This window comes from Bacillus sp. FJAT-42315 (assembly GCF_002797375.1).
In the GTDB taxonomy this organism is placed as follows: domain Bacteria; phylum Bacillota; class Bacilli; order Bacillales; family Domibacillaceae; genus Bacillus_CE.
In genome coordinates this window covers 3,375,744-3,432,583 of record NZ_KZ454941.1, presented here as the reverse complement: position 1 = coordinate 3,432,583, position 56,840 = coordinate 3,375,744, and the positions used below count along the sequence as shown (strand labels likewise).

Below are 56,840 nucleotides of genomic sequence, written 5' to 3'. Positions count from 1 at the left end.
ATTAACCGAAAGACTTGAAGTGTATGAAAACCTTGGTCCACATATGCTGGCATACTACAATGAATTGTTTTTAGAGTTTAAAATGCATAGAAAATAGTAGAAAGTGTCCCGTTTTGGGGCACTTTTTTTGTGGAGATCACATGGGTGGTGTGCTGACTGATTGAGTGGATTTGATACCCACTCAGTCTTAAGTCTGAGTGGAAATTACATCTATGGATTGTTATGGTAACGACTTTATCAGAGTAACGTAATAAATAGATTATGATCAAAAGAGGAGAGAGAAAGCAATGAATAACGCAATGTTTTTTCACGTTGTCGGAGTAGCATTATTAATGGTCATCTCGAATCTTGGAACGTTACTTAGTTTAATCGTGTCAGCCATTATCATTTATATTGCCTGGGAACAATTTCAGAAGCCGTCTTCTAACGTAAAGAAAGTATTTTGGATCGTCATTGCTTTTTGGGGAGCGGTAGGTATTTAGCAACTGATGGACAGAGAGACAAGTCACTTCAAAAACGGAATGAATCAAGCATTAATCCTCTACATTGATAGGGGTTTTTTTATTTATAGACGTGGATCATTCCAGTCCATAAGCTTTTCTCGGTCTCAAGTCTGAGTGAAAGTTCCATCCCCGGCTCGTTATGAAAAGGATGAATCGACGGTAAGATATAAACAAGATCATGAAAGGAGAGGAAATAGTAAATGAAAAAGGTGATGTTGTTTTGTATAGGTGGACTAGCTGCCATCATCGCAGGTGCCAGTCTAGGACCTGTCATTGCCCTAGCGATCTGTGCGGGAATTATGTATGTTGCATGGATGCAGTTTCAGAAGCCGTCTTCTAAATTGATAAAAGGATTTTGGGGATTAGCTGGAATCACAGCGTTTTTTGTGGCTGTTGGGAATGTTCCTGCTCTTCTAGGCATTGGTGCCCTAGCTGTTCTGTACCTAGTTTACAAAAAGTGGAATGAAGATGGCGCAGAGCCTGTAAAAGTTCAGGAAGAGAATGATCCATTTGTTAACTTTGAAAGAGAATGGAAGCAATTAACGAAATAATTGATAAAGAAGGAGAGACTGAAATGACAAATATTTTTACTAAATTAAGAAGAACTGTAGAAGCGACATTGTTTGAATTTGTGGATGAGAAAGAGAAAAAGAATCCGATTGCTATGCTTAATCAATACTTACGTGAGGCACAAAAAGAAACAGAGAAAGTTGTTAAGCTGTTAGAACGTCAACAATTATTGAAACAGGAGCTTGAACGCGAACTTCGAAATGCTCGTCACTTAGAAGAAAGAAGAAGTAAACAAGCGACTGTTGCTGGACAAGCTGGTGAAGTAGAGCTGGAGGCGTTTGCCAAACGTGAAGCTGAAGTGTACAAGGACCGTGTAGCACATTTAGAGGCATCGATTGATCTTGTACAACAACAGCTAATTACTCTCGAGAGCAAGGCGGAAGAGATGAAGCATAAGTTGAAAGATATGAATGTTCGTCGTTTAGAATTGATGGGTCGCGAAAATGTGGCTAGAGCTAATCATAGTATGAACAAGCTATTAGATGAGACGAATGAAGTGAATCGCCCATTTGGCCGCTTTGAAGAACTTGAGATTTATATAGATAACTTAGAACATAAGGTGAATCGCCGCTATGAAACGTCTATGATGGATGTTCGCTTAGCAGAACTTGAACGCCAAGCGCGTCAAGTAGAAAAGAACGCACAGTTAGATCAAAATGTGCTATGATTTATTACTGAAGAAGGTAAAACAAACTCGCATTGGCGGGTTTGTTTTACTTAATAAACTCTCGTATTTCGAGAAAGGAGGAAAAGTATGTCGTCACTCAAACGGACAGATATGCTGACTGTATTTTTACTTTCGGCTTTACTAATGATTTTAATTGAGGCAACCTTTTTTAATGTAGAAATTGTCTTTTCCCTCTTTTTCGGAATAGCGATGCTCTACTTTGGTAGAAGGTGGAGAAAAAACTGGTTTGGTCGACTATTGTTTTGGTTTGGAATCTTCTTAATGTTTATTTTAGGCATAAACATGAGTAGTTTAAGGATGCTGGTGATTGCAGCAGTCGTTTATATGCTGTACCGTGTCATCCAATCGAAAAAACACCCGACAGAAATCACGCTCACTTCTGAAAGTATTCCGTCTATAGAGATGGAATCCGGCCAATCGATGAATCATCCATTTATGAAAAGTCGCTTATTTTCTGTTCAATCTACGCCAGAACAACCTTACGAATGGAAAGATATTCATATTCAAGGTGGACTTGGTGACATTCATATTGATGTAAGCAATACGGTATTACCTAAAGGAACAGCTGTTATCTCAATTAGACAGGCGATAGGTAAAGTGAAAATTGATGTACCTTATGAGACACCAATCCGTATTCGCTATGCAGCTTTAGCCGGAAATGCTTGTTTATTTCAACGTTTTCCAACCTCGGTTTGGAATGATACTTTTTACTATGAAGATCAACGTCAAGTAGAGCAAGAAGGAGCAGAAAGTGTCGTTGTAATTCTTGTATCTACGCTGTTTGGGGACTTGGAGGTGAACCGGGTATGAATATATTTGCCAAGCAATTTCGGCAAGTTTTTTTCGTCATCATGGTCATCTCGCTGATTCTTCTTTCCGCTTTTGTTGTTAGCTTTCCGCAGCCGAATTGGGAAGTGTATATTGAGAAAAAAATATTTGACTTTCCTTTTGCTGTCTTTCTTGTTGTGGCTATTATTAGTAGCGCTTTTTTCTTCAGTTTGCTGTATGGCTGGTTACAATGGTCGGCTTTTAAAAATCTAGAGGAGCGGATTGATCTATTAATAACGGGTAAGGATGCGGATAGTGAGAAAACAAAGCTAACAGCTGAATTTGTGAGCATCGAACAGAAATTTCAGCAATTAGAGCAGACGATAGCAGAGCAAAAGCTGGCAGCTCGGCGACTCGTATTGGAGAAAACGGAAAGCCAAGAAAGTCTTATTGAAGAGATGGTTTCTCAAGAAAGACAACGTCTCGCGCGTGAACTACACGACTCCGTTTCTCAACAGTTATTCGCTGCTTCAATGATGATGTCGGCGGTGAACGAGAATAGAGAATCTCATAATCCGATCGAGACGAAGCAGCTGGCGATGGTAGAAGAAATGATTCAGCAATCCCAATTAGAAATGAGAGCATTACTTCTACATTTACGCCCTGTTCCTCTAAACGGGAAATCGCTTAAGGAAGGTATTGATGAGCTGTTAGTGGAGCTCTCTCAAAAAGTGCCTCTTTCTATTCATTGGACGGTAGAAGAAATTGATATGGATCGAGGGATGGAAGATCATTTGTTTCGCATCATTCAAGAGTCTATTTCAAACACATTGCGTCATGCGAAAGCGAACCGTTTAGATGTATTGAACGTTTGGCGCGATGATTTTGTTATTTTACGAATCAGTGATGACGGTGTCGGTTTTGACGTTAAAACAGGTAAAGCAGGCTCTTACGGTTTGCAAAATATGCATGAACGAGCAGTTGAAATTGGTGGAACATTGAAAATTATTTCACTGCCGTCAAAAGGGACAAAGCTAGAAGTAAAAGTCCCGCTTAAGCAAATAGAAAATGAGGAGGGGAGTCATGGATGATCAAGGTGCTTCTTGTAGATGATCATGAAATGGTTCGTATCGGTGTATCAGCGTATTTAATGGCTCAGCCTGATATAGAAGTAGTGGCGGAAGCGGAAAACGGAGAGGTTGCTGTAGAAAAGGCACTTCAGTTTAAGCCGGATATTATTTTAATGGATCTTGTCATGCCAAAGTTAGATGGGATTGAAGCAACGAAACAAATCATCAAACAATGGCCGGAAGCAAGAATCATTATTGTTACGAGTTTTTTGGACGATGAAAAAGTATACCCAGCGTTAGAAGCAGGTGCGATCAGCTACCTTTTAAAGACATCGAAAGCAAACGTTATTGCTGAGGCCATTCGTAAAACATATGAGGGGGAGCCTGTGCTTGAGCCGGAAGTGACAGGGAAGATGATGAAGCGGATGCGCCAAGGGCAAAAAGTACCCCTCCATGAAGAACTGACAGAACGGGAGCGGGAAGTGCTTCTACTAGTTGCTCAAGGAAAAGCTAATCAGGACATTGCGGATGAGCTCTTTATTTCTTTGAAAACCGTAAAGACGCACGTCAGCAATATTTTATCGAAGCTTGAAGTTCAAGACCGAACGCAAGCGGTGATCTATGCCTTTCAAAATGGACTTGTAAAATAATCATTTTTTAATCATAGTAAAAAGGGAGCGTCTCGTAAGTTGAGGCGCTCCCTTCTTTGTTTAGCTAAAAAATTTTAATCTTTTTTGATTCTTCCTGCATCGGATAATGCTTTTTTTAGCAGTAATTCTTCGATTTGTGAAAAATAAACAGATTCCCCCACTTAAATAGACGGAATTTTTGTGCAATAAATCCATGGTTTATGAGAAGAAAAGCAGATAAAGTTAAAGTATGAAAACGATGACCCTAATCTTGAATGGATGATTTCCAATAACGGAAGGGAGATTTTTATATGAAAAACGAAACGATGACTGAAAATATTCAAAGTGGAATGAAAGTGAAGCAGTATGTCAACTTTATTGATGGTGAGTGGATTGCATCGGAATCAGGGCAGTTTAAACAAAATACGAATCCTGTGAATGGGGAAGTGCTTGGTGAAGTCGCTCAGTCTACGAAAGTGGATGTCAATCAAGCGGTAGCGGCGGCGAAACGGGCACAAAAGGAATGGCGGAATGTGCCTGCTCCTGAACGTGCAGATGTATTGTATAAAGTCGCTTTTTTATTGAAAGAACGGAAAGAAGAATTGGCGCAGATTTTGACGAAGGAAATGGGCAAAGTGATTGCTGAGGCGCGAGGCGAGGTTCAGGAAGCGATTGATATGGCTTATTACATGGCGGGAGAAGGTCGTCGTTTATTTGGGGATACCGTTCCATCAGAGCTTCGTAATAAGTTTGCAATGAGTATTCGCGTTCCTGTCGGTGTGGCTGGCCTGATTACACCGTGGAATTTCCCGATTGCGATTGCGGCATGGAAGTCACTCCCGGCACTCGTGTCTGGTAATGCTGTCGTTTGGAAACCAGCATCAGAAACGCCGATATTAGCCGGCGAATTTGTCAAAATCTATGAAGAAGCGGGTCTCCCGAAAGGCCTGGTTAATCTTGTTCATGGGTCTGGTAGTGTCGTAGGGAATGCGATGGTCGATCATCCCGATATTGATCTTATCTCTTTCACTGGTTCTAATGAAGTAGGGAAGACGATTAATGCCCGTGCTGGTGGGATGTTGAAGCGGACTTCTCTTGAAATGGGCGGGAAAAATGCCGTCACCGTTCTTGAAGATGCCGATTTAGATTTAGCGGTTGATGGGATTGTTTGGAGTGCATTTGGAACGAGTGGACAGCGATGTACAGCTTGTAGTCGGATTATTGTTCATGAAGCGGTGAAAGAAGAATTAGAAAAGAAATTGCTAGAGAAGATCGCGACATTAAAGCTTGGTGATGGCCTTGATGAATCCATTGATGTTGGTCCAGTCATTAATCGTTCTTCTCTTGAGAAAATTGATGAATATGTCCAAATTGGCAAGAAAGAAGGGGCAAAATTACTTTGTGGCGGGGAAGTGGTTACAAAGGATGACCTTGATAAAGGAAACTTCTACGCTCCTACATTATTTACCGATGTCCAATCGGATATGAGAATTGCTCAAGAAGAAATTTTTGGACCAGTGGCCTCCATTATTGCAGTGAAAAGCTTAGAGGAAGCGATTGAAGTGAATAACAGTGTCGAATTCGGTTTATCTAGTTCGATCTTTACTGCCAATGTCAATCGAGCTTTCCAAGCAATGAGAGATTTAGATACAGGAATTGTGTACATTAATGCTGGCACAACGGGAGCGGAAATTCACTTGCCGTTCGGGGGAACGAAAGGAACAGGGAATGGACATCGTGATTCAGGTGTGGCCTCCTTGGATGTATACACAGAATGGAAGTCTGTCTATGTAGATTACAGTGGCAAAATTCAAAGAGCTCAAATTGATAACTATTAACAATAGAAAACAGCCCTCGCCAAAACAGAGCAAGGGCTGTTCTATGTACCTTCATCTTTTCTATGCTCATAGCAAGAAATGGCAAGGTGAAGCAGCATACAATCGTTAAACTGACTCGTATTCAATTGAGTCAGTTCTGTAATTTTTTCTAACCTGTAAATAATGGTGTTGCGATGAACATATAGCTTTCTAGCTGTCTCGCTTAAATTCAAATTGTATTGGCAGTATTTGATGAAAGTGGAAGACAGCATATCGTAGTGATCATGTTCGCTTAAAGGCTGTATTAAAGCAAGTAAAGTTTGTTGAAGTTCAGGTGTGATTTCTTTAGGTAGCAACTCAAATGTAGTGTTTTTTTCATTATAAATATAAATCCCAGATTGCAACGCTTTGTTTCGACCTAAATTCATCGCTTTTTCCGCTTGACGAAAGGAATGAGAAATACCACTAACTCCTTGTTGGATATCTCCAACGGCTAGAGAGGCGGATAAATCATATTTAATAGATAAGAAATTCGTTAATTTATCAAGCTTTTGTTGTAAAGAAGAACGTAAGGCAGCATAAGCCTCTTTTGTCTTTACTGGTTTCACAACGATTACTTTCTCCATGCCGATAAAGGAGATAATATCCTCCTTAGATTCATGAAAGATTAATTGAATATAATCGATTACATCTCGCTGAAAGTAAGGGAAGGAGTAGGGAGTATTTCGTATCGGCTGTTTGGAAGTGGGCTGATGAATATCAATTAATACGCAGCAACGATTGATATCTGGATTATAGCCAAGAGTTTTGGCGTATTGAGTGACGCGCTCTTGCTGTTCATCTGTATCATAATGAATCAATTGTTGGATGAAGACTTCAATCATTTTTGATTCTAATTCTTTCATTTCTTTTCTGAAGGCTTCTTGACACATCATTTCGACTTGATTTTTGACGAGATGAACGTATTTTTCAACTTCTTGTGGATCTCCTACGATGCCGAGAACACCAATCGTTTTATTGTTAAAAACAATCGGAACGGACACGCCGGGAAGAATTTGTTTAACAATCTCATTTTTGCAATTAATCAACCCTTTTTTGCGAATCACTTCTAGTGAAGGTTGATGAAAGATTCCCAATCTATTTCTGTCAGTGGAGCCAATAATGTAGCCTTCGTTATCTGTGATGCTAATCGGATAGTTTAAAATAGCGCTCGTTTTTTCAGCTATATCTTGAGCAATATGTTCTAAGATCTTCATATATTTCAATCACTCCTTCTGTTTTAGAACATAGAGAAGCCTAGACAAAGAAGAAAAATAGTTAGCCAAATTATAACATAAGTTTAAAGTTGATTAACTGATTATTAACAATATTTTTATAATCGTTTTTTAGAAAGAGGGGAATGAAAGATGGGTATTTTATCAGGGGGGCAAGCGATTGTTGAAGTGCTACAAAAGGAAGGAGTAACGAAAGCCTTTTGTGTGCCAGGTGAAAGCTATTTAGGGGTCATTGATGCCCTTTATGAGCATAAGGAGATTCAGTTAATTTCTACACGCCATGAAGGAGGGGCCTCATTTATGGCTGAAGCGTATGCGAAAGCATCTGGGAAGGTCGGGGTTTGTATGGCAACAAGAGGGCCAGGAGCGGCTAATCTCTCTATCGGTTTGCACACAGCGATGCAAGATTCTACACCAGTAGTGGCATTAATTGGCCAAGTGGAACGACCATTTAAAGGGAGGGAGGCTTTTCAAGAGGTCGAGTTTACCGCACTTTTCAGCCATCTATGTAAATGGACCGTCGAAATTGAGACGGTGGAGCGGATTCCAGAACTGCTTCATCGTGCCTTTTATATCGCGAGATCGGGAAGACCAGGGCCGGTTGTTGTTTCTTTGCCACATGATATGCTAGAAGATACTACCGAATACATCGAGCGTTCTATCTATAAAGAAAGTGTACCTCTTCCAGATGAAAGAGCGGTCGCAGAAGCATTATCAAAAATCAAAGCAGCCAAACGGCCAGTGCTAATTGCTGGAGGGGGAGTAACGAGGACGAAATCGGCTCAATTACTGACGGAGTTTGCGGAAGCGTTACACATTCCCGTTGTAACAGCTTTTCGACGCTTTGATGCGTTTCCGAATAGTCATCCATGCTATGCTGGCTGGCTCGGGTTTGGCTCTTCACCTGACTTGCTACAATATATTAAACAAGCGGATGTGGTCATAGCGTTAGGAACCCGTTTTTCACAAGTGACGACTCAAGATTATTCCTTGCTTGGGGATCAAACAGAACTGATTCACATTGATATTTCAGCTGATGAGATCGGAAAGGTATACCCTCCAAGTATCGGCATAGTAGCTGATGCTAAACAGTTTTTGTTGTCGGCCTTCAATCAATTAGAGAGAGTCGATCATCCTGATAGAGAACAAATGGTCAAAGAATTACACGCGAAGTACGTCAAGTTTTCTTCTGTTGCTAAAGAATACGCGACAGAGTATGTCGATATGGATGGAATGATGCATGACGTCATTCATCGGTTACCAAAGGATACGGTCATTACGAGTGATGCAGGAAACTTTTTTGGGTGGTTATCGCGATACTATCGCTTTGAGCAAGAAACGACGTATATCGGACCAATTTCTGGAGCGATGGGGTACGGGCTTCCGGCGGCGATTGGTTCAAAGGTGGCTTTGCCTCATCAAACGGTCGTTTCTTTCTCAGGAGATGGTGGGTTTATGATGACGATGCAGGAGCTCGAGACGGCTGTGCGTTACAATATTGCGATCATTGCTATTATTGTCAATAACAATATGTACGGCACGATTCGGATGCATCAAGAAAAACATTTTCCTGATCGAGTCATTGCGACTGAATTGTCCAATGCCAATTTTGCCGAGATGGCTAAACTGTTTGGTTGTTACGGTGAACAAGTGGCGAAAAATGAAGACTTTTTACCGGCATTAGACAGAGCCATGGCTAGTGGTCGACCGGCTGTCATTGAAGTGTTAACGAATCCAGAGATTTTGTCTGTGAATCAATCAAAGACAGTTAAAGTGGTTAGCAGACATCTGTCATCGAGCGAATCAACGTACGAATCATCTTAACAAACATTCGGAGTGGCCAAATGAGTAATTCCCAAAGACCAAAATCTAATATCGTGGCACCGACTTCGGTTGCCACTTCTTGGCGTTCTTTTTTCTTGTCTGTCTTTTTCTTGTCCAAGTTTTATCACTCTTTCAAAAGTAGTTATCTTCTTATACGGACAGAATAGGTGAAAAGTTCCTTCATAATTATGACAAAATGTTACACGTGAAACATGTCGAATATTTAGATTGTAAAAAATTTAAATAGTTGACATACCTTTAGGGGTATATTATGATGGAGATACAAAACAAATACCCTGTATGGTATTAAAGGAGGCGGAAAGGATGTTTTCTGAAGTATTACCAACTGAAGCACAAAAAATGTTACAAGAAAATAAACAATTAGTCGTTGTGGATGTAAGAGAAGCAGGGGAAGTTGCAGGCGGAACAATTCCTGGAGCGATTAATATTCCATTAGGTCAAGTGTTAACTAGAATAAATGAGTTCGATTCAAACAAAGAGTATTTGATGATTTGTCGCAGTGGCAACCGCAGCTCTCTAGCTTGTGAGTGGCTATCTAGCAAAGGGTTTCAAGTAACTAATTTACTTGGTGGTATGATGAGCTGGGATGGACCGGTAGAGTAAACAAAAAAAGCGCCTTCCATAGAGGAAGAGCGCTTTTTTGCTGTTTAAATGATATTCAACAATTCTTGCAATCTATTAACTGTATAAGTAGGTTTAGCTCCATCTACTTGTTTGCCATCTCCATGGTCAATCCAAACAGAGTCCATTTCCACTCGTGTTGCTCCTAAAATATCAGTGCTTAAATTGTCGCCCACCATTAATGCTTCTTGAGGTGATAGCTCCATTAATCTTAACGCATGTTCAAAAATCACAGGATCGGGCTTACCAAAGCCAACATTTCCAGAAATAACAATGTGCTCAAAATAAGGAACAAGTTCAGGAGTCATTGTTAGCTTTTCTAATTGTAACGATGGGGCACCGTTTGTTAAAAGTAAGAGACGGTAGCCTTTCTCTTTTAATTCATCCAGTACTTGGAAAGTCTCTTCATACACAAAAGGAGACTCACGACGAACTTCACGGAATCGTTCTTTTGCCCAAGCAGCAGCCGTTTCAATGCCTACTTTCTTTAAGCCATTTTCCCATGATTTCAGTTGGTAATCGCTAATTTGCTCTCCCATTCGGCGAAATTGATAATGATGGACATCACCGAAATCCCCCCATAGACCTTCAAATGGATTGATACCAATTTGAACAGTGATTGGGAAAAAAGAATAGGTTTCATATTGTTCGCGAGCCGCTGCTCTCACATGCTCTTCAATCGTTTTCGCTTCGATGTCGTATTTTTCCGCTAACTCTTGGCAAGTAACATCAAAAGCGGTTTGAATACTTTTGCGATCGTTTAATAATGTGTCGTCTAAATCAAAAAAAATGGCTTTCTTCATTTGATAAACTCCCTCATTTAATAGTGATGAGGAATGTATTCGACAAAACTAAACAAAATCCTTCTGAAAACAAGTTGGAAAGTAATGAGAGATCATTAATTAAAAGAAGCTGCGTTCTTTTTTCGTTTAAACAAGGAGAAGAAAGATGAAAGGTGGTAAACAGGTATGTCTCGTTTCACTTGCTTATTTTGCATACTAGTTAACAATAAACGATCTCGAATTTCGATATTTTTATGTTCCATGCTTTCGATCTTTTCCTGCATCCATCGTTGGTATTGAGCTAGTTCTTTGACTAATTGTTTATTGACGTCAATTAACGTTTGCTGTTGTTCTTCAAGGTGAGCAATTTTTGCTGACAATGGTTCGCTATGTGCGATAGGTTCTTCGTTCACTGGTGCAGGAACCACTTCTTGTTGCTGTTTGACAGCTAGTTCTACTGCTGCATCCATAGACATATTTTGCTCTTGCACAGCCTTAAACACACGTTGCATCGTAATAATATCCTTTTGATAAAACACGCGGGAGTTATTGATGCCCCTATCAAAATGGTAACCTGCGGCTTCTAAAGCTAGTGAATACTTCCGTAAAGTGCTAGCTCCGACTGCTAAGCTTTTGGCGACCTCTGAACTGAAATAAGCCTGTTCCATCCTTCATCCCTCCGCATAAAGATAATGGTTTAACAACTAGACTGTCTCCGTATTTTCTCCGTTTGTAACAAATTCCATACGAAATAGCAAACTCCTTTCACTAGTTTTGTTGACTAGTTAGTAGTTTTGTCGAGGAGCTTCGGCTAATAATAAAGAAGACTAACGCGATGGTCAGTCCTCTTCTTTTCGTTAAAAGTTTTTGGAAATGTTGCTTAAGGCAGAACCAGCACTTTCGTTCGCTTGCTCTCTAACTGATAAATCACCGAGAGACACAATGCCAGCTATCTGTCCGTTTTCCACGACCGGTAGTCTACGGATTTGGTGCTGGGCCATAAGGGCAGCAGCTTCTTCTAAAGATGCATCTGGAGAAACTGAGACGACATTATTAGACATAACGTCTGAAACCATGTTACCTTGCTGGTTTGCTAATCCGCGTATCACTAAATCACGGTCGGTTACCATTCCAACTACTTGTCCATTATTGACGACTGGAATAGCCCCAACATTTAAAGACTCCATTTTGCTTGCAGCGGCTTCCATTGAATCTTGACTAGTACAGCAAGCTACATTTCTAGACATAATTTCGCGTACTTTCATCCTCGCACCTCCAAAAAGAATTCAAGCTTATTTTGTTCTAAAAAATGATTGTTATACTTTTGGGTATTAAAAGGTTTGTGAACAGACATTAAAAGATGCAAGCCTTACCTAATCGGTTAAGACTTGCATTTTCAGTGGAATCTTAAATGACTTCTGTTGGAGCACTGTCGTCTTTTATAGAGTTCTCTTGTTTGATGGATTTTTTCTCTGGAAACAAAAGGCTAAACACTATACCGAAAAAGGCCGCGATTAAAAAAGTGGTAACTCGTGATGTCATGATTTCTTCAAGAGGGGTAGAGATCCAAATGGCTGTACTTACAAATCCGGCAATGATCGTAGCGATCACACCGATGCCAGAATAGCGTTTCCAAAAGAAGGTTAAGATTATTGCTGGGGATAACGTACATCCGACACCTGCCCATGCCCAACCTACTACGATATATACTAATGACTTTGAAGTTAAGGCAATAACCAAGCCTAATATTCCTGCGGTAATAATAGTTACTCGAGAAATGGTCACTAGCTGTTTTTCAGTTAATTTTTTGCCGAGTGCATGGTGGACAATATCTTCGCTAACAGAGCTAGTAATGACTAAAAGTTGGGAGTCCGCAGTGGAGATGATAGCTGCTAAAATACCAGCAAGTAGGAGACCTCCTATCCAAGGTGGTAGTAAATCTAAAATCATAAAGGGTAAAATAGTTTCTACATCTGCAAAATTTTGTCCTTGATATAAAGTGAGAGCTGTAATCCCTATTAAAAATGCCCCGCCATAAGCTAAAAATGTCCAGACAATAGCTACAATACTAGCAGTCTTTGCTTCTTTATCATTTTTTAATGCCATGAATCGAGCACTAAGTTGTGGCTGCCCGCCTAAAAAACCAAAGAACCAAGAGAAGTTATTGAAAAGCAACAAACCAAGAGCAAATCCAATCGTTCCTCCTGTCCAAGAATCCATAGAGGTTCCTGATGTAGCTAAGGCGTGGCTGATTGAAAGGTCTGCTGCATTAATGTGAAAAAGGGCTACAATGGGAAGAACGACTAATGTGATCAGCATCATAATACTTTGAATCATATCTGTCCAGACAACGGCTACGAAACCACCAAGGTATGAAAGGGTTATTACGATAATAATACTCAAAATAGCACCGACTGTCGTATTAATATTAAAAACAGCAAATAATGTTTTTCCTGCACCGGCAATTTGAGCTCCAAAATAAAACATCATAAAGCTGACAATGAGGATCGTAGACATCCAAAGAATAATTTTGGAATGGCTTTCAAATCGTTTAGCTAAGTAGCCGGGCAATGTGATCGCTTTGTACTCTTCGGCTTCTTTCATAAAACGTTTGGCTAGAAATAACCATGAACAGATGATGCCAGAAGAAATTCCGACAGCTACCCATACTCCTGACAATCCTGTAGCAAAAACGAATCCTGTATAACCTAATAGTAGCCAAGCAGATTCACCTGTGGCTCTTTCAGAAAAAGCTAATGCCCAGCCTGGTAGTTTTTTTCCGCCTAGTAGGAAATCAGAGTGCTTCAAATCCCGACGACTAAATATATAGCCTACAACAAGCATAAGTACACAATAAATAATGAATTCGATCATGACAATGCTATTCACTTTTCATCATCCCCTTTAGGATTTTAGATTGGTTTATTTAAAGAGCGATCTTTTGTCCAATACCTTTTTGGATGGCTTTATAATAGATAGTTTCAGCTGTGACGACATCAAATAATGCACTGCCTGTGGACTTGAAAATGGTTGGTTTCTCTGGATCAATCATTGGTTTGATTTTCCCAGTGATCACTTGAGAGAAGGGCCTCACTTGCGATTCATTAATCCATTGGTTTTGAATAGGATCAATAATATCTCCAGATTCGAGGTGGGCATCTTGTGTGTCAATGAAGATAGAAGCGGTCTCTTTAAATAATTCGTCAGGAAGTTCTCGCATGTGAGGTTGAAAAGATCCAATACCGATGATCAATTTACCGTTATAGATCGTCGAACGGTTGGGTAAAACAGGGGTTTCTGATGTGGTGGCGGTAATGATTATATCTGATCGTTCCACCACTTTATCTAGTTTGTTCTCGGTGTGAATTCGAATATGGGGAGAAATTCTTTGTTTTAAGTCTTTTGAAAATACAGCCGCTTTTTCACGAGTCCGATTATATAAGTAAATATCTTGAATATCTCGTTCATGACAGGCAGCTAACAATTGATAAAGTCCTTGGACACCAGTTCCTATCAGTCCAACACTATGGGTATATGGAGCAGCCAAATGGCGAATAGCCGCTCCTCCGATTGCCCCAGTTCTTAAATTAGTTAAAAGTGTCCCGTTGAGCATGGCTTTTGCTTCGCCTGTTTCTCCGTCGGCAAGTAACATCAATCCTTGAGTCACAGGCAGGTTATTATTATTAGGGAAAACGCTTACAATTTTAGTTCCTAAAAAGTGATTAGCTACACAAGGCATAAGTAGAAAGGTGTCGCTATTTAATGATATGTGAGTTCTTGTATTCATTTGAAATGCTTGTTGTTCATAGAGGTGATAGGCTTGTTCAATGGAGTCTATCATTTCTCCAATACATATGGTATTATTCATATCTTTCTCACTAATGATTAACAAGAGAATAGACCTCCTTTGAAGAGTAGTATTTTATACGATAGCTTGTTCTAAGATCAGATCGTTTTCAGCGAATCTCTCCACTCGCAATGGAGTTAAGTCGATGTTTTCGTACTGGCCTTTATATATTAATTCAGCTAAGCCTAAACCAACAGCAGGGGCTTGCTGCATACCATGTCCGCTAAATCCAAGTGCTAAGTAATAGCCATTCATCAAGGGGTGCTCGCCAATAATGGCATTTTGATCAACTGTATTAAAATCGTATAATCCAGCCCATCCTGATTTCAATTTAATGGTCTCAAAGTTAGGAATACGATGAGCGAGTACAGGCCATAGCTCTTCGAAGTAAGATCGTTTCCATGTAAAATCGATTCCGGGTTTTATATCTTCTGAAAATCCAGCAATGATTTTTTCACCTTCATGGCGAAAGTAAACTCCTGTAGGATCAACTGTTAATGGAAGAGGTTTAGCTAAAGGGGTTGCCACATCAAATTGGAAAATTTGTCTTTTTAATGGAACAACGGGTAGTGGAAGACCAATCTTTTCGCTTAAATAAGCTCCCCACGCACCAGCACAATTAATCACAGTATTTGCTCTATATTCTTTTCCATCTGTCAAACGAACTCCTATGACGTGATCATTTTCAGTTAAAATAAGATCGACCTCTTTTGAAATATACTCCGCTCCTAGCTGTTGAGCCTTTTTTCGATAGCCTTGCATAACAGAGTATGGATCTAAATAGCCGTCTTCTCCACAGTAAAGCCCTCCAGCAAGGTCTTCAATCTCTATTTCAGGAATAATTCGACGTAACTCCAAAGCGGATAGTAGCTGAGACGGAACCCCTAATTGATGTTGTAACTCTTTTTGTTGTTCAATTGCCGGGAGCATTTCTTTAGTTGCTAGAAATAAATACCCTCTTTGTTGGAAATTAATTTCGGCTCTTTCATTGTCTATCGCCATTTCATCTGGGAATTGCTTGTATTGTTGTAGACTGAAGCGGCTTAATTTGATATTAATAGCTGTCGTAAATAATTGTCGGATACCCCCAGCACTTCGAGGGGTAGAAGCGTATTCATAAACGGGGTCTTTTTCAAAAACAATAATTTTTCCTTCAAATCCACTTTTCCTCAAGAAGTAAGCTGTACTTGATCCCATGACTCCTCCGCCAACAATAATAATATCCGCTTGTTGCAAATGAACCCCTCCTAAAGGTAATTGATGGGTGTAACTCTTTCAAGGTAATTACAATTATAGTGAGAATTGAGGATGAGACAATGGGCGATCTGCACAAAATTCTGATATGATAAAATATATAGAATATTCAATTAAATTAAAAAAGAGGAAAAATTTAATTGTAGATTGAGGTGGATACATGAAGTTTCTTGAGCAAATTGCCCAATCGATTGTAGAACGGACTTCTTCAGTGTTAGAAGTTCCTATGAGTATTACGGATAAGAAAGGAACCATCATTGGTTGCAATGACATCAAGCGTATTGGTTCTCATCATGTTGTCACAAAAGAAGTAATTCAAGCTGGAAAGTCTATTGTTTTTACTCCAGAAAAAGTAATTCATAGAAAGAATGTACTACCAGGTATTGCAACACCTATTTGTTTTCAACAGCAGATCATTGGAGTTTTAGGGATTATTGGTGATCCAGAAAAGATTGAGAAATATGTGCAATTTGTACGAAATCATGTAGAGATGTTACTGCAGGAAGCTTTTCGTGCAGAATCATTTTTTCTAGAGATGAAAACAACAGAAGTATTTGTTCAACATTTAATTCATTACAAAGAATGGGATCAACAAAGGGAAGAAGTTTTGGTTAATTATAGTGAAATGTTAGGGTTTCATTTTGATCTTTCTCGGCTTTGTATATTGATAGATATTCCCTTTTTTGAAGCACAAAAAAATAAGCAAACAGTTACTTTTTCTCAGTATGATTTATTTCAAATGGTTAGCCATTTATTTAAAGATCATGCGGAAGATATCATTTGTCCGATTAACCAAGATCAATGGATGATTATTAAATTTATGAGTACATTTGATTCTTACAAAATTAAAGAAAGATGTGAGCGTGCGGTCAAAAAATTAAAGCATTTTAATAATAATAATAATATTGCGGGCAAAGTATCAATTTCTTATGGAAATATTTATAAAGGTTTTGCGGGAGTCAGTCAATCTTATCAACAAGCATTAAATGCATTAGTAATGGGGAAAGAAAAGAAGGCTGAAGAATCGGTATATGCTTTTGATGATTGGAAAATATTATTGGATACACTTGTTAAGGAAATTAATCCATTATTTTCTGATACTTTACATGAATATATAAAAAAATTATTAGCTCATTCGAACGCTCAGGTTCTTATCAAAACGTTTCTTTTGTACTGTGAGCAAGATTTAAATGTAAGCAAGGCAGCTAGGAAGTTATATATCCATCGCAATACATTAATGTATCGACTCAATCAATTGAGTGAAATTTTATGTATAAACGTTCAATCATTTGAACAATGTATGTTGTTGTATTTAGCATTGAAACAATGTGCTCACGTGAAAAAAACAGCAGGAAGGGTTACAGCAATGGGCTCCATTTTATAATCTATATCAATTTTCCAAAATATGAAACCTTTTTTGTGATCCTCCGTATATCAAAGGTGAGCTGATTAAGTCAGTTAGTTTCCAGATACTTGGAGAGAGCATTCATTGAGGAAAGGTAAGGTGATCGATCTGGGGTTATTTGACCGGTTATTTAACAGAGGAAAAGTAGAGGCAAAGGTAGAAAAACGGACCGTGTTGAACTTGCAAGTTGGTGACATTGTTACGTATAATTTGCAGGATTTTCAGGTGGTTGGCAAATTGCATTACGATGATCACGGCTATACATGGGATGCTTATCAATTACAAGGGGACAGAAAAGCGGTTTGGTTAAGTGTGGAGCTTGACGATGAACTAGAGCTTGGCATATATGAAACAGTGCAGCTACCGTTAGAAGTACCAATCCCGAAAGAAGTGACTTATGATGGTCGGCAGTATAGGTTAGAAGAGAATGGGCAGGCTTACGTGAAGGGTGAAGGCAGAAGTCAAAATGTTCATGGCAAAGAAGTGAAATATTATGATTTTGAAGATGCTTCTGAGGAACATTTCTTGTCTGTTGAGATATGGGGCAGTGAAGTTGAAGTAAGCTATGGTTATGCTATTGAAGAATATGAAGTCAAAATTTTAGCAGGAAGCTAAGGAGGAGCAAGCATGTTTCAATTTTTTAAACGAGTGAAAACGTATGTAGGTTCTGAATTAAATGCTGCACTTGATAAAGCGGAAGATCCAGTAAAGATGCTTGATCAGTTTATGCGTGAAATGGAAGCGGATATTCGTGAAGCAGAAACAGCTGTCGCTAAGCAAATTGCTAATGAGAAAATGTTAAAGAAGAAATTTGATGATGCTTCGCAAATGGCTGAAAAGCGCCAGCAGCAAGCGATTGAGGCATTAGAAGCAGGAAATGAAGATCTTGCTCGTCGGGCTCTAGAAGATAAAAAAGTTCATGAAGGTCAAGCAGAATCAATGCGTACAGCCTATGAGCAAGCGTCCAGTGATGCCAAGGTATTAAGAGAGAAGCTAGATGAGATGAAGCAGGAATATCAAGAAATGAAAGTGAAGAAGGATACGCTAAAAGCACGGGCAGAATCAGCGAAAACAAGAACAAAAATGAATCGGACGATGTCTTCTATCGGTAGTGATGAATCGCGCCGTGGATTTGAGCGTATGGAAGAAAAAGTGATGCAATATGAAGCGGAAGCGGAGACGTCTGAAGATTTGCGTTCTTCTTCACGAAGTCTCGATGATGAGCTAAAGGCGTTAAAATCTAATAGTGCCGTTGACGATGAATTAGCTGCTTTAAAGAAAAAATTAGGGAAAGAATAATTTCTTTCCCGTTTTTATTGGAGTGTTTCTCATGAAGAAGCGAATGTTTTTACTCACTGTTTTATTCGCTGCTCTGATCGGTGTACTTTCCGGTTGTGGGAATAGCAATGTGGAAGAGTATATTTCTGAGCAGTATCCACTAATTGATGTCGTTCAAAGTCCGTCTTCTGAAAATGATAATTCTTATATTTATCAAGCTGAGAATCAGTCTGTGCCAGAAGTGGCGGAAGAGCTGATTGGAGTGGAACAGCCAGAGGAGATAGGAGAATACGTAAATGATAAACAAGTTCTTATTTATGACAATCATTTAATCATTTTAACGAAAGACCCTAATAATGATGCCAATAGTTTGATCGAAGTTGCTACAGAAGGGTTTGTTAGAGATTATTACCGACCAGGATTTTTTCAAGGAATGCTCATCGGTCATGTGCTGACGGATATGTTCGGGAAGAATTGGGATAACAAGCAACGCAATCGCTGTGGTCCGAATAGGAACGAAGACTGTTATGAGAGTTATGGCTCATCGGGTGCTGGTTATTATGGAAGCTGGGGTTCTGGCTCATCTGGACGTGGCGCAACTTTTCGAGGTGGCGGTCCTGGAGAAGGGAAATAATGATACTATTTAGTAAAGGGGAAGAACAATGAATCCGTTTTTATTAACATTTCTTTACTTTGCCATTGCCATTGCTGTGGTCGTTGTGGGCTTAGTTCTGTTTGAAATGCTGACGAGAAAATATAAAGATTGGGAAGAGATTCGAGAAGGAAATGCTGCTGTAGCTCTGTCGATCGGTGGAAAAATTGTGGGGATTTGTATCATTTTAATGTTCTCCATTTTTCATAATGACACGATTATGGAAACCGTTATTTGGGGAGCGTATGGGGTTGTTTTGCAAATGGTCGCGTATATACTATTCGATTTGTTTACGCGAGGCTTTTCTGTAGAAGAACAGCTGAAGGAACGTAATATTGCTGTGGGATTGATCTCCTTCAGTGTGTCAATTGGCGTAGCTTGCGTCGTTGGTGCTTCGATTAGTTAATGACAACAAGAGGCAATGAAAAGGTGAAAGAAATGGTTGATGAACAACGATTGAACCAGAGCAACAGTATTTATTGGGCTTCTGGAATTGTATCGATTTGCGGCATTATTTTTGAAGTGTTATTTGGGGCTCTCGGCTCGTACATTTTAGGAGATGGAGTTAAACAGTATACCCTGACGATCTCGCTTTTTTTAACCGGTATGGGAATAGGTGCTTTTATTAGTGAGCGGATTACTAAAAGGCTCGTCTTATCATTCATTTGGATTGAATATAGCATTGGATTGATCGGTGGCTTTTCTGCTTTTTTGCTGTTTGGCGTAACGGCTTATTTACCGGAGGGAACGGATGCGCTCTTTCTTTATGGAGTTACCCTCATTGTCGGGACATTGACAGGGGTAGAGTTGCCCGTATTAATTCGTAAGGCGAATGAGATTGGCGTGGCTCTACATAAAAGTACGGCAAAGGTATTGTTTTCTGATTATGCTGGCGGGTTGATTGGTGGACTATTGTTTTTATTCCTCCTTCGACCTTACTTTGGACTGGTGAAAACAGCTTTTATTGTAGCCGCTATTAATATTATGATGGCGCTTTGGATCGCTGTTAAGTTTCGCCATGAATTGATGAAGTATCGCTTGCATCTTGGAGCAGGTATCGTATTTCTCATCGTCATTGTGGCGGGTATATTATTTGGAGAAGAAGCGGCGTTTCATTTTGAGCAGAAATTATATAAAGATCCTATTATTTATTCAGAGCAAACAACGTATCAGCAAATTGTGTTAACGAGAGAGGAAGGAGACACGAGGCTATATTTAGATGGGCAGCTCCAATTTAGCTCGGCGGATGAGCATCGCTATCATGAAACACTGATTCACCCTACAATGGCAGCTTCTCAACAAAAGAAGCGAGTTTTAGTTCTTGGCGGTGGGGATGGTCTAGCGGTTAGGGAGCTACTAAAGTATAAAGAAGTGTCAGAGATTACGCTCGTTGATCTCGATCCACAAGTCGTGAAGTTGGCTACGACGAATCATTTTTTAGTCGATTTGAATGAAGGTTCACTGGAGAATGAAAAAATGTCCATCGTTCATCAAGATGCGTTCCGATTTATGGAGCAAGCAAACGGCTTTTATGATGTGATAATTGTCGATTTACCAGATCCAAACAATGAAGCGTTAAATAAGTTGTATACGATGGAGTTTTATTCTTTGTTGCGTAATCATTTGTCGCCTGATGGCGCGATGATGGTGCAGGCTACTAGCCCGGTATTTGCTCCGGAAGTGTACTGGACAATTGACCGAACGATAGCTGCTACCGGATTACAAACGGAAAATCTACATGTAGATATCTCAAGCTTTGGTGGCTGGGGGTTTGTGCTTGCTTCTCGACAGTCGATTGATTTAAAAAAGCTGGAGATTGAAAGTGACACCCGCTATTTAACAACAGATTTACTACCAGCATTGAGTCAGTTTGGAAAAGATGAAGATGCACAAATAGAAGATAAGGATGGAAAGGTTAAGCAAATAGAACCTAATACATTAATTCGTCCGAACTTAATAGAAGTATACGAAAAATCTTGGAGATATTATTAATTTGAAAGGGGCTAGCTCTATAGGAAGCAGCCCCTTTCAAATTAATTGTTTGTTTTCATAGGAAGTAGTTTCCCAGGATTTAAGATATGGTTCGGGTCGAGCATATTTTTGATGCCAGCCATAATCGATAAGGCTTCACCATGTTCTTGCTGCTGGTATTTCATTTTTCCGATGCCGACGCCATGCTCACCCGTGCAGCTTCCACCAAGAGAAAGGGCAAACTCAACAATTTCCTCATTTAACAAATGAGTTTTCGTGACTTGTTCCTCTATTTCTGGGTTAAATAACGTAAGCGTATGGAAATTGCCATCGCCGATATGCCCAAGGACCGCTCCATCCAATCCATGATCGTTAATGCGAGTTCGAGCGTATTCCACCATTTCTGGCAGTTTAGAAATCGGTACGCATACATCTGTTCCGATTGTTTTCATTTTCGGGTCACTATGTCGGAATGCATAAGAAAGATCATGTCGTGCTTTCCACAGCTGTGTTCTTTTTAAACTATCTTTTTCAAAAATAAATTCTTCGCAATCTTGCTCTTCACACAGCGCTTGCACAAATTCAGCGTCTGCGTGATTGCCTGCTTCATTGCCGTGAAATTCAAGGAACAAGGAAGGTGTTTCTCTAAAGTTGGTGTCACTATAATGATTCACTTGAGCGATAGAACGAGCATCAACGAGTTCCATACGAGCAATTGGAATTCCTGCTCTTAAAACCGATACAGCCGCTTCTACACATTGCTTTACAGAAGAAAAGCAAGCGCGAGCCGCCATAATTGACTCTGGAATCCCATGTAACTTTAATGTGATTTCAGTGAAAAGCCCAAGTGTCCCCTCCGAACCTGCAAATAAACTATTTAAATGGTAGCCGGAGGATGATTTTTTCGCGAGACTACCTGTATGTAAAATACGTCCATCCGCTAGAACGACTTCTAAGTCTAAAATTTGATCCTTCATAACCCCGTAGCGGACAGCTTGCGTTCCACTTGCATTTGTCGCTGTCATTCCACCAATGGTAGCATCAGCCCCAGGATCAACCGGAAAAAATAGCCCATGCTTCTTTAGTTCTTGATTTAATTGCAATCGGGTAATGCCAGGTTGCACTTTCACAATTAAATCTTCTGCTCGTAACTCGATGATGCGATTCATTTGAGAGAAGTCGACGGAAATCCCCTTATGAATAGGAATGGCGTGTCCTTCAAGACTTGATCCAACACCAAACGGAACGACCGGTATTTTCTTTTCATTAGCATAAATAAGCAAGTTTTGTACGTCTTTCTTTGAGGTCGGGAAAAAGACAATATCGGGAAGAACGGGATTAAAGTAAGATTCATCCTTACTATGATGTTCTAAAATCGTTTCATTGATTGAAACCTTTTCTTTACCAAATCGCGCTAATAGCTCTTTATAAATATCCATAAACATCCCACAATTCCTTTCTGTTTCTATCTACAGAATATTGTATACAACTTTTTTCTTAGATTCTATGGATATTGGATAATTTACCCTTATGTATTTCAAAAAAGTCAAAATTATTTTAAAATAGAAGAAAGGGTTAAGCTAGTTTTGACAGCTTGTCATTTAGTTCTTTTAGTTGTTGTTCCATATGGACGAGTTGTTCTTCGGCTTTAGAAATTCCTTGTCCGGTTGACTCCAATTTTTCAATATCACCTTGGACTCGGATATAATCCATTTTCAATTCAGCAATTTTATACTCAAGTTCTGATTTAGTCATTGGTCTTGCTCCTTTTATGTTTTTTATATTTTAGTATATCAGATAAGGAGGTTTTTAAATGTTTGGTTTAACTAATGCTCGATTCGTATGGCAAGCACCGATGGCGGGTGTCACGACTCCTGAACTAGTGGCCGCTGTTTCAAATGCAAGTGGTCTTGGAAATATCGGGGCCGGCTATTTATCAGGGGAGCAGACAGAGCAATTTATTCAGCAAGTGAAAAAGCTAACGGTTGCCCCTTTTGGCATCAACCTTTTCGTGCCGGAAGCAGTGGAGGATGCTTCTGAAAAAATAACATATGCTCAAAATGTGCTCGCATCGTATCGACAAGAACTAGGGATGGAGCCGGATACATTAGAAACGGTTACGGTCCAATCGTCTTATTTAGAACAGCTTGAAGTGGTATTAAAAGAAAAAGTACCGATTTGTTCTTTTACTTTTGGCTTACCGGAAGAAGAGGTTATTCAGCAATTGAAGGCAAACGGAACGATGGTTATCGGAACGGCGACTACGGTAGATGAGGCAATCGCTGTAGAGCGGGCAGGGATGGATGCGGTCGTTGTTCAAGGAAGTGAAGCGGGTGGACATCGGGGAAGCTTTCAAGAGCCAGAACGTTTAATCGGCCTGATGGCGCTTTTGCCCCAAGTCGTTCAGGAGGTGCGAATTCCAGTGATTGCAGCAGGCGGAATGATGAACGGTCAAGGAGTAGCAGCTGCTCTTTGTCTCGGTGCCTCAGCCGTACAAATGGGGACTGCTTTTTTAGTAACAGAAGAGAGTGGTGCTCACCCACTTCATAAAGAAGCGATTGTGACAGCCAATGAAAAAGATGTTGTACTGACAAAAGCCTTTTCCGGAAAATCGGCAAGAGGAATCGCCAATCGCTTTTTGAACGAGATGCAAGAGCATGAAGCTGAATTGCCTCCTTATCCACTGCAAAATGCTCTTACCGCCGGAATCCGAAAGCAAGCAGCGAAGCTCAATAAAGTGGATTATTTGTCACTGTGGTCGGGACAAAGTCCGCGTTTAAGTAAACGCCAGACAGCGGGGGATTTAATAAGGTTAATAGAAAAAGAAGTAGAGGAAACATTACAAGCAAGTATGGAGAAATTAAAGAGATAAATATAAAAAGGATCAACTGTCTCATCAGTTGATCCTTTTATATGTTTAAGAAAATTGAATAAACTCAAAGGCTAAATTTAAAAAGAAAATAGTGTGAATAGCGGCGAAGATTACTCCTTGTTTAGTTAGTTTTTTCATTAGTAAGCGATCCATAACCATCACCTCATTAGTAATTTGTAAACTTATTATATAATATCGTCACAGAAAATTCAAAATATTTTTAATGAATTGTCACATTTTTTTGACTGTTACATAGATCAACTAAAAAAAGGATGAAATCAGTCGTCCTCTCACAAGTGTTTGCGAGATATAAAAAGAAGGCATCCTGAATGGACACCTTCTTCTTACAATATCGGCGAAAGCAATCTAGAGACTGATTCTTTGAATTTAATGACAGTTGAGCGATTCTGATATTTTTCTTCAGTTAATTCAAAAGATAACTCCATGTCTTCTTCAAAAATTTGAGCTAATTTTTTACCGGTCTCATAATCATAAATGAACGCATTGACTTCGAAATTAAGTTTGAAGCTGCGGACGTCAATATTAGCTGTACCAACAGAACTTAGCTTTTCGTCAACGACAATCGTTTTGGCGTGAATAAAGCCATTATCATAAATATAAATTTTGGCTCCTGCTTTAATGAGTTCACCTACGTTGGAATAGGTTGCCCAATAAACGAACATATGGTCAGGTTTGTTTGGGATCATAATTCGAACGTCGACTCCGCAAAGAGCAGCAATTCTTAGGGCATCAAGCAAGCTTGCATCCGGGATAAAATAAGGTGATTGAATATAAATCGATTTTTTAGCTGAAGACACCATTTTAATATAGCCGCTTTTAATTTGTTCCCACTCAGAGTCAGGACCGCTCGTAACAATTTGCATAGAGATATCTTTATGGCTAGGTTTGTGCGGGAAGAAATGTTCTGAGTAGTCAATGCGGTGATCGATAGACGCTTGATTCCAATCTAAAATAAAACGTGTTTGAATGGAATGCACAGCTGTTCCTTCGATTCGCAAATGGGTGTCGCGCCAATAGCCGAATTTAGGGTCTAATCCTAAATATTCATCGCCGACGTTAAAGCCGCCCACATAGCCAATCTTTCCGTCAATAATGACGAGTTTTCGGTGATTTCGATAATTTAGGCGTAAATTAATTAATGGAAGGCGAGAAGGGAAGAAGACCTCAACTAACCCACCAGCCTCCATTAACTCTTTGAAATGTTTTTTGCGGACGCCGCGGGAGCCCATTTCATCATAGAGGATTCTCACTTCGACTCCTTGTTTCGCTTTTTCTGTTAATAACTTAATAATTTCAGAACCGAGATTGTCGAGTCGTAAAATATAATATTGCAAATGAATATGATCGGTTGCTTGCCGCATATCATTTAATAGAGAATTAAACTTTTCTCTGCCATCTGTATAGATAGTTAAGTCATTATCTTCTGTTAAAATCGCATCGTTATTTCGTAAAAACATTGATACTAAATCTTCATTTTCTGCAGTGTGCGGATTCCGAAAATCGAATTGTCCAAGATGAATATCTTCCATCTGTTTCTTAATCGTTGCATCAATACCGATTTTCTTTTTATCATCCCAATCAAACAGTCGCTGTCTGCTTAAATTCTGTCCAAAAATTAAATACAGAATAAATCCGAGTATAGGTATGAAAAATAATACCATTAGCCATGCCCATGTAGCAGATGCGTCTTTTCTTTCTAAAAAAATAACGACAGAAGACAAGGCGATATTTAACAACAACAGAGCGGTCGCGAGCCAACCCCATACATCCATGTCCATAAATTGTATCCACCTTTTTGTAGTAAATTTTACTGTAGGGCCTTGCCCATCATAACATATATTATTTTACCAATTCGTAAACAATTTTACTATCTACTAAAAAATAAGATTAGATTGAAACATCTTTTTGAACAAAACCCACTTGACTTATAGGGATTAGTGGTATAATCTTTTCGATAGACAAAAGGAGGAAGAGGATAATGGATTCAACCTTGATTATTTTAAATGTAGCCGCTCTACTGGTGCTAGTAGGCGTTTTATATGTCATGCAAAAAAAGCATATATCATTTTCTAAACGAGTGTTCACTGCGTTAGGGCTTGGAATTGCCCTTGGTTTCATCTTACAGCTTTTATACGGCTTAGAATCGAAGGTGCTACTTCAATCGACAGAGTGGTTTAGCATTATTGGAACTGGCTATGTGAAGCTACTTCAAATGGTCGTCATGCCGCTTGTGTTTATTTCCATTGTTGCTGCTTTTACAAAGCTGACGATCACGAAGAATCTAGGCAAAATTGCCATGCTTATTATTGGACTTTTAATTGGAACAACAGCTGTGTCGGCTGCAGTTGGAATTGCGACTTCCTTAGGCTTTGGCTTAGAAGCTGTGCAAATTGAAGGTGGCGAGGCGGAACAAGCTCGCGGCCAAGAAATTGAACAGAAATATACAGAGATTGAAGGGCAGACATTCCCACAAAAAATTGTGGAATTAATACCTGCCAATCCATTCCTTGATTTCACAGGTCAAAGAGGGACATCGACGATCGCTGTAGTGATTTTCGCCGCTTTTGTTGGCATGGCCTACTTAGGAGTAAAAAGAAAAGAGCCGGAGCAAGCCGATTTCTTTAAAAAAATCATCGATGCTCTGTATAGCATCGTCATGCGAATTGTGACGATCGTTCTCCGATTAACACCTTATGGAATTTTGGCGATTATGGCTAAAACGGTGGCGACGAGTAATTTCTCGGAAATTGCTAAGCTCGGAGAATTTGTGCTTGCTTCGTATGTTGCGTTAGCTATCGTCTTTTTGATTCATTTAATGATTTTAGCTCTTGTCGGATTAAATCCAATTACTTATGTAAGAAAGGTATTCCCTGTGTTGACATTTGCTTTTACTTCGCGCTCGAGTGCAGGAACGTTGCCTTTAAATATTCAAGCGCAGAAAAAAGCATTGGGTGTGCCAGAAGGGATTGCTAACTTCGCAGGGTCATTTGGATTATCGATTGGTCAAAATGGCTGTGCCGGCGTATATCCAGCGATGCTTGCGGTGATGATTGCACCAACTGTAGGTATTGATCCACTTTCGCCATCCTTTATCGCAACGTTGATTGTTGTTGTTGCGATTAGCTCATTTGGCGTAGCTGGTGTAGGTGGGGGAGCGACATTTGCTGCTATTCTTGTTCTATCGACGATGAATCTTCCTGTTGCTTTAGCTGGGCTATTGATTTCCGTCGAGCCGCTTATTGACATGGCACGTACAGCTGTCAATGTTAGCGGAAGTATGACAGCGGGTGTCGTGACGAGCCGCGTAACAAAAGAGTTAGATAGAGATGTATATAATCAACAACAAGATGAAGCCATTTATAATTAACAAAAAAAGCCGGTTCGCCGGCTTTTTTTTTATATAAAAAATTGAAACCATTTTTTATATAAAACGTAAAAAAGGGAATGATAAGTTTGAAGGAGTGTGAAAAAATGAAGAATAATCAACGAATGTTAAAAATAATTGAGCGTCTATCTTTATTAGGAGTGAAAGTATCTAAAACGAAATCTCGTATTGAAGTATATAATTCTTTAAAAGAAGCCATTTGTGTAAAGCCATAAATGCTGACGTGTGAGCTACCTAAAACAAAAAGACTCACCCTTGAAGGCAAGGATGAGGTGATTGCTTATTGTTTCTTTTTTTGAATCAATCGGTAAATAAAGTAGCCCACTATAATGAGAAGACCTCCTGCACCTGTTAAGAGGGCAAAGTTTTCTTCAATAAATGGCTTTGCTTGATCTCCAAGCCAAAAAATAATCATCCCTTCAAGGAAGAAACGGAGACCACGACCTACAAACGACCAGATGACGAGCACATTTAGTGGAATTCTAGCAGCGCCTGAAAAGATCGTAAATACTTTAAATGGAATAGGAGTAAAGCCCGCAATTAAAATAGCAAGTGCTCCATATTTTTCGAAGTAGTTTTCTACTTTAACGATCGTTTCTTCAGAAATAAATACTTTCAAAATAGGGCGGCCGAGCTTGCGACCGATGACCCAGCCAAGAATCGCTCCAAGAACGGAAGCAATAGTAGTGTATAAAGCGAATAATGGAGCGCGGTCGGGATCAGCCATAGCTAATGGTAGCAATAACACATCTGGTGGGATTGGAAAGAAGGATGATTCTGTAAAAGCCACAACAATTAATCCCCAGACGCCATATTCTAATAGCCACATCTCCAACTGATGAATCAAATCAGACATATTGAGAGAAATCTCCTTTAATTTTTAAAATTCACTAAGTGAAATTATAGCATCATTTGCATAAGCAAACTAGCAAGGAGTACTGAAATAGAAAATCAGCCCTACATCGGGGCTGATTTTTTATAGGAGTGAATAAATGGATGATTCTGCTTCTCCATGATACTTATGAGACAGTTGTTGATGCTATCTTCTTTCTCTTGGTGATATTGAAGCAAACGCTTCATCCATTTGCTTTGTTCCACCTTATTATTAAGCACCTGACTCAATTGCTGTTCAATAGCTTGATGTACATTTAGTTCATAAATCAAATGTTTATTCTTTAAATATTGAATATTGATTTCCTCTTGCCCAGGCAAGGCACTTAAAATAAATACTGGTAATGACTTTTCAAGTACTTCTGTGATGGTGATGCCTCCGGGCTTTGTAATAATCGCCGCAGCCTCATCATAATAACGATTCATTTGTTGACGACAGCTTGTATAGGCAATAGGTTCAATTTGATCATGATCTAATGATAAGATCCAATCATATAGCTTATTATTATTCCCACATAAAACTTTATAATGATATTGATTGTGCTCCCTGACGAGTTGATTCAATAATGTTTTCAAATTCCCGAGACCACTGTTTCCTCCAGCAATGAGAATGTATTGCTTTTCGCATTGTTCCTTATGTTGATAAAAAGAGGGGTGTACAGGAATACCGGTGACGAATACTTGCTCTGCCTTCAAGCAGCATTGCTCAACAAGCTGTTTTTTTGCTTCTTGATGAGGAACAAAATGATAATCAATATATGTTTTCCCCCATACATCATTGATGAAAAAATCAGTGTATACATTGACAACAGGAGTGCTGATTTTTCCTTGTTGCTTCAAATCATTTAATAGCTTAGAAGGATAGCAATGTGTACAAATAATCAGATCAGGGTTCTCTTCTTTAATAAAATTCTCTAGTCTCCATTTAAAATATTTATTCCATAAGGCAATAGGAGACCAATGCGTTGGCTTCTGCTTATTACTATACATAAACGAGTGATAAAACCGACTATAGGAGGTTGGTTGCTTGCTAATCCATTTCAAGTAGAAATTTGAAATAATGGATTCAAGTCCACTATGAAAGTGACTTAACAGATCGACAGTTTGTACTTCCGTCTGTCTTGTAATCGCTTTAGAGTGATCAATAATGGCTTCAGCCGCTTTATGGTGCCCAGAAGGCATGCGAAATAAGGGAAGCAATAAAATCTTCATAAAGTAGAACTCCTTTAGCGCTGAGTATAATTCGAATTTCTTTTCGATTTGAACGATTTGATCATTAGTTGAATCATAAATCCGATGAAGAAAACAGCTCCTGCTATTGTTAAATATACAGGGTGAATATCGATATAAGAACTAATAACAAAACCGATGAGCATATAAATCAATACCCAAATCAACGAGCCGAAAACAGAAATGATGGTAAAAAATAAAAATGGGAATTTTGAGATTCCTGCAAAATATGGATTGAACTGGCGGATACCAGGGATAAAAAATCCAACGGCAAGCGAATTTTTCATGTCCCAATGAAGGATGAATTTTTTCACTCTTCCATTGCTCATTCCTAAATATTTCCCATAGCGATCAAGGAGAGGCTTGCCGATTTTACGTCCAAGAAAATAGCTTGAGATCATGCCGACGAATGCTCCACACGAAATAGATAGCCAAGCAGGGATAAAGGCAATTCCGCCATGTTTAGCTAATAGACCGATATAAACAAATAAGCTCTCTTCTGGTACAGGTATTCCGACAATTCCGAAAAAACCGACAATAAATAGTAGGATATAGCCATACTGAGATAAATAATCGAGTATTTGTGTTTCCATTTTACCCCTCGCTTTTAGCTGTCGTTTGAAGAATGACAGGAATAGTCACAAATTGATAGTCTTTAGATGCAGGATCTGACAGAAAAAGCTTTAGTGCTTCGATCGTATTCGCTGGTGCATGTAAATCGGCACCTAATGTCGTACCGCTGTCATGGAGAGTGATAATCGCTCCACTTGAACAAGCCGACTGAATACGTTTAGCGAGTGTTTGCGGTGATACCTTTTTCTTCCAATCTCCAGGGATCGACGTCCACATAATCGTTTGTAACGGCTTTGAAGCAGGTAGAGACAATAAATTAAAGTGTCCCCAAGGTGGACGGTAATAGCGAGGTGTTTCTCCCGTAATCGCTTCGACCGTCTTTGTTGCTTTCCTTAACTGCTTGTGAAATAGAAAGGGAGGAAGCAGCCAATTGGAAAGGTGAATATCGTTATGTATACCAACAGTATGCCCGCGTTGATGCATATTTTGAATGATTTCTGGATAAGCCCGAGCTTTGGTTCCGACTACGAAAAAGGTAGCCTTCACTTCGTACTGATCTAGTAGATCTAAAAGCATGGGTGTATATATAGGGTCTGGCCCGTCATCAAAGGTTAAGGCAATCATCTTATGTCCCTTGCCACGTTGATGAATACCTGTACCTGTTAGACGAATAAATAAAGTCGGTCCAACTGCATAGATGAATAGAAGGACAACAAGATAAGCTACTACAATCATTTGATTACTCCATTTCTTTCATGATGAAAGTTAAAGAAAAATTTTATTTCCTGCTTATTAAATCATAGAGAAAAAAGAATCACAAGAAAAAATAAGTGATTTTTTGGAAGGGATTTGAAGGAAAAGATCGTCTAGTTTCTTGAGGTGATCAAAAAAAAGAAAGCATGTGATCGAAATGTCACATGCTTTCTTTTTTGTCTAAGATAATGCTTTGGATTCCGCCAATGGAAGAGAAGGTTGTTTCGTAAGCGAATCTTGATTCACTTGTGGCTTTTTTCGTACTTCTACGTATTTAATTTGACGATCTTCCATTTCTTTAATAAGGAATAAATAACCGTTGTATTCAATGATATCGCCTTGAGTAGCTTCGTAATTTTCAGTTAGAACCCATCCACCAATCGTATCGATATCTTCATCTTTCATATCGAGGTTGAGAAGGTTATTTATTTCAGAAATGAGCACTTTTCCATCAATGATGAAATGAGAATCAGTGATTTTTTGGATGAGAGGGATTTCATCGAGATCGAATTCATCTTGAATTTCTCCAACAATTTCTTCAAGAATGTCTTCGATCGTCACTAAACCAGATGTTCCTCCATACTCATCCATTAAGATCGCCATATGGATTCTTTCTTTTTGTAGTTTAACAAGTAGTTCGTGAATAGGGATGGAGTCAATTACTCGAATGGTTGGTCGTACATATTGTTCTAATTGAAGTTTCCCTGTCTCTTTGTTTTTCACATAATTCGTCAATACTTCTTTAAAGTTGATTAGACCAATAATGTGATCTTTATCTCCGTCTATGATCGGATAGCGAGTAAACCGCTCTTCACAAACGACATCAATCAAAGAATTGATCGTTTCATCCTTTGAAAGAGTGACCATTTCTGTGCGTGGAACCATGATTTCTTTTGCAATTCGATCGTCGAATTCAAAAATTTTATTGACGTATTTAAATTCAGAAGGATTAATTTCTCCACTTTTTAAGCTTTCTGATAAAATGATGCGCAATTCCTCTTCAGAGTGAGCCATGTCATTTTCTGAAACAGGTTTTAAGCCGAATAGGCCAGTGATGACACGGGCGGAACTATTAAGCGTCCAAATAAAGGGATACATCGCTTTGTAAAAAAAGATCAATGGTTGTGCCACAATTAATGTCATGTCTTCCGCTTTTTGGATCGCTAACGTTTTCGGAGCTAGTTCGCCAACGACGACATGAAGAAAAGTAATGATCGTAAAGGCTGCTCCAACAGAAATTACATGAGAGAGTGAATTTGGGATATTTAGCAGTTCCATAAGTGGATATAGGAGATCAGCAATAGCAGGCTCTCCAATCCAGCCAAGGGCTAAAGCGGTGATTGTAATGCCGAGCTGACAAGCAGATAAATATTCATCAAGCCCCATGATCACTTTTTTAGCGGTCATGGCTCGTGGGTGTCCTTCTTCGATTAGCTGGTTAATACGGGAGCTGCGAACTTTGACAATAGCGAACTCAGAAACAACAAAAAACGCAGTTAAAGCAATAAGGATGACGACGAGCACCAGGTTAAATATGTCCAAATAAATTCCTCATCCCATTTAAATAATGGGAAAGGAGTCACCTCCTGTGAAATAAAGTTACCTGATTGCGAAATCAATCTTCATTTATTTTCCCTCTGTTCTTTGTTAAGAAGAGAAGGATTATGGGAGAAGTTATGTTGAACGATCACTGTCCCATCGAATCACCCCTTATCACTCATCAGTTTGATTCTCTTTATTATATTAAAGACAGATTATTCAGTCAAATGGGTGATGTTACATTATATGACCGCTTTTATCCCGCATTAACGGGTTGTAAGACCCCCACCTCAACATGGCAGAAAGAGCGAAGGTGTGTAGGTGGAGGATCAACAGCCCGTAAACGCCCGATCGGTTCAACTAACAATCAGTGGGAGATAAAGAAAACTCCCACTGATTGAAGTTTCACTTTATGTTGATATGTTGTGAGCAAGCTTGTCACATTAAATGTTGCAAAAACCATGAAGCGATCGTGAAATAAATAATTAACGATAAAATATCATTAATCGTCGTGATTAGTGGACCAGATGCTACTGCAGGATCGATATTTAATTTGTATAGGATCAAAGGAATCACTGTCCCTGCAAGTGTTCCGATAATTAACGTAAGTAATAAGGAAGAACCGACAACGATTCCTAGAACGGCACTACCTTGCCAAATAAGAGCAATAAAGAAGATAAGTACACTACAAATCGTTCCGATAATTAAACCAACCCCAAACTCCCTAGCAACAAGACTTAATACCGTTTTCATATCAATGTCACGTGAAGCAAGTCCACGCACAACAACCGCAAGTGATTGGGTTCCAGTATTTCCTGTCATTCCGGCAATCATCGGCATGAAAAAAGTGAGAGCGACGACTTTTTGTAACGTTTCTTCGTATCCGGAAATAATACTGCCCGATACAAGACCGATAAATAAAAGCAAGATAAGCCATGGAAGACGGCGGAAAGCAGCTACTACGGCCTTTGTATCGAAATCAATCGATTTACCTGAGGCGGATAGCTTTTCAATGTCCTCGTTCGCTTCTTGAATAACTACGTCGAGAATATCATCGAATGTCACAATACCGACTAAAACGCCTTCTTCATCAACGACTGGAATAGCGAGAAAGTCATAGCGTTCAATCAGTCGAGCAATTTCCTCTTGGTCTGTGTAGACAGAAACAGAAATGACGCGAGCATACATAATGTCTTGAACTTTTTCATCAATATCTGCGATTAATAAGTCACGGTAAGAGACAACGCCAACCAGTTTATTTTGATTATTAGTTACATATAGGTAGTTGATCGTTTCAGCGTATTCAGCAAAAGATTTTAGTTTGTCCACCGCTTCACGAACGGTGAAAGAATCCTTAATCCACACAAAGCGGTTCGTCATTAATCGACCAGCTGTTTCAGGTGGATAAGTCATCATATTTTCAATGATCGTTGACTCTTCTTTTTTCATTCCTGCAAGAAATGTTTTAATATTTTCTGGAGACATATCATCTAGTAAGGAAGCGAGGTCATCATTGTCCATGTCATCTAAAACTTTTCGAGACCGCTCTTTCCCTACTTTCTTTAATACAGCCATTTGATCATCGTTGTCTAACTCCTGAATCATATCAGTCAATACTGGTATGCTCAGTTGTAATAAGAAACGAGTTTGATGCTTGTCAGGTAAATTTGTATATATCGTTGCCATGTCATACGGGTGCAATTCATCTAATAACTTTTGTAACTCGGTTTTTTTTCCATCTTTCAAGGCTTTGATGATCAGCAAAGTCATTTGATCTTCAGTTAAGTTGTGCATCATATGTATCCCCTCCTTGGTGAGAACAGCAAATCCGTATCTATTATAAAACGAAAATGTAAAAAAAGTGAAAAATAATATGAAAATAATCTGATTTTTGGATACGTGTTTTCGATTTAATTTGCTAAAATAGGTAGTATAACAAAATGATGCGGGAAACGTCATGTAATTTGGGATGATGTGGAGGTAATGGTATATATGAAAAGCCACGGGAATATGAAAGAATTGATCTATGTTCACTTAAATACATCGCATCAGTATACAATTTCTTATGGGATTGATTTTATTGAGTTTGCGCGTAGTCTTCCGAGAGAGCTAAATCATCTTCTCCTCTTAAAGCATCGCTTTGATGGAGCGGACTTTAATATGCACTCGAGATTTGATTTTGTAGAGACGGAAGATGTAAGCAAGCTGTTAAAAGAACCGATTGCGGAGTATGGTGATTTTTGCTGGATGGACTTTGAAGAGATGGACGGATTGAATGAGCTAGAGGGGCAAGAAATTGCTGAATTGCTTTATTTAAGTCATTGCAAACATCATTTGCGAGTTCCATTTTACAGTAAGTTAGACAATCGGTATGTGTATCTTTCTCATGATGATGAGTGGTTTAATAAAACATATTATCGCAATATGTCTGATTTTTATTTCATGCTAGGTCGAGCTATTTCTTTAAAATTAGGCCATTTTAGAAGTGAACGCTCTTTCTTTACATTAAGAAAAGGTACTCCGTTTCCTCCCATCCCGAAAGAAATGATTGCTTCCTTTGGAGATAAAATGAAAGAAGGAATGGTCATATCTTTAGCAAAGACGATTCAGAGTCGGACGAGAATAGATATTCCTGTGTGGGTTGTTGGAGACTACATTAATATGGATGAGATGTTTGACGATTATAAGGTTAATTTTCGAAACGAGCCGGATGGTCATTTCGAATTTGATAAAAAGGCGCATGAGTGGAGTGTTTATTTCTAAGCTAAAATCCCCGGATCAATAATAGTATCCGGGGATTTTTTTATATTGCTATTCAGTTTTATTGAATTTGTCAACGATTGCAGTGATGGCACCATCTCCAGTGACGTTACAAGCTGTGCCGAAACTATCTTGAGCAAGATAAAGGGCAATCATTAGAGAGATCATCGTTGCATCAAAGCCGAGCATTGTGCCCATTAATCCAGTTGCTGCCATGACAGCTCCACCAGGAACACCAGGAGCAGCAACCATTGTGATACCAAGCATTAAAATATACGGTAGCATATTCTCAAGTGTGTACATTTGGTCATGGATAAGCATAACAGCCATTGTACAACTCACTAATGTAATGGTACTTCCAGATAAATGAATAGTCGCTAACAATGGAACAGAAAAATCTGCTATCCGCTCTTTGACTCCCAACTGTTTAGAGCGTTCAAGTGTGACAGGTATAGTCGCTGCAGAAGACTGCGTTCCTAGTGCTGTAAAATAAGCAGGCGCCATTGTTTTGACCATCTTAAATGGATTTTGCTTTCTTAATGAACCAGCGATTGAATATTGAACGAATAAATAAATAATGTGCAGAATAATGATCATCATAAATACTTTTGCAAAGACGCTCATAATCGCACTCACTTGTCCGCCTTGAGTCATGTTAGCAAAGATCCCAAAAATATGAATAGGCAATAGCGGGATAATTACTTTTGCAATGACTAATTCAATAATAGAACGAAATTCATTTAGTGCATTTTCTAGTGTTTGAGCTTTTACTGCGGCTATGCCAATTCCGAGTAAAAAGGCAATGACAAGAGCTGTCATAATGTCCATGATTGGTGGCATTTCTACGATGAAGTAAGTTTCTAATAATGCTTTTGAAGGGTCATCAAATGCCTCTGAAGCTTGATTAGCTAAAATAATTGGATAAATAGTTTTAGCAGTGAAAAAAGCGAGTAATCCAGCACCGACAGCAGAAAAATAAGCAATTGCTGTTGTCATGCCTAATAACTTTCCAGCCCCTTTACCGAGTGCACTGATTCCAGGTGCGATGAATCCAATAATAATTAGGGGAATGACAAACCCTAAGAAATTCCCAAATAAACTATTAAATGTAGCAAACACTCTTATTAACCACTCAGGAGCTAAGGTGCCTGTAATAATACCTACCGCAATCGCTAAAATGATTTGAGGTAGTAGACCGAAGCGTTTCATGTTGTGTCCTCCCGAAGAATACAATTGTTTTTCATAAGTGGATTATACATGTATTTCTGAAAAAAGTTAATAGGGGAAATATATAAAAGATAATTCAGAAAAATACTGCTCATCCTTGTGAATTTGGAGGTTTTTACATGAACGTAAGGGTGATGGAAAAATTATAGATAGAGTAGTAGTAGGGAATTATTGTTTTTCTTTAATGAAAGCATGGTAAAATAGACAATAAGGAAGTTCTTTTATATATTGATCAGGAGGTTATTATGAGAACAAAACTATGTTTATTATATGGGGGCAAATCAGCTGAACATCAAGTGTCGTTACATACGGCAAAGGCGGTCATCGGTGCCCTAGATTTAAATAAATTTGATATTTATCCAATATATATTACGATTGACGGCACTTGGGTTGAGGGAGAAAAGTTAACAGCTCCAGTTGAGGATATTTCCGCTTTGCAATTTTCTAAAGGGGAAACATCTGCTGTCGTGTTAGATAGTCTTTCATCTGGAAAGTATGATGTAATCTTCCCGCTTTTACACGGACCAAATGGAGAAGATGGAACGATCCAAGGCTTGTTAGAAACGATGAACCTTCCTTATGTTGGAAATGGTGTATTGTCATCTTCTGCAGGAATGGATAAAGTCATTATGAAAAATATCTTTGCACAAGCGGGACTCCCACAAGTTAATTATGTATGGTTTATTCGCAAAGTGTGGCAGGAAAATAAAGAAGCTGCTTATGAGCAAGTAGAGCAGGAGCTTGGTTATCCGTGTTTTGTGAAGCCAGCTAATTTAGGATCGAGTGTCGGGATTAGTAAATGTACCAACCGTCAGGAACTTGATCAAGCATTTGAAGAGGCATTTCAATTTGATCGCAAAATCATTATCGAAGAAGGTGTCATTGCTCGCGAAGTGGAAGTTGGTGTGCTTGGCAATGATGATCCTCGATGCTCAGTCATCGGAGAAATTGTACCGAAAAAAGATTTCTATGATTATAAAGCAAAATATGAAGATGGGAATACCGCTTTAATCATTCCTGCTGAAATGCCAGAAGATATTCAAAAACAAATGAAGGAGATGGCGATTACTTCCTTCCGTTCTTTGGATGGTTCTGGTCTTGTTAGGGCAGACTTTTTCTTAAAGGAGAATGGGGAACTACTCATCAATGAGGTGAACACTATGCCAGGTTTTACTCCGTTTAGTATGTTCCCACTTCTGTGGAAACATACAGGAGTTGAATACCCTCAGCTTATTGAGAAATTAATTGAACTTGCTATGGAACGCCATGCAGAGAAACAACAAATTAAATATACTTTTTAAAGGTGGATATTCATTTCATGATTCGAAAGACCATAGAACAACTGTTAAATATGATGAAGGTAGAGAATGATCCGGCGCTTTTTAAAGACCGGGTAGTTGAAGGGGTGGCAATTGACTCACGAAAAGCAGTCAACGGCCAATTATTTGTACCGTTCAAGGGAGAGCACACAGACGGTCATAAATATGTTAGGCAAGCAATTGAACAAGGAGCGGGTGCAGCCTTGTGGCAAAAGGATGTGCCTAATCCACCCGAGGATTTACCGATTCTTATTGTTGAGGATACGCTAGTTGCACTTCAGCAGTTAGCCAAAGCTTACCGTAATGAACTAGAGCTTAAAGTAGTCGGTATTACAGGAAGCAATGGGAAAACAACAACAAAGGATATGATCACAAGCCTTTTATCATTAAAATATAAAGTGCAAAAAACAGAAGGTAATTACAACAATCATATTGGTCTTCCTTTAACGATTTTATCTTTAAGTCACGAAACTGAAATCGCTGTGCTAGAGATGGGAATGAGCAGTAAAGGTGAAATTGAATTATTAACGAAGATCGCTTCCCCGGATGTCGCTGTGATTACAAATATCGGTGAATCTCATTTACAAGATCTTGGTTCAAGAGAAGCCATTGCTGAGGCGAAGTTGGAAATCGTAAGTGGCTTATCGGAAAAGGGATGTCTCATTTACTACGGTGATGAGCCGTTGCTAAAAGATGCTATAGACAATATGGAGACTCTTCAGACGAAAACATTCGGTTTTGAAGAAAGCAATGATTTATATCCATTAACAGTCGAAGCGTTACAAACAGGTAATCGCTTTACAGTCAACGTAGCTCCAGGCAGTGAGTTTGTTTTGCCGGTCCTTGGTCGTCATAATGTATCCAACGTGATGGCTGCGATGCTTGTTGCTCACGAGATGGGCATCAATTATAAAGATATGAAAGCAGGCTTACAGTCTGTAGAATTAACAAAGATGCGGATGGAGTGGGTTGAAGGAGTTCGTGGGATAAAGCTTATTAATGATACGTATAATGCCAGCCCGACTTCCATGAAAGCTGCTATTGAACTAACTGCACAAATGCCAGGATTTGATAAGAAAATATTAGTTCTCGGTGATATGCTAGAGCTTGGTTTAGATGAAGAGCTTTTCCACTATCAAGTTGGTCAAACGATTGATGGAGAAACGATTAATTATCTCTTCACGTTTGGACGATTAGGTCAATTCATTGCTGCTGGTGCGAAAAATTCTCTCGGTGAAGACCGTATTTTCGCTTTTACTGATAAACGAGAGTTAATTGCGAAATTATCATCAATTGTTACAGGTGGGGAGTTAATTACAGTCAAGGCATCAAGAGGAATGAAGCTAGAGGAAGTTGTTCACGCTTTAGCGAGTGAGTGAACTAAAAAACATCGAGGTGCGAAAATTCCCTCGATGTTTTTCATTCATTTGAACAGAGAATCATTACACGAATAAGAGAGAATCAGTTAACCACACTAATGATGAATGAATCAAAAAATAGGTGAAAATATGATTGGTTGTTTATGTATTCATGGCTTTACAGGTTCTCCTTACGAAGTAGAACCACTCGCTAATTACTTAAAAGAGAAGACCGATTGGAAAATAGTTGTACCTACTTTGCCGGGGCATGGAGAAACGCTCAGTTTAAAAGGTGTGACTTATGGGCAGTGGCTTGAGTATGCAGAGAAAGAATTGCAACTACTTTTATCACAGTGTGAGGAAGTATACGTTGTTGGTTTTTCTATGGGTGGACTGATCTCAGTATACTTAGCAGAAAAATATCCGGTAGAAAAACTTATATTATTAAGTGCAGCTGCTAAATATATTAATGCAGGCCAATTGGTTATGGATATACGAGAAATGCTAAAGGATGCTAAAAATGGACAGTTGTTCGCAAATGAGCTTTTTTCACGCTATAAACATAAGCTGTTGTCTACACCGTTGTCAGCCACGCGACAGTTTAGAAAAATGGTAAAGCAAGTCACACCGCTTATTGAAAAAATTAATGTGCCTACCTTCATCGCACAAGGTCTTGCAGATGGAATCGTCCCTCCAAAAAGTGCGGATTTCATTTATCGAAAGATTTCTTCCGAAGACAAAGAGGTTTATTACTCTAAAACAGCTAAGCACCATATTTGTCATACAGGTGATAAGGAAGAATTGTTTAATAAGATCTTTACTTTTTTAAATAGAAGTAGTAAAGTTATTTAAATATCCATTGAAATTGATTAATGCAGATGGTATGATAACAATAACTTTTACTCTTCTCATGTCATGAAGAGTATTTTTTGTGTGATACGGTAGCTGAAATAGAAGGAGAAGAAAACTATTGACGAAATTTAAAGATTTAAATTTAAGTGAAGCCACTTTAAAAGCTATTGATAAAATGGGATTTGAGGAAGCAACACCGATCCAAGCAGCAACGATTCCAGTCGGACTTGAAGGTAGAGATATTATCGGTCAGGCCCAAACAGGTACAGGTAAAACGACAGCTTTTGGTATTCCGATGATTGAAAAGATTGATATGCATGACCATTCGATTCAAGGATTAATTATTGCTCCTACACGAGAATTAGCGATTCAAGTTTCTGAAGAGCTATATAAGATCGGTGGAGGCAAGCGCGTAGGTATTTTAGCTGTATATGGTGGGCAGGATATTCAGCGTCAAATTCGTGCGTTGAAAAAGCGTCCACACATCATTGTAGGTACACCTGGACGGATTCTAGACCATATTAACCGCAAGACGTTAAAGTTAGATCAATTGCAAACTCTTGTATTAGATGAAGCAGATGAAATGTTGAATATGGGCTTCATTCAGGATATTGAAGCTATTCTTTCTCACGTGCCGACTGAACGTCAAACCTTGTTGTTCTCGGCAACAATGCCTAAGCAAATCCGTGCGATAGCTGAAAGATTTATGAATGAGCCTGAAACAATTCGTGTGAAAATGAAAGAAATGACGGTTTCAAACATTGATCAATACTTTGTGAAAGTACAGCAACGTGATAAATTCGACGTGCTATCTCGTCTAATTGATGTTCACTCTCCGGAACTTGCGATTATTTTCGGCAGAACGAAACGTCGTGTAGATGAATTAGCGAATGCTTTAAGTCTTCGTGGCTATCAAGCAGAAGGTATTCATGGTGATTTAAGCCAAGCGAAGCGTTTAACTGTTTTGAAACGTTTTAAAGAAGGAAAAATTGATGTTCTTGTAGCTACAGACGTAGCGGCTCGTGGCTTAGATATTTCCGGTGTTACGCATGTATACAACTACGATATTCCTCAAGATCCAGAAAGCTATGTTCACCGTATTGGTCGTACAGGCCGCGCTGGAAAAGAAGGAATGGCTGTTACTTTCGTTGAACCGAGAGAAATGAGCTATTTGAAAGAAGTAGAAAGAACAACGAAGAAGCGCATGACACCAATGACAGCTCCTACTTGGGATGACGCAATGATCGGTCAACAGCGTGCTGCTGTAACTGAATTGGAAGAAAGTGTAGCTAAAAATGATCTTTCTGAATATAAATCATTTGCGAAAGAGCTTCTTGATCAATATGATGCGGAGCAGTTAGTAGCTGCAGCGCTTAAATTGATTACGAAAGAGCCAGATCGTACACCTGTACGTATTACAAGTGAAGCATCTCTTCCTCAAAAAAGAGATAACTTCCGTTCGAAAAATTCGAACTCCAGAAAATCTGGCGGTAATCGTCAAGGGAACCGTTCATCTAGCAACAACCGTTCTTACAATAGAGACCGTAAAAATACAAGAAGAAAATTTTCTTCTCAATAATAATTGATAAAAAAGCACAGGATGTTCCTGTGCTTTTTTACCATAAATGAAACTTTTTTTCGAATACATACGTTAATGAATATAAAGTGAAGCTTCAATCAATGGAGCGTGAAAACCCGTTAATACGGGATAAACAAAAAAGGTCGTGAGTGATAGATGGTAGAGCCTAGAAAGAGAATTTCAAAAAAAGCTCTGACAGTATGGAGAATATCAGGGATGATCAGTACATTGATTGTTTGGTTGTTGTTGATTGGAGGTGGCGTGTTTGTTTTTATGAACGACGGGCCACTATGGGTGATCGGCGTATTAATTTTAGCGGGAGTGTTAATGCTTTTTCTTTTCGTTTATCTCCTGCCGAAGTTACGTTGGAACCGTTGGCGATATGAGGTGAGGGAGCAAGAAATTGAATTGCAACATGGAGTGATGATCACGCGCCGAACGTTAATTCCGATGATTCGTGTGCAGCACGTTGATACAGAACAAGGGCCTGTTTTAAGAAAATATGGCTTAGCAGGTATTAAAATTTCAACAGCGGCAACCGTTCATGAAATTCCTGCTGTTGAGATGGAGGAAGCAGAAGAGATGCGGAAGATGATTTCTAATTTAGCAAGGGTGGCGACAGAAGATGTCTGAGCCGAAACGACTTCATCCGATTGCTGCAGTCTCGAATGTTTTCAAGGAATTAAAAAATCTTATTTTGCCACTTGTTCTCGTTTTCTTTGTGAATAATAAACCGAAAGTTGAATTTTGGGACTATCTCCCGATGATCGGGATGGGCGTATTAATTTTATTTTTATTGGTAAGTGGAGTAGTGAAATGGCTACGTTTTGCTTATTGGGTAGAAGAAGGAGAATTAAGAATTGAATACGGTCTTTTCGTCAAAAAGAAGCGTTACATACCGATTGAGCGCATTCAAAGTCTAGATATCTCAGAGGGGATTCTGCAGCAGATGTTTGGTCTAGTGAAGTTGACGATCGAAACAGCCGGCTCTAGTGATCCAACAAAGTCTGAAGCAGAGTTAACAGCTATTACGAAAGAAGAGGCCACAGCCCTGAAAGAGATGATCAGTCGTGAGAAACATAGATCAAATGCTGAAATAGAACAACAAGAAGAAACGGAAGAAGTGCAAGAAACCACTAAAGTGGTATATAAAGCAAAGTTATCAGAGCTATTACTGTTAGCGGCTACTTCAGGTGGTGTAGGGGTTGTCATTTCCGCTGTCGTTGCTTTTTTATCTCAGTTTGATGAACTGATTCCTTATGAAAAAGTATTTGAAGAGGCTTCTCGCTTTATTGAATATGGAGTGTTTTTCATTTCTATTGTTGTATTTGTCGTTTTGTTTATTGCCTGGGTCATTTCCGTTATTTTAACTTTATTGAAGTACCAAGATTTTACGTTAGAAATGAATGATGAACATATTGTCATTCAAAGAGGATTGCTTGAAAAACGGCAAATCACGATTCCTTTTAGTCGCATTCAAGGGATTACAATTGTGGAAAACCCACTTCGTCAGCTTGCTGGATATTGTTCTGTTCAGCTTGAAAGTGCTGGAGGAGCAGCGCCTGCTGAAGAAAGCGCTAGCATCATTTTGCTTCCGATGATTAAGAAAGAGTCCGCCATTTATTTATTGAAGGATATTTTTCCAAACTATTCTTTCTCTGATCAGTTTTGTCCAGCTCCGAAAAAAGCTAGAGGAAGATATGTCTTAAGAAAAAGCTATTATGTCATATTGCCGATTATAGGAGTAAGCTGGTATTTCTGGCCGAATGGTTTATGGTCTAGTGCGCTAGTGTTGCTTGCTGTCGCTTATGGGATGAGTTGCTATCGAGCGGCAGGATGGCTATTGACGGAAGATCAGTTAACGATCCGGTATCGACGTTTGAACAGATGTACGGTCATGATGAAGAAAGCGTACATTCAGTCAGTGAGTCTCACGCAAACACCTTGGCAAAAAAAGAAGGAGTTAGTCTCTTTTTCTGCGGTGATCAAAAGTGGAGCAGTAGGCAAAAAGTCGAAGATGATCGATGCGTCCATAGCTGATGCACATAGTGTGTATCAATGGTATAAAAGGGACGACAAAAATAAATGTGGGTGAAGAAATGATACAAGGGATCGGTATGGATATTGTGGAAATATCACGAATTCAACAGCTTATAGAAAGGCAGCCGAAATTTCTTGAGCGAATATTAACAGTAGCTGAACGAGAAGTATTTCACAGTCGAAGCGGCCAACGTAAATTTGAATATGCAGCTGGTCGCTTTGCGGCTAAAGAGGCTTTTTCTAAGGCGTACGGGACAGGAATAGGCAAAGAGCTGTCCTTTCAAAATATTGAAACAGCTGTTGACCATCGAGGGAAACCGTACATCAAGGCGCCGATTTCTGAAGGTGTTCATTTATCGATTACGCATAGTAAAGAGTTTGCAGCGGCACAAGTAGTTATTGAAAAGATTTAATGTCGATTTCAATTGTTTTTGACAGAGTCTATTGAAAATGAACGTTCTTACTTCCTTTCGCAACAATCATAATCTGAATGGTTGTCTCATATATTTTTAGTGCGAAAGGGGTTGTGAAATCATGAGGAATAGAAGTCTAGTGTGGCTTATGTGTTTGTTTGCTTTAGTCATCCTTTCAGCCTGTGGGGCAAAATCAAAAGAGGAGGTAATAGCGGACTTAAACGAGAAAGCAGAAGAAGTGGTTGGTTATAAAGCGAAAGCGAAAATGACGTTGCAAGCTGGGGAAGAGAAACAAATATACGATGTGGATATTTGGAATCGGGAACACCAGTTTTACCGAGTGGCATTATCGACTGATAAAAAGGATCAAAGCCAAATGATTTTAAAAAATGAGACTGGTGTTTATGTATTAACTCCCGCATTGAACAAAAGTTTCAAGTTTCAAAGCGATTGGCCGCGAAACAGCAGTCAAGCTTATTTGTACGAGTCGTTAGTGAAAGATATTCTAGCAGATAAAGAGGCGACCTTTAAAGAAACAGACCAACATTTTGTATTTGAAACAAAAACAAGATATCCAAACAGCCATATGTTACCTTCTCAAGAAATAAGATTTAAAAAGAAAGATTTAACCCCTGTCTCCGTCAAAGTTATGGATCCAGATCGTAAACCGCTCGTCGTCGTAGAATTTTCAAAAATGGAGTTTGACGCGAAAATTGATAAAGAATCTTTTGATGTCAAGAAGAATATGACAGGTGCACAACTAGAAATGCCGGTGATGGCTCAATCAGAAAATAAAGAATGGGCTGTTCACTATCCAGATGGAGATATTACAGGAAGCAGCCTGTTGGAAGAGAATGAGATCGTGACAACCAATGGTACAAGGGTTGTTCTTACGTATGGAGGCGATAAATCCTTCACCGTTGTTCAGGAAAAAGCGGAAGTTCTGCCAGCTGCTTCTATGCAAATGAATGAAGTTAATGGAGAAGTGGCGGACCTCGGACACTCTTTCGGTGTGGTATCTGATCAGTCTCTTTCTTGGTCCTATCAAGGAGTCGACTTTATGTTAGCCTCTAAAGATCTATCAAAAGGTGAAATGATTGAAGTGGCACGCTCGATGAAAATGGCGATGGAGAAATAACGAAGTGAACCTTGACGAATATGGAAGGTCAACTGTGAGAAGGAACGGAGTCAGCGTTCCTTTTTTCTTTGTCTAAGCGTCTGCTTCCGCATTTCGGTGTCTAGCTCCAGGCGCCAGCGACTAGTGTACTTCCATGATCCTCCTTGCGATAAGTCAACATCGGTTCACTATCGTTCACCGTGTTTCCTTTATCTCGATCGGATCATTCCAGTCCATACGTCGCTAAACAGCGCCTTCCGCATTTCGGTGTTGTCCAGCTCCAGGCACTAGCGGCTAGTGGGCTTCTGCCCTCCTCCTTGCGATAAGTCAACATCGATTCACTGACGTTCATCGTGTTTCCTTTATCTCGATCGGATGGCTCCAGCCCATACGCCGCTGGGCAGCGCCTTCCGCATTTCGGTGTTGACATGATCTGGTTTAGGTTTAGAATTAAGAATTGTATAAAATCGTGAATAAACACTGGGAAGAAGACTGCGAGTGGGGGTTGCTATGGATTTTTATCGTGATACTTGGGCAGAAATAAATTTGGATGATATTGACTATAATGTGAAAGAGACGTTGAAGTTACTCCCTGCGAGTGAGCGTTTATTTGCGGTTGTGAAAGCGAATGCATATGGCCATGGAGATGTACCGATAGCCGAAGCGGCTGTTCGAGCAGGAGCTCATGGTTTAGCTGTAGCCTTTTTGGATGAAGCTTTGTCTTTAACTAAGTCAAAGTTGGAAGTACCGATTTTGGTGCTTGGGGCTAGTCGATCAACTGATGCCGCTTTGGCAGCCGAACATAATATTTCGCTGACTGTTTATCAATTAGAGTGGCTTCAAGAAGCAGAGACACATTTATCTAGTGGTCAAGTATTAAATGTTCATATTAAATGTGATACAGGTATGGGGAGATTAGGAGTGAGAACGAAGGAAGAACTGCAAGAGATGGTCGCTTTCATTGACCAATCACCTAAGTTCACATTTGAAGGTCTTTTTACACACTTTGCAACGGCGGATGAGCTTGATACAACGTATTTTGATCAACAATTAGCTCGTTTCAACGCTATGGTTGAATCGTTAGAGGAAAAGCCACCTTATATTCATTGTGCCAACAGCGCCACTACTTTGCGGCATGAGAAAGCTTATTTTAACACCGTTCGTTTAGGAATTTCGATGTACGGATTAGCTCCTTCGCAGGAAATGAAATCGATTCTACCATTTTCTTTAAAACAAGCTTTTTCTCTTCATACGAAAATTGTTCACATCAAAAAAATCGAAAAAGGTGAAAAGGTAAGCTACGGTGCTACGTATGAAGCTGAAGGTGAAGAGTGGATTGCCACTTTGCCGATTGGTTATGCGGATGGTTGGATTAGAAAGCTTCAAGGCCAGCATGTGCTTGTAGAAGGAGAGCGAGTACCGATTGTAGGTCGAGTTTGCATGGATCAATGTATGATTCGATTGTCTTGTGAAAAGCCTTTAGGTACGACGGTTACTCTCATTGGCAAACAAGTGGATGAAGAAATTTCCATGGATGAAATTGCTGATCGATTGGAGACAATTAACTATGAAGTGCCTTGTGTGATTACAGCACGTGTGCCAAGAGTATATAGACAACAGGGGAAAATCGTTCAAGTAATTAATCCGCTACTAGGATAACAATTTGTATGTAGTTTCTAGCATGACGGAGACGTTTCGAGGGATTTCTGCAATTGTTTTAAGAAATTAGCAGGAATTTGGATTTCGTCTTCCATCAGGAATGAAAAGATGGTATTATGAAGTTGACAGTTAAGGAGACGGGTGTAGTGATTGGTGGAGGTGTAGTTCGTGTCTGAATCTAGCGCAACAACAGAGGTGTTTATTCGCTTGCCGCAACAATTTGTGAAAGAGTTAGACAGTTTTGCAGAGCAAGAAAATATTAACCGCAGTGAGTTTATCTACAGAGCAACGAAAATGTATCTTCGTGAGAGAAAGAAGCGTCAAATTACAGAATCGATGAGACGCGGTTACATGGAAATGGCGAAGATCAATTTAGCTATTGCCTCTGAAGCAATGCAAGCGGAGTATGAAGCAGGTAATACTGTAGAACGTTTAGTAAGTGGAGGATAATCCGTGTGATAGTTAAACGTGGTGACGTATATTTCGCAGACCTGTCCCCTGTTGTCGGTTCAGAGCAAGGCGGAATGCGGCCTGTGCTAGTGGTTCAAAACGACATTGGGAATCGGTTCAGTCCCACTATTATTGTTGCTGCTATAACAGCGCAAATTCAAAAAGCTAAGTTGCCTACACATGTTGAAATTGACGCAAAGCGTTACGGTTTTGAGCGGGATTCCGTTATTCTTCTTGAACAAATTCGAACCATTGATAAACAAAGATTAACGGACAAAATTACTCAGCTTGATGAGGAAATGATGGAAAAAGTGGATGATGCCTTGCAAATTAGTTTAGGCCTTATTCAATTTTAGAAAGACGTTTACTAGAACAATCTAGTAGGCGTCTTTTTTTTGTAAAGGCTTAGGGTTGATGCTTAAAGGCTTCTGCTTTTTAATTAGTCCGATAAACATTATAATATTTAATATGAATATAAGGGAAAGAAAAAAGCAAGGGAGACTCACATCAGCTCTCGGTCGCCTCGACCTTTCATATAGTGCTGATCTAAGTGTAAAATCTAGTGAATTGGAGATGTCTGTATGCGTAAACTTATTTTTAACTATGTACAATCAAATAAAAGTGAAATATTGGATCAGTGGATTCTTTGGATGAAAAAGGAGGCTGATGATCGAGCGGTTACGATGATGTCTGATCGAATGTTTACTAAAACAAGCAGAGAATTCATCGAATTGTTGATCTCCAACTTTGTTGAAACGGAGCAGGAGTTTCAATCTAGAGTAGAGGAATTTGCTAGAAAGATTGTCCACTTAGGCTGGCCGCTAACCGTTGTCAATCTAGGCTTGAATACTTTTAGTCAAATTGTATCTAACGGCATGAAGGAACAAGGAATTATTGATAAAGAAAATTATATTGAATTTTCATCAGAGCTAAATCGCTGGATGTTTCCAATGAATAATACGATTATTGATTCTTATTCGGATTCGTGGGAACGGACAGTATCGTTGCAGAAAATTGCTTTGCAGGAGTTATCTGCTCCGTTAATCCCGGTGTTTGAAAAGATTTCAGTGATGCCACTTGTCGGTACAATTGATACAGAGCGAGCGAAACTGATTATGGAAAACTTATTGAATGGCGTCGTCAAATATCGTTCGGAAGTGGTGCTGATTGATATTACCGGTGTGCCTGTCGTTGATACAATGGTGGCTCATCATATGATGCAAGCAGCCGATGCTGTTCATTTAGTAGGAGCGAAATGCATGATTGTCGGGATTCGCCCAGAAATCGCACAAACGATCGTTACTTTAGGTATTAATTTAGAACAAGTACTGACGACAAGTACGTTAAAGAAAGGAATTGAACAAGCTTTAGCGTTGACCGATCGAAAAATTATTGAAGTGGGGGGAGGAATGTGAGAATTCCCATCTTAAAACTATATGATTGTTTGTTAATCTCCATTCAATGGGAATTAGATGATCAAACAGCTCTGCAATTTCAAGAGGATCTTCTCCGGAAAATTCATGAAACGAGTGCCAGAGGGGTTGTCATTGACTTTACCTCGATTGATTTTATCGATTCTTTCATTGCGAAAGTTCTTGGAGATGTGATTAGCATGTCTAAGCTTATGGGAGCAAAAGTAGTTGTTACAGGGGTTCAGCCGGCCGTCGCTATTACTTTAATTGAATTAGGTATTCGTCTCGAAGATGTCTTGACCGCTCTTGATTTAGAAAAAGGCTTGGAGAAACTTCAACAGGAATTGGAGGACTAATCTATGGGTTCTAGCGTCAGGATTATAAGTGAATGGGACATTGTAGCGGCTAGGCAACTTGGAAGAAATGTGGCTAAAGATCTTGGCTTTGGTACAGTAGATCAAGCTCGAATTACAACTGCCATCAGCGAGTTAGCTCGAAATATTTATTTGTATGCAGGAGAAGGGGACATTCAGATAGAAAAGACAGAGGCAGTAGGTAAAGTTGGTTTAGTGATTATATCAAACGATCAAGGGCCAGGGATTCCCGATATTCGAAAAGTCATGGAGGATGGATTTTCCACATCAGGAGGGCTTGGAGCTGGTTTACCAGGTGTGAAACGACTGATGGATGAATTTTTAATCGAGTCCAATCCGGGAGAAGGAACGTTCATTAAGGCAATCAAATGGCTCCGTTAGGAGGGGAAATATGGACTTTAAAGAAAGCATTCAGGAGCAATATAAAGAACTTCTAGAAAGCTATATAAAAGAACAAGACGAACACGCTCTATATTTGAGTCAAAAGTTTAGTAGACAGGCGATTGAACACAAAATATCCCCTGAAGAAATGATCAGCATTCATAAAACAGCCATCATGGAGTTAGAATCTAACATTCCTCAGTCTGTTCTTCTCGCTTTAGATATCCTGTTAGAGGTAATGATTAGCTACGGTTTAGCTTATCGGGAACATCAAAGCTTGCGTACCTTCCAGCAAGAGCTACAGAGCGAAATCGAAGTGGCCGCTAGCATGCAGCAAACTTTATTAGGTACGCAAATCCCTGACGTTTCTTCGCTCGATATCGGTGCTATTAGTGTACCTGCTAGGCGAATGAGCGGGGATTATTATCATTTTGTTCATGATGAAAATCATACGGTCAGTGTAGCGGTAGCAGATATTATCGGAAAAGGAATTCCAGCTGCTTTGTGCATGTCGATGATTAAATATTCTATGGATAGTTTGCCTGAAGGGAGTCTAGAGCCCAACCTTGTGTTAGAAAGTTTAAATCGTGTCGTTGAACAAAATGTTGACCCTACGATGTTTATTACGATGTTTTATGGAATGTACAACATCCGCAATCATACATTTTATTATTCATCAGCAGGTCATGAGCCAGGATTCTTTTATAATCATCAAACGAAGAAATTTGAAGAGTTATATGCAAGGGGACTCGTGCTCGGTGTGGATAAAAAAACGAAGTATCGCCAGTATGAAAAAAGAGTGGAAGTTGGAGATGTCATTTTACTGATGTCTGACGGTGTGACAGAGTGTCGAACGAAAGAGGGGTTTATTGAAATGGAGAAACTCATTAGCTACATCGAACGATATATCCACTTAGAGGCACAAGAGATAGCGAACAACGTATATCGCGATCTCGAATATTTGCAAGAATTCCAATTGCGTGATGATTTCACGTTGATTATTTTAAAACGAGTGCAATAAATATAGGTTTAGAGTAAGTGATAGCGGGTAGAAATTTAAGATATGAAGTCGATCATGTGGTCGAAAGAGGTGGATGAAATGAATATTACGATTAATGTAGAAGAAATGGACCAATATACAAAGGTGTATATTGGAGGAGAGCTTGATGTGTATACAGCGCCTAAACTGCAGGAAACCATTTTTCCGCATGTCAAAGCGAATCAAACCTTAATCATTGATTTAACGGAAGTTACGTATTTGGATAGCACGGGTTTGGGGATTTTTGTCGGTTTATTCAAAAGCTTAAATGCCAAGAATGGAACGCTTCAATTAGTCGGGTTATCTGGAAGGTTGAAACGACTGTTTGATATTACGGGATTGTCCGGTATTATGAATATTCATTCTGAAGTAGAAGGTGGCGTATAACAATGAAAGATTTTGAATACATCGAGATGAAAATTCCTGCGAAGCCGGAATTTGTAGGAGTGATCAGACTGACATTGTCGGGGATCGCCAGCAGAATGGGTTTTACATATGATGCGATTGAAGATTTAAAAATAGCGACGAGCGAAGCGATTACAAATGCTGTGCAACATGCTTATCAAGATAGTGATGAAGGAGAAGTCATTGTTGGCTTTGCGTTATATAACAAACATTTAGAAGTGATGGTAGCGGATCATGGTCAAAGCTTTAACTTTTTAAACACAAAGAAAGCTTTAGGTCCGTATACCGATCATGCTGTTGAGTTTCTGCGCGAAGGAGGCTTAGGGTTATTTCTCATTGAAACATTAATGGATGAAGTGAAAGTTCACCAAAATGAAGGGATTACTTTGTTGATGACAAAGTATCTTGAAGGAGAGCAGGTGGAGAGGGATGCACAAGTCGTCTCAACCTAACCGAGAATCGAAAAAGCAAGCCATTGAATGGATTCAAGCGTATCAGCAAAGCAACGACGAAGAAGCACAGGAAAAGCTAGTGAAGCATTATCAAGGACTAGTAGAGTCGATTGCGAGGAAATATTCAAAAGGAAAAAGCTATCATGAGGATATCGTACAAGTGGGAATGATGGGCCTTCTTGGGGCGATTAGAAGATACGATGATTCGTATGGGAAAAGCTTCGAGGCATTTGCTATCCCTACAATCGTAGGGGAAATTAAGCGTTTTTTACGAGATAAAACGTGGAGTGTGCATGTGCCGAGAAGAATTAAGGAGCTTGGACCGAAAATTAAGTCGACAGTGGAAGAGTTAACGACAAGCTTGCAACGATCACCAAAGGTAGAGGAGATTGCCCGCCACCTTGAAATATCAGAAGAGGAAGTACTTGAGGCAATGGAAATGGGGAAAAGCTATCAAGCGTTGTCTGTCGATCACTCCATTGAAGCGGATTCTGATGGAAGTACAGTCACTCTTCTCGATATCGTCGGCAGTCAAGATGAAGGTTATGAAAAAGTTGATCAACGCCTCGTCCTTAATAAGGTTCTTCATGTATTATCTGATCGTGAGCGGCAAATCATTCAATGCACCTACATAGAAAACATGAGTCAAAAGGATACAGGTGAAAAGCTAGGGATTTCGCAAATGCACGTATCTCGATTGCAGCGAAAAGCTATTAAAAAGCTAAAAGAAGCGATTGAGAAGGAATCTCTCACAACGGAGAGATTGTCCTAATGATTCATTACCATAGTCAGCAAATAGAAATTTATGCGAATCAAGTGGCCAAAAGCGGCAACCCGTTATGTGGTGATAGCTATTTTATTTATGAAACAACAGATTATTTCATTTGTGTACTTGCCGATGGACTTGGAAGCGGTGAATTGGCTAATGAGTCTGCTGATGCGGTGATCGCAGCAGTTGTCGAGAATCATCATGAAGATGTAGATGAATTAATGCGTCTAAGTAATGAATCGCTTCAGCATAAAAGAGGGGCAGCGGTTGCGATCATGAAAGTCTATTTGGAAAGGCAAGAGTTTGAATACAGCTGTGTCGGCAATATTCGTTTTTATTTATATACGGAAACGGGAAAATTAACGTATCCTCTGCCTGTGAGGGGCTTTTTATCAGGGCGTGCACAAAAGTACCGAACACAAAGATTTGTCTATGAATCTAATTGCAAATTTATTGTGCATTCAGATGGTCTTAACCTCATGAATGTAAAATCATTGTTAAGTAAGGATAAGCTAGCATCAATTGCGGATATCCTTGAAGAAGAGTCGATGCAATCAAATGATGATTGTACGTTTATCGTTGGTAGCCTGCTTTAATCATCGCAGGCTTTTTTCTTGTCGTTTCATTTTAATTGAGGGGTGTAAATCTGTTAAAATAAAGAAATGAAGAAATGGAGGGCGAAAGTATGTCTGAGGAAAAGGTTCAAGACCGCGAAAGTATTTTGAAGAAGGTTGCTCAAGAAGAAAATATTGAGTTAAAAAAGGTACGTGCGGTTATTTCGTTAATTGAAGAAGGGGCAACTGTACCTTTTATCGCTCGATATCGTAAAGAAATGACGGGAGCATTGGATGAAGTAGAAATTCGCACCCTCATGAATCGTTATACATATGTACAAAATCTCGTTCAGCGCAAAGAAGAAGTACTTCGTTCAATTGAGGAGCAAGGAAAGCTGACGAATGAATTAAAAGCGAATATTTTAGCAGCTGATAAGATGCAGGCTGTTGAAGACTTATATCGACCTTACAAGCAAAAGAGACGAACGAAAGCGTCTGTTGCAAAGGAAAAAGGACTAGAGCCATTGGCTGAATGGATACTATCGTTACCTTCTTCACCTCCTGTTGAAGAAGAAGCGAAAAAGTATATTTCAGTAGAGAAAGAAGTTGATTCAATAGAAGAGGCGATCCAAGGAGCGATGGATATCATCGCAGAAACAGTGGCAGACGATGCACAAATTCGCGAGTGGATTCGCAAAGAAACCTTTCGGACCGGTGTGATCCAATCCGCTCTGAAAAAAGATGCAGAAGACGAGAAGAACATTTTTGAAATGTATTATTCATATGAAGAACCAGTTGCTCGTATCGTCCCTCATCGTACCCTTGCTCTCAATCGTGGAGAAAAAGAAGGCGTGTTAAAGGTGACTATTCAAGCTGATATCGACAAAATCATCTATTATTTAACAAAGCGATATATTAAAAATGAACAGAGCTCAGCGGCTACTTTTGTATCTCAAGCCTTGCAGGATGCCTATAAACGGTTAATTCAACCTTCTATTGAACGAGAGGTGCGAAATGAGTTAACGGAAAAAGCAGAAGACCAAGCGATTCATATTTTTTCAGAGAATTTAAGAAAACTGCTGCTTCAGCCGCCATTGAAAGGGAAGATGGTGTTAGGTGTAGATCCGGCCTATCGGACAGGCTGTAAGCTGGCAGCCGTTGATGAGACGGGGAAAGTACTTTATATCGGTGTGATCTACCCGCATCCACCTAAAGCGAAAAGAGCAGAAGCAGAAAAATTATTTAAACAAATATTAGATCAATACAAAATCGAGCTAGTGACTGTTGGGAATGGAACAGCTTCAAGGGAGACGGAACAATTCGTCGTTGATATGATTAAATCAAGCGACAGACCAATCGCTTATATGATTGTCAACGAAGCAGGAGCAAGTGTTTATTCCGCGTCAGATATCGCACGCGAAGAATTTCCTGATCTTCAAGTAGAAGAAAGAAGTGCTGTTTCTATCGCTCGCAGACTGCAAGACCCACTAGCTGAACTGGTGAAAATTGATCCGAAATCAGTAGGTGTTGGTCAATATCAGCATGATGTGTCCCAAAAGAAACTAAATGATTCGTTAACGTTTGTCGTTGAAACTGCCGTCAATCAAGTTGGTGTAAACTTAAATACCGCTTCTGCTTCTCTTTTGCAATATGTAGCAGGTCTCAACAAAACGGTAGCCAATAACATTGTTAAATTTAGAGAAGAAAACGGTAAATTTACTCAGCGATCTGAAGTGAAAAAAGTACCTCGACTTGGAGCGAAGACTTTTGAGCAAAGTATCGGCTTTTTAAGGATATTAACAGGAAAAGAAAAGCTTGATCGAACGGCGATCCACCCAGAGAACTATTCAGCGGTGAAGAAGCTGTTGCAAAGTATGAGCTTTTCAACAGTAGACATTGGCACAAATGAACTTAGCTCGGCTCTTAACGCACTGGATATAGAACAAACAGCCAAATCACTAGAACTTGGTACGTTAACGATGAAGGATATTATAGAAGCGTTGCAAAAACCAGGACGTGACCCGCGTGATGAATTGCAAAAGCCATTATTGAAGACAGATGTATTAAAGTTAGAAGATTTAAAGCCAGGAATGGAATTGCAAGGAACTGTTAGAAATGTCGTCGACTTCGGTGCATTTGTTGATATTGGAGTGAAAGAAGACGGTCTAGTCCATATTTCTAAGTTGAAAAAAGGATTTGTGAAACACCCGCTTGATGTCGTGGCAGTAGGTGATGTCGTGACTGTGTGGGTGGAGCAAATTGATCAGAATAAAGGACGAGTATCATTAACAATGATTGATAGGGAAGAATAAAGAAAACAGGGTGGACGAGAAATGACGAATGAAGAACTACAAAGCTTAGTTGAAAAGATTTCACGAGAAATTTTCGGTCGCCCTTTTCTTCATCAGGCGGTGTTCAATCACCGCCTGAAAACAACAGGTGGACGATATCTACTACAGTCGCACAATATTGAAATTAATAAAAAATACTTGGAAGCATTCGGAGAAGCAGAGCTGGTCGGGATTATTAAGCATGAACTATGCCATTACCATTTGCATTTGCTTGGGAAAGGGTACAAGCATCGTGATCGTGATTTTAAGCGATTAATGAGAGAAGTAGGTGCTCCAAGACATTGTACGCCATTAACAAGCGATCGTCCTAAAAGGAAAAGCCGTCAATTGATTTATCAGTGCACAAGTTGTTCTTTAACTTATAGGCGTGCGAGAAGAATCAACACAGCTCGTTACGTTTGTGGAAAATGCAAAGGTACACTTGTGTTTAAAGAAGAAAAGGTTTTATGAAAATGATTTGCTAGTTGACATTCCTTTTGTTTACTGATAACTTTAGTAAGCGCATAAATAGAAAGAATGTATTCTTTCAAAAAACTTTACTGTTTTTTTTAAAATGTGTTGACTCTCTTGTGTCATTTTAATATAATATAAATTGTCGATGAGACGAATTGATTATTCCGCAGTAGCTCAGTGGTAGAGCTATCGGCTGTTAACCGATCGGTCGCAAGTTCGAATCTTGCCTGCGGAATAATCAATTCGTCTCATCGACAATTTATATTATATTAAAATGTGTTGACTCTCTTGTGTCATTTTAATATAATATAAATTGTCGCTGAGACGAATTGATTATTCCGCAGTAGCTCAGTGGTAGAGCTATCGGCTGTTAACCGATCGGTCGCAAGTTCGAATCTTGCCTGCGGAGCCATATATTTGGGGAAGTACTCAAGAGGCTGAAGAGGCGCCCCTGCTAAGGGTGTAGGTCGGGTAACCGGCGCGAGGGTTCAAATCCCTCCTTCTCCGCCATTTATATTTTGGTTATGGCCCGTTGGTCAAGCGGTTAAGACACCGCCCTTTCACGGCGGTAACACGGGTTCGAATCCCGTACGGGTCATTTTTGTTTTATTTGAAATGTTGGGCTATAGCCAAGCGGTAAGGCAGCGGATTTTGATTCCGTCACGCGAAGGTTCGAATCCTTCTAGCCCAGCCATTTTTTGAGCCATTAGCTCAGTTGGTAGAGCATCTGACTTTTAATCAGAGGGTCGAAGGTTCGAGTCCTTCATGGCTCACCATTTACGGGTGTAGCTATGTTAGAAATAAAGCGTTTATTGATCTTAAATTTTTTTTAAAAAATATATTGCTTTTTAAAAAAAGAAATGTTAGAATGGAATTCTGTCGCAGTAATCAAGCGGTCGTGGCGGAATGGCAGACGCGCTAGGTTGAGGGCCTAGTGGGGGAGACCCCGTGGAGGTTCAAGTCCTCTCGGCCGCATATATAATATAATTTGCGCCCGTAGCTCAATTGGATAGAGCGTTTGACTACGGATCAAAAGGTTAGGGGTTCGACTCCTCTCGGGCGCGCCATATGATTTATTCATACGGGAAGTAGCTCAGCTTGGTAGAGCACTTGGTTTGGGACCAAGGGGTCGCAGGTTCGAATCCTGTCTTCCCGACCAGCTGTTCATTTCACGCGGGTGTAGTTTAATGGTAAAACCTCAGCCTTCCAAGCTGATGTCGTGGGTTCGATTCCCATCACCCGCTCCAATTTAAATTGATCTTTGAAAACTGAACAAAATAAACGTCAACGTTAATTCTAAAAGCTTAGTTTATCTAAGCGAAACAAATTGTGAGTTAAGGAACATCTGCTAAGTTCGTCACGTCCTGTGACAACGCAGATGCCTGCACATCCATGTGCAATTCAAACACTTTATCGGAGAGTTTGATCCTGGCTCAGGACGAACGCTGGCGGCGTGCCTAATACATGCAAGTCGAGCGGACTTGATAGGAGCTTGCTTCTATTCAAGTTAGCGGCGGACGGGTGAGTAACACGTGGGTAACCTGCCTGTAAGACTGGGATAACTCCGGGAAACCGGGGCTAATACCGGATAACTTCTTTCTCCGCATGGAGAAGGATTGAAAGATGGTTTCGGCTATC

The 56,840-nt window shown here is 39.6% G+C and carries 60 protein-coding genes, 10 tRNA genes and 1 other annotated feature (2 of these 71 cut by a window edge); of the genes, 51 read left to right on the top strand and 19 right to left on the bottom strand.

The features are described 5' to 3' along the window. The 8 genes from CEF22_RS16790 to CEF22_RS16755 all read left to right on the top strand — a co-directional run. A protein-coding gene (locus CEF22_RS16790) for an ABC transporter substrate-binding protein (RefSeq protein WP_100403757.1) crosses the window boundary here: on the top strand, positions 1–97 show its end. 977 nt of this gene lie to the left of the window's left edge; only the last 97 of its 1,074 coding nucleotides appear in the window; its start codon lies off the left edge, out of view; it ends in the stop codon at positions 95–97. A 190-nt stretch (positions 98–287) separates the two neighbouring features. Further along, positions 288–482, top strand: a complete 195-nt coding sequence (locus CEF22_RS16785; RefSeq protein ID WP_100403756.1) for a lmo0954 family membrane protein — start codon at positions 288–290, stop codon at positions 480–482. A gap of 221 nt (positions 483–703) precedes the next feature. Beyond that, on the top strand, positions 704–1,054 hold the full coding sequence (locus tag CEF22_RS16780) for a lmo0954 family membrane protein (protein WP_100403755.1): 351 nt from the start codon (positions 704–706) through the stop codon (positions 1,052–1,054). Between the two features lie 23 nt (positions 1,055–1,077). After that, positions 1,078–1,740: a PspA/IM30 family protein gene (locus CEF22_RS16775; RefSeq protein ID WP_100404058.1), complete on the top strand. Its 663-nt coding sequence runs from the start codon at positions 1,078–1,080 to the stop codon at positions 1,738–1,740. A gap of 87 nt (positions 1,741–1,827) precedes the next feature. Next, positions 1,828–2,571 carry a cell wall-active antibiotics response protein LiaF gene (liaF, locus tag CEF22_RS16770; RefSeq protein ID WP_100403754.1) on the top strand — a complete coding sequence of 248 codons (744 nt, stop codon included), beginning with the start codon at positions 1,828–1,830 and terminating at the stop codon, positions 2,569–2,571. Continuing rightward, the gene (locus CEF22_RS16765; protein WP_100403753.1) at positions 2,568–3,620 is read left to right on the top strand and encodes a sensor histidine kinase; all 1,053 of its coding nucleotides are present in this window, start codon (positions 2,568–2,570) and stop codon (positions 3,618–3,620) included. The genes liaF and CEF22_RS16765 overlap by 4 nt, the downstream gene beginning before the upstream one ends. Beyond that, positions 3,617–4,249 (top strand): response regulator transcription factor, encoded by a 633-nt coding sequence (locus CEF22_RS16760; RefSeq protein WP_095479665.1) that lies wholly within the window; start codon positions 3,617–3,619, stop codon positions 4,247–4,249. The genes CEF22_RS16765 and CEF22_RS16760 overlap by 4 nt, the downstream gene beginning before the upstream one ends. Positions 4,250–4,539: 290 nt before the next feature. Continuing rightward, on the top strand, positions 4,540–6,066 hold the full coding sequence (locus tag CEF22_RS16755) for an aldehyde dehydrogenase family protein (RefSeq protein WP_442857378.1): 1,527 nt from the start codon (positions 4,540–4,542) through the stop codon (positions 6,064–6,066). A gap of 41 nt (positions 6,067–6,107) precedes the next feature. On the opposite strand, the gene CEF22_RS16750 is transcribed toward CEF22_RS16755, so the two are convergent. Further along, positions 6,108–7,301 carry a CdaR family transcriptional regulator gene (locus tag CEF22_RS16750; RefSeq protein WP_100403752.1) on the bottom strand — a complete coding sequence of 398 codons (1,194 nt, stop codon included), beginning with the start codon at positions 7,299–7,301 and terminating at the stop codon, positions 6,108–6,110. Positions 7,302–7,451: 150 nt separating this feature from the next. Here CEF22_RS16750 and CEF22_RS16745 point away from each other — a divergent pair, with 150 nt between their 5' ends. Continuing rightward, complete coding sequence (locus CEF22_RS16745) at positions 7,452–9,143, top strand: thiamine pyrophosphate-dependent enzyme (protein WP_100403751.1); 1,692 nt, start codon at positions 7,452–7,454, stop codon at positions 9,141–9,143. On the opposite strand, the gene CEF22_RS18625 is transcribed toward CEF22_RS16745, so the two are convergent. Beyond that, on the bottom strand, positions 9,097–9,261 hold the full coding sequence (locus CEF22_RS18625) for a hypothetical protein (RefSeq protein ID WP_157843261.1): 165 nt from the start codon (positions 9,259–9,261) through the stop codon (positions 9,097–9,099). The two genes, CEF22_RS16745 and CEF22_RS18625, sit on opposite strands and share 47 nt — an antisense overlap. 206 nt (positions 9,262–9,467) lie before the next feature. Between CEF22_RS18625 and CEF22_RS16740 the strand changes: the two genes are divergently transcribed. Beyond that, positions 9,468–9,767, top strand: coding sequence for a rhodanese-like domain-containing protein (locus CEF22_RS16740; RefSeq protein WP_100403750.1), 300 nt, complete (start codon positions 9,468–9,470; stop codon positions 9,765–9,767). Between the two features lie 44 nt (positions 9,768–9,811). Here the strand turns inward: CEF22_RS16740 and CEF22_RS16735 are convergent, their stop codons facing one another. The 6 genes from CEF22_RS16735 to CEF22_RS16710 form a co-directional block, all read right to left on the bottom strand. Further along, entirely contained in the window at positions 9,812–10,588 is a 777-nt protein-coding gene (locus CEF22_RS16735) for an HAD family hydrolase (RefSeq protein WP_100403749.1), read from the bottom strand. 95 nt (positions 10,589–10,683) lie between these two features. Then, positions 10,684–11,235, bottom strand: a complete 552-nt coding sequence (locus tag CEF22_RS16730; RefSeq protein ID WP_100403748.1) for a helix-turn-helix domain-containing protein — start codon at positions 11,233–11,235, stop codon at positions 10,684–10,686. A 189-nt stretch (positions 11,236–11,424) separates the two neighbouring features. Further along, the gene (locus CEF22_RS16725; RefSeq protein ID WP_100403747.1) at positions 11,425–11,832 is read right to left on the bottom strand and encodes a CBS domain-containing protein; all 408 of its coding nucleotides are present in this window, start codon (positions 11,830–11,832) and stop codon (positions 11,425–11,427) included. A gap of 142 nt (positions 11,833–11,974) precedes the next feature. Then, positions 11,975–13,456, bottom strand: a complete 1,482-nt coding sequence (locus tag CEF22_RS16720; RefSeq protein WP_100403746.1) for a sodium/proline symporter — start codon at positions 13,454–13,456, stop codon at positions 11,975–11,977. A gap of 37 nt (positions 13,457–13,493) precedes the next feature. Further along, complete coding sequence (locus CEF22_RS16715) at positions 13,494–14,459, bottom strand: ornithine cyclodeaminase family protein (protein ID WP_100403745.1); 966 nt, start codon at positions 14,457–14,459, stop codon at positions 13,494–13,496. Between the two features lie 30 nt (positions 14,460–14,489). Beyond that, positions 14,490–15,650, bottom strand: a complete 1,161-nt coding sequence (locus CEF22_RS16710; RefSeq protein WP_100403744.1) for an NAD(P)/FAD-dependent oxidoreductase — start codon at positions 15,648–15,650, stop codon at positions 14,490–14,492. Positions 15,651–15,828: 178 nt separating this feature from the next. On the opposite strand from CEF22_RS16710, the gene CEF22_RS16705 reads away from it, so the two are divergent. From CEF22_RS16705 to CEF22_RS16680, 6 genes are all read left to right on the top strand, one after another. Continuing rightward, the gene (locus tag CEF22_RS16705) at positions 15,829–17,052 is read left to right on the top strand and encodes a CdaR family transcriptional regulator (protein WP_100403743.1); all 1,224 of its coding nucleotides are present in this window, start codon (positions 15,829–15,831) and stop codon (positions 17,050–17,052) included. Between the two features lie 105 nt (positions 17,053–17,157). Beyond that, on the top strand, positions 17,158–17,688 hold the full coding sequence (locus CEF22_RS16700) for a DUF4178 domain-containing protein (protein ID WP_332849178.1): 531 nt from the start codon (positions 17,158–17,160) through the stop codon (positions 17,686–17,688). Positions 17,689–17,700: 12 nt separating this feature from the next. Next, on the top strand, positions 17,701–18,372 hold the full coding sequence (locus CEF22_RS16695) for a PspA/IM30 family protein (protein ID WP_100403742.1): 672 nt from the start codon (positions 17,701–17,703) through the stop codon (positions 18,370–18,372). A 31-nt stretch (positions 18,373–18,403) separates the two neighbouring features. Further along, the gene (locus CEF22_RS16690) at positions 18,404–18,985 is read left to right on the top strand and encodes a DUF4247 domain-containing protein (RefSeq protein ID WP_100403741.1); all 582 of its coding nucleotides are present in this window, start codon (positions 18,404–18,406) and stop codon (positions 18,983–18,985) included. 28 nt (positions 18,986–19,013) lie between these two features. Then, positions 19,014–19,409, top strand: a complete 396-nt coding sequence (locus CEF22_RS16685) for a DUF350 domain-containing protein (protein WP_100403740.1) — start codon at positions 19,014–19,016, stop codon at positions 19,407–19,409. 32 nt (positions 19,410–19,441) lie between these two features. Beyond that, complete coding sequence (locus CEF22_RS16680) at positions 19,442–20,995, top strand: polyamine aminopropyltransferase (protein WP_100404055.1); 1,554 nt, start codon at positions 19,442–19,444, stop codon at positions 20,993–20,995. A 41-nt stretch (positions 20,996–21,036) separates the two neighbouring features. On the opposite strand, the gene CEF22_RS16675 is transcribed toward CEF22_RS16680, so the two are convergent. Together CEF22_RS16675 and CEF22_RS16670 are read right to left on the bottom strand one after the other, a co-directional pair. Continuing rightward, positions 21,037–22,413: an FAD-binding oxidoreductase gene (locus tag CEF22_RS16675; protein WP_100404054.1), complete on the bottom strand. Its 1,377-nt coding sequence runs from the start codon at positions 22,411–22,413 to the stop codon at positions 21,037–21,039. A 136-nt stretch (positions 22,414–22,549) separates the two neighbouring features. Then, positions 22,550–22,729, bottom strand: coding sequence for an SE1832 family protein (locus tag CEF22_RS16670; protein ID WP_094836712.1), 180 nt, complete (start codon positions 22,727–22,729; stop codon positions 22,550–22,552). A 58-nt stretch (positions 22,730–22,787) separates the two neighbouring features. On the opposite strand from CEF22_RS16670, the gene CEF22_RS16665 reads away from it, so the two are divergent. Beyond that, positions 22,788–23,846 (top strand): NAD(P)H-dependent flavin oxidoreductase, encoded by a 1,059-nt coding sequence (locus tag CEF22_RS16665; RefSeq protein WP_100403739.1) that lies wholly within the window; start codon positions 22,788–22,790, stop codon positions 23,844–23,846. A gap of 344 nt (positions 23,847–24,190) precedes the next feature. Here CEF22_RS16665 and cls read toward each other — a convergent pair whose 3' ends face one another. Further along, positions 24,191–25,639: a cardiolipin synthase gene (gene cls / locus CEF22_RS16660; protein ID WP_100404053.1), complete on the bottom strand. Its 1,449-nt coding sequence runs from the start codon at positions 25,637–25,639 to the stop codon at positions 24,191–24,193. A 206-nt stretch (positions 25,640–25,845) separates the two neighbouring features. Here cls and CEF22_RS16655 point away from each other — a divergent pair, with 206 nt between their 5' ends. Both CEF22_RS16655 and CEF22_RS18960 read left to right on the top strand, forming a co-directional pair. After that, a complete protein-coding gene (locus CEF22_RS16655; protein ID WP_100403738.1) occupies positions 25,846–27,234 on the top strand; it encodes an L-cystine transporter in 1,389 nt (462 codons plus the stop codon). 104 nt (positions 27,235–27,338) lie between these two features. After that, positions 27,339–27,467 carry an Lmo0850 family protein gene (locus tag CEF22_RS18960; RefSeq protein WP_269799390.1) on the top strand — a complete coding sequence of 43 codons (129 nt, stop codon included), beginning with the start codon at positions 27,339–27,341 and terminating at the stop codon, positions 27,465–27,467. Positions 27,468–27,532: 65 nt separating this feature from the next. On the opposite strand, the gene CEF22_RS16650 is transcribed toward CEF22_RS18960, so the two are convergent. From CEF22_RS16650 to mgtE, 6 genes are all read right to left on the bottom strand, one after another. After that, the gene (locus CEF22_RS16650) at positions 27,533–28,108 is read right to left on the bottom strand and encodes a YqaA family protein (protein ID WP_100403737.1); all 576 of its coding nucleotides are present in this window, start codon (positions 28,106–28,108) and stop codon (positions 27,533–27,535) included. A gap of 101 nt (positions 28,109–28,209) precedes the next feature. Then, positions 28,210–29,355, bottom strand: coding sequence for an MGDG synthase family glycosyltransferase (locus CEF22_RS16645; RefSeq protein WP_100403736.1), 1,146 nt, complete (start codon positions 29,353–29,355; stop codon positions 28,210–28,212). A 14-nt stretch (positions 29,356–29,369) separates the two neighbouring features. Next, entirely contained in the window at positions 29,370–29,966 is a 597-nt protein-coding gene (locus CEF22_RS16640) for a DedA family protein (RefSeq protein ID WP_100403735.1), read from the bottom strand. Position 29,967: 1 nt separating this feature from the next. Continuing rightward, positions 29,968–30,681, bottom strand: coding sequence for a polysaccharide deacetylase family protein (locus CEF22_RS16635; RefSeq protein WP_100403734.1), 714 nt, complete (start codon positions 30,679–30,681; stop codon positions 29,968–29,970). Positions 30,682–30,879: 198 nt separating this feature from the next. After that, complete coding sequence (locus CEF22_RS16630; protein WP_100403733.1) at positions 30,880–32,241, bottom strand: hemolysin family protein; 1,362 nt, start codon at positions 32,239–32,241, stop codon at positions 30,880–30,882. A gap of 435 nt (positions 32,242–32,676) precedes the next feature. Beyond that, on the bottom strand, positions 32,677–34,035 hold the full coding sequence (gene mgtE / locus CEF22_RS16620) for a magnesium transporter (RefSeq protein WP_095479549.1): 1,359 nt from the start codon (positions 34,033–34,035) through the stop codon (positions 32,677–32,679). 186 nt (positions 34,036–34,221) lie between these two features. On the opposite strand from mgtE, the gene CEF22_RS16615 reads away from it, so the two are divergent. Then, positions 34,222–35,001 (top strand): hypothetical protein, encoded by a 780-nt coding sequence (locus CEF22_RS16615; protein ID WP_232726150.1) that lies wholly within the window; start codon positions 34,222–34,224, stop codon positions 34,999–35,001. A 48-nt stretch (positions 35,002–35,049) separates the two neighbouring features. Here the strand turns inward: CEF22_RS16615 and CEF22_RS16610 are convergent, their stop codons facing one another. Next, the gene (locus tag CEF22_RS16610) at positions 35,050–36,207 is read right to left on the bottom strand and encodes a dicarboxylate/amino acid:cation symporter (RefSeq protein WP_100403731.1); all 1,158 of its coding nucleotides are present in this window, start codon (positions 36,205–36,207) and stop codon (positions 35,050–35,052) included. Positions 36,208–36,470: 263 nt separating this feature from the next. Between CEF22_RS16610 and CEF22_RS16605 the strand changes: the two genes are divergently transcribed. The 8 genes from CEF22_RS16605 (at position 36,471) to CEF22_RS16570 (ending at position 44,924) form a co-directional block, all read left to right on the top strand. Continuing rightward, positions 36,471–37,526 carry a D-alanine--D-alanine ligase gene (locus CEF22_RS16605; RefSeq protein ID WP_100403730.1) on the top strand — a complete coding sequence of 352 codons (1,056 nt, stop codon included), beginning with the start codon at positions 36,471–36,473 and terminating at the stop codon, positions 37,524–37,526. A gap of 17 nt (positions 37,527–37,543) precedes the next feature. Then, a complete protein-coding gene (locus tag CEF22_RS16600; protein WP_100403729.1) occupies positions 37,544–38,923 on the top strand; it encodes a UDP-N-acetylmuramoyl-tripeptide--D-alanyl-D-alanine ligase in 1,380 nt (459 codons plus the stop codon). 105 nt (positions 38,924–39,028) lie between these two features. After that, positions 39,029–39,754, top strand: coding sequence for an alpha/beta hydrolase (locus CEF22_RS16595; protein ID WP_332849177.1), 726 nt, complete (start codon positions 39,029–39,031; stop codon positions 39,752–39,754). Positions 39,755–39,872: 118 nt separating this feature from the next. After that, complete coding sequence (locus CEF22_RS16590) at positions 39,873–41,333, top strand: degradosome RNA helicase CshA (RefSeq protein ID WP_100403728.1); 1,461 nt, start codon at positions 39,873–39,875, stop codon at positions 41,331–41,333. 216 nt (positions 41,334–41,549) lie between these two features. After that, positions 41,550–41,966, top strand: a complete 417-nt coding sequence (locus CEF22_RS16585) for a PH domain-containing protein (RefSeq protein WP_442857377.1) — start codon at positions 41,550–41,552, stop codon at positions 41,964–41,966. Then, positions 41,959–43,428 carry a PH domain-containing protein gene (locus tag CEF22_RS16580; protein WP_100403727.1) on the top strand — a complete coding sequence of 490 codons (1,470 nt, stop codon included), beginning with the start codon at positions 41,959–41,961 and terminating at the stop codon, positions 43,426–43,428. Before CEF22_RS16585 ends, CEF22_RS16580 begins: the two co-directional genes overlap by 8 nt. Before the next feature lie 4 nt (positions 43,429–43,432). Then, positions 43,433–43,786: a holo-ACP synthase gene (gene acpS / locus CEF22_RS16575; protein ID WP_095479559.1), complete on the top strand. Its 354-nt coding sequence runs from the start codon at positions 43,433–43,435 to the stop codon at positions 43,784–43,786. A gap of 121 nt (positions 43,787–43,907) precedes the next feature. After that, positions 43,908–44,924, top strand: coding sequence for a LolA family protein (locus CEF22_RS16570; protein ID WP_095479541.1), 1,017 nt, complete (start codon positions 43,908–43,910; stop codon positions 44,922–44,924). A gap of 202 nt (positions 44,925–45,126) precedes the next feature. On the opposite strand, the gene CEF22_RS18955 is transcribed toward CEF22_RS16570, so the two are convergent. After that, positions 45,127–45,255, bottom strand: coding sequence for a hypothetical protein (locus CEF22_RS18955; protein ID WP_269799389.1), 129 nt, complete (start codon positions 45,253–45,255; stop codon positions 45,127–45,129). A gap of 158 nt (positions 45,256–45,413) precedes the next feature. Between CEF22_RS18955 and alr the strand changes: the two genes are divergently transcribed. From alr to CEF22_RS16455, 23 genes are all read left to right on the top strand, one after another. After that, complete coding sequence (gene alr, locus CEF22_RS16565) at positions 45,414–46,562, top strand: alanine racemase (RefSeq protein WP_100403726.1); 1,149 nt, start codon at positions 45,414–45,416, stop codon at positions 46,560–46,562. Between the two features lie 168 nt (positions 46,563–46,730). Further along, positions 46,731–47,012 carry a CopG family ribbon-helix-helix protein gene (locus CEF22_RS16560; RefSeq protein WP_094835975.1) on the top strand — a complete coding sequence of 94 codons (282 nt, stop codon included), beginning with the start codon at positions 46,731–46,733 and terminating at the stop codon, positions 47,010–47,012. Between the two features lie 5 nt (positions 47,013–47,017). Continuing rightward, on the top strand, positions 47,018–47,368 hold the full coding sequence (locus CEF22_RS16555; RefSeq protein ID WP_094835974.1) for a type II toxin-antitoxin system PemK/MazF family toxin: 351 nt from the start codon (positions 47,018–47,020) through the stop codon (positions 47,366–47,368). A 225-nt stretch (positions 47,369–47,593) separates the two neighbouring features. Continuing rightward, on the top strand, positions 47,594–48,427 hold the full coding sequence (locus CEF22_RS16550) for an STAS domain-containing protein (RefSeq protein ID WP_095479539.1): 834 nt from the start codon (positions 47,594–47,596) through the stop codon (positions 48,425–48,427). Further along, positions 48,424–48,780, top strand: coding sequence for an STAS domain-containing protein (locus tag CEF22_RS16545; protein ID WP_094835972.1), 357 nt, complete (start codon positions 48,424–48,426; stop codon positions 48,778–48,780). The genes CEF22_RS16550 and CEF22_RS16545 overlap by 4 nt, the downstream gene beginning before the upstream one ends. 3 nt (positions 48,781–48,783) lie before the next feature. Beyond that, positions 48,784–49,179 (top strand): anti-sigma regulatory factor, encoded by a 396-nt coding sequence (locus tag CEF22_RS16540; RefSeq protein ID WP_100403725.1) that lies wholly within the window; start codon positions 48,784–48,786, stop codon positions 49,177–49,179. A gap of 10 nt (positions 49,180–49,189) precedes the next feature. Continuing rightward, positions 49,190–50,200: a PP2C family protein-serine/threonine phosphatase gene (locus tag CEF22_RS16535; RefSeq protein WP_100403724.1), complete on the top strand. Its 1,011-nt coding sequence runs from the start codon at positions 49,190–49,192 to the stop codon at positions 50,198–50,200. Positions 50,201–50,278: 78 nt separating this feature from the next. Next, positions 50,279–50,605: an STAS domain-containing protein gene (locus tag CEF22_RS16530; protein WP_100403723.1), complete on the top strand. Its 327-nt coding sequence runs from the start codon at positions 50,279–50,281 to the stop codon at positions 50,603–50,605. Between the two features lie 2 nt (positions 50,606–50,607). After that, a complete protein-coding gene (rsbW, locus tag CEF22_RS16525; protein ID WP_100403722.1) occupies positions 50,608–51,075 on the top strand; it encodes an anti-sigma B factor RsbW in 468 nt (155 codons plus the stop codon). Then, positions 51,053–51,847 (top strand): RNA polymerase sigma factor SigB, encoded by a 795-nt coding sequence (gene sigB, locus CEF22_RS16520; protein WP_100403721.1) that lies wholly within the window; start codon positions 51,053–51,055, stop codon positions 51,845–51,847. Before rsbW ends, sigB begins: the two co-directional genes overlap by 23 nt. After that, on the top strand, positions 51,847–52,440 hold the full coding sequence (locus tag CEF22_RS16515) for a PP2C family serine/threonine-protein phosphatase (protein WP_100403720.1): 594 nt from the start codon (positions 51,847–51,849) through the stop codon (positions 52,438–52,440). Before sigB ends, CEF22_RS16515 begins: the two co-directional genes overlap by 1 nt. An 89-nt stretch (positions 52,441–52,529) precedes the next feature. Continuing rightward, on the top strand, positions 52,530–54,710 hold the full coding sequence (locus CEF22_RS16510) for a Tex family protein (RefSeq protein ID WP_100403719.1): 2,181 nt from the start codon (positions 52,530–52,532) through the stop codon (positions 54,708–54,710). Between the two features lie 21 nt (positions 54,711–54,731). Further along, the gene (locus CEF22_RS16505; protein ID WP_100403718.1) at positions 54,732–55,199 is read left to right on the top strand and encodes a SprT family protein; all 468 of its coding nucleotides are present in this window, start codon (positions 54,732–54,734) and stop codon (positions 55,197–55,199) included. Between the two features lie 166 nt (positions 55,200–55,365). Further along, positions 55,366–55,437 (top strand) — tRNA-Asn (locus CEF22_RS16500). Between the two features lie 102 nt (positions 55,438–55,539). Beyond that, positions 55,540–55,614 (top strand) — tRNA-Asn (locus CEF22_RS16495). Positions 55,615–55,621: 7 nt separating this feature from the next. After that, positions 55,622–55,712: transfer RNA gene (locus tag CEF22_RS16490), tRNA-Ser, on the top strand. 16 nt (positions 55,713–55,728) lie between these two features. Beyond that, a tRNA-Glu gene (locus CEF22_RS16485) sits at positions 55,729–55,800 on the top strand. Between the two features lie 21 nt (positions 55,801–55,821). Further along, a tRNA-Gln gene (locus CEF22_RS16480) sits at positions 55,822–55,896 on the top strand. A 6-nt stretch (positions 55,897–55,902) separates the two neighbouring features. Further along, positions 55,903–55,978 (top strand) — tRNA-Lys (locus CEF22_RS16475). A gap of 116 nt (positions 55,979–56,094) precedes the next feature. Next, positions 56,095–56,177 (top strand) — tRNA-Leu (locus tag CEF22_RS16470). Positions 56,178–56,192: 15 nt separating this feature from the next. Next, positions 56,193–56,269, top strand: a tRNA-Arg gene (locus CEF22_RS16465). Between the two features lie 15 nt (positions 56,270–56,284). Next, positions 56,285–56,361 (top strand) — tRNA-Pro (locus CEF22_RS16460). Positions 56,362–56,375: 14 nt separating this feature from the next. Next, positions 56,376–56,449 (top strand) — tRNA-Gly (locus tag CEF22_RS16455). A 209-nt stretch (positions 56,450–56,658) separates the two neighbouring features. Next, positions 56,659–56,840: a sequence feature (16S ribosomal RNA rRNA prediction is too short), on the top strand (it continues 83 nt past the right edge of the window).

What these genes read in the sequence shown, in the direction of transcription:
- CEF22_RS16785 (WP_100403756.1), top strand. Translation starts at nt 288, where the DNA reads ATGAATAACGCAATGTTTTTTCACGTTGTCGGAGTAGCATTATTAATG.
- CEF22_RS16780 (WP_100403755.1), top strand. Translation starts at nt 704, where the DNA reads ATGAAAAAGGTGATGTTGTTTTGTATAGGTGGACTAGCTGCCATCATC.
- CEF22_RS16775 (WP_100404058.1), top strand. Translation starts at nt 1,078, where the DNA reads ATGACAAATATTTTTACTAAATTAAGAAGAACTGTAGAAGCGACATTG.
- liaF (WP_100403754.1), top strand. Translation starts at nt 1,828, where the DNA reads ATGTCGTCACTCAAACGGACAGATATGCTGACTGTATTTTTACTTTCG.
- CEF22_RS16765 (WP_100403753.1), top strand. Translation starts at nt 2,568, where the DNA reads ATGAATATATTTGCCAAGCAATTTCGGCAAGTTTTTTTCGTCATCATG.
- CEF22_RS16760 (WP_095479665.1), top strand. Translation starts at nt 3,617, where the DNA reads ATGATCAAGGTGCTTCTTGTAGATGATCATGAAATGGTTCGTATCGGT.
- CEF22_RS16755 (WP_442857378.1), top strand. Translation starts at nt 4,540, where the DNA reads ATGAAAAACGAAACGATGACTGAAAATATTCAAAGTGGAATGAAAGTG.
- CEF22_RS16750 (WP_100403752.1), bottom strand. Translation starts at nt 7,301, where the DNA reads ATGAAGATCTTAGAACATATTGCTCAAGATATAGCTGAAAAAACGAGC.
- CEF22_RS16745 (WP_100403751.1), top strand. Translation starts at nt 7,452, where the DNA reads ATGGGTATTTTATCAGGGGGGCAAGCGATTGTTGAAGTGCTACAAAAG.
- CEF22_RS16740 (WP_100403750.1), top strand. Translation starts at nt 9,468, where the DNA reads ATGTTTTCTGAAGTATTACCAACTGAAGCACAAAAAATGTTACAAGAA.
- CEF22_RS16735 (WP_100403749.1), bottom strand. Translation starts at nt 10,588, where the DNA reads ATGAAGAAAGCCATTTTTTTTGATTTAGACGACACATTATTAAACGAT.
- CEF22_RS16730 (WP_100403748.1), bottom strand. Translation starts at nt 11,235, where the DNA reads ATGGAACAGGCTTATTTCAGTTCAGAGGTCGCCAAAAGCTTAGCAGTC.
- CEF22_RS16725 (WP_100403747.1), bottom strand. Translation starts at nt 11,832, where the DNA reads ATGAAAGTACGCGAAATTATGTCTAGAAATGTAGCTTGCTGTACTAGT.
- CEF22_RS16705 (WP_100403743.1), top strand. Translation starts at nt 15,829, where the DNA reads ATGAAGTTTCTTGAGCAAATTGCCCAATCGATTGTAGAACGGACTTCT.
- CEF22_RS16695 (WP_100403742.1), top strand. Translation starts at nt 17,701, where the DNA reads ATGTTTCAATTTTTTAAACGAGTGAAAACGTATGTAGGTTCTGAATTA.
- CEF22_RS16690 (WP_100403741.1), top strand. Translation starts at nt 18,404, where the DNA reads ATGAAGAAGCGAATGTTTTTACTCACTGTTTTATTCGCTGCTCTGATC.
- CEF22_RS16685 (WP_100403740.1), top strand. Translation starts at nt 19,014, where the DNA reads ATGAATCCGTTTTTATTAACATTTCTTTACTTTGCCATTGCCATTGCT.
- CEF22_RS16680 (WP_100404055.1), top strand. Translation starts at nt 19,442, where the DNA reads ATGGTTGATGAACAACGATTGAACCAGAGCAACAGTATTTATTGGGCT.
- CEF22_RS16675 (WP_100404054.1), bottom strand. Translation starts at nt 22,413, where the DNA reads ATGGATATTTATAAAGAGCTATTAGCGCGATTTGGTAAAGAAAAGGTT.
- CEF22_RS16670 (WP_094836712.1), bottom strand. Translation starts at nt 22,729, where the DNA reads ATGACTAAATCAGAACTTGAGTATAAAATTGCTGAATTGAAAATGGAT.
- CEF22_RS16665 (WP_100403739.1), top strand. Translation starts at nt 22,788, where the DNA reads ATGTTTGGTTTAACTAATGCTCGATTCGTATGGCAAGCACCGATGGCG.
- cls (WP_100404053.1), bottom strand. Translation starts at nt 25,639, where the DNA reads ATGGATGTATGGGGTTGGCTCGCGACCGCTCTGTTGTTGTTAAATATC.
- CEF22_RS16655 (WP_100403738.1), top strand. Translation starts at nt 25,846, where the DNA reads ATGGATTCAACCTTGATTATTTTAAATGTAGCCGCTCTACTGGTGCTA.
- CEF22_RS18960 (WP_269799390.1), top strand. Translation starts at nt 27,339, where the DNA reads ATGAAGAATAATCAACGAATGTTAAAAATAATTGAGCGTCTATCTTTA.
- CEF22_RS16650 (WP_100403737.1), bottom strand. Translation starts at nt 28,108, where the DNA reads ATGTCTGATTTGATTCATCAGTTGGAGATGTGGCTATTAGAATATGGC.
- CEF22_RS16645 (WP_100403736.1), bottom strand. Translation starts at nt 29,355, where the DNA reads ATGAAGATTTTATTGCTTCCCTTATTTCGCATGCCTTCTGGGCACCAT.
- CEF22_RS16640 (WP_100403735.1), bottom strand. Translation starts at nt 29,966, where the DNA reads ATGGAAACACAAATACTCGATTATTTATCTCAGTATGGCTATATCCTA.
- CEF22_RS16635 (WP_100403734.1), bottom strand. Translation starts at nt 30,681, where the DNA reads ATGATTGTAGTAGCTTATCTTGTTGTCCTTCTATTCATCTATGCAGTT.
- mgtE (WP_095479549.1), bottom strand. Translation starts at nt 34,035, where the DNA reads ATGATGCACAACTTAACTGAAGATCAAATGACTTTGCTGATCATCAAA.
- CEF22_RS16615 (WP_232726150.1), top strand. Translation starts at nt 34,222, where the DNA reads ATGGTATATATGAAAAGCCACGGGAATATGAAAGAATTGATCTATGTT.
- CEF22_RS16610 (WP_100403731.1), bottom strand. Translation starts at nt 36,207, where the DNA reads ATGAAACGCTTCGGTCTACTACCTCAAATCATTTTAGCGATTGCGGTA.
- CEF22_RS16605 (WP_100403730.1), top strand. Translation starts at nt 36,471, where the DNA reads ATGAGAACAAAACTATGTTTATTATATGGGGGCAAATCAGCTGAACAT.
- CEF22_RS16600 (WP_100403729.1), top strand. Translation starts at nt 37,544, where the DNA reads ATGATTCGAAAGACCATAGAACAACTGTTAAATATGATGAAGGTAGAG.
- CEF22_RS16595 (WP_332849177.1), top strand. Translation starts at nt 39,029, where the DNA reads ATGAATCAAAAAATAGGTGAAAATATGATTGGTTGTTTATGTATTCAT.
- CEF22_RS16585 (WP_442857377.1), top strand. Translation starts at nt 41,550, where the DNA reads ATGATCAGTACATTGATTGTTTGGTTGTTGTTGATTGGAGGTGGCGTG.
- CEF22_RS16580 (WP_100403727.1), top strand. Translation starts at nt 41,959, where the DNA reads ATGTCTGAGCCGAAACGACTTCATCCGATTGCTGCAGTCTCGAATGTT.
- acpS (WP_095479559.1), top strand. Translation starts at nt 43,433, where the DNA reads ATGATACAAGGGATCGGTATGGATATTGTGGAAATATCACGAATTCAA.
- CEF22_RS16570 (WP_095479541.1), top strand. Translation starts at nt 43,908, where the DNA reads ATGAGGAATAGAAGTCTAGTGTGGCTTATGTGTTTGTTTGCTTTAGTC.
- CEF22_RS18955 (WP_269799389.1), bottom strand. Translation starts at nt 45,255, where the DNA reads ATGAACGTCAGTGAATCGATGTTGACTTATCGCAAGGAGGAGGGCAGA.
- alr (WP_100403726.1), top strand. Translation starts at nt 45,414, where the DNA reads ATGGATTTTTATCGTGATACTTGGGCAGAAATAAATTTGGATGATATT.
- CEF22_RS16550 (WP_095479539.1), top strand. Translation starts at nt 47,594, where the DNA reads ATGCGTAAACTTATTTTTAACTATGTACAATCAAATAAAAGTGAAATA.
- CEF22_RS16540 (WP_100403725.1), top strand. Translation starts at nt 48,784, where the DNA reads ATGGGTTCTAGCGTCAGGATTATAAGTGAATGGGACATTGTAGCGGCT.
- CEF22_RS16535 (WP_100403724.1), top strand. Translation starts at nt 49,190, where the DNA reads ATGGACTTTAAAGAAAGCATTCAGGAGCAATATAAAGAACTTCTAGAA.
- CEF22_RS16530 (WP_100403723.1), top strand. Translation starts at nt 50,279, where the DNA reads ATGAATATTACGATTAATGTAGAAGAAATGGACCAATATACAAAGGTG.
- rsbW (WP_100403722.1), top strand. Translation starts at nt 50,608, where the DNA reads ATGAAAGATTTTGAATACATCGAGATGAAAATTCCTGCGAAGCCGGAA.
- sigB (WP_100403721.1), top strand. Translation starts at nt 51,053, where the DNA reads ATGCACAAGTCGTCTCAACCTAACCGAGAATCGAAAAAGCAAGCCATT.
- CEF22_RS16515 (WP_100403720.1), top strand. Translation starts at nt 51,847, where the DNA reads ATGATTCATTACCATAGTCAGCAAATAGAAATTTATGCGAATCAAGTG.
- CEF22_RS16510 (WP_100403719.1), top strand. Translation starts at nt 52,530, where the DNA reads ATGTCTGAGGAAAAGGTTCAAGACCGCGAAAGTATTTTGAAGAAGGTT.
- CEF22_RS16505 (WP_100403718.1), top strand. Translation starts at nt 54,732, where the DNA reads ATGACGAATGAAGAACTACAAAGCTTAGTTGAAAAGATTTCACGAGAA.